This window comes from Lactobacillus sp. ESL1191, assembly GCF_058504435.1.
Window position 1 is genome coordinate 872927 of the sequence record NZ_CP196365.1, and the last position, 57671, is coordinate 930597.

A 57671-nucleotide genomic window follows, 5' to 3' on the forward strand; every position below is an offset into this window, starting at 1 on the left:
TTCACCTTGCAGAACGTGCACGTCAACGGCTGGTTGGTTGTCGGCTGCAGTTGAGAAAATTTGACTCTTAGAAGTCGGAATAGTCGTATTCTTTTCAATTAACTTGGTGAAGACGCCGCCCATTGTTTCAATTCCAAGTGACAGTGGTGTAACATCAAGCAAAACGACATCCTTAACGTCACCGGAGATAACTCCCCCTTGAATTGCAGCACCAAGGGCCACGGCTTCATCTGGGTTAATGGAGTGATCAGGCTCCTTGCCAGCCCACTTCTTAACGGCTTCTTGAACAGCTGGAATACGAGTTGAACCACCGTTTAAGATTACCTTGTCGATGTCACCGACAGTCAGCTCCGCATCCTTTAAGGCATTATCAAATGGGACCTTGGTCCGGTCAACTAAATCGGCGGTTAATTCATCAAACTTAGCCCGGGTTAAGTCGGCTTCCAGGTGGAGTGGACCCGCTTCACCAGCTGAGATGAACGGCAGTGAGACGTGGGTTGAGGAAACGCCGGACAGGTCTTTTTTAGCCTTTTCAGCCGCATCCTTGAGCCGTTGCAAGGCCATCTTGTCCTTGGACAAGTCAACGCCATTTTCGTCCTTAAAGTTCTTAATCAGCCAGTCGATAATCTTGTTATCAAAGTCATCCCCGCCGAGCTTGGTATCACCATTAGTAGAAAGGACTTGGAAGACGCCATCACCCAGCTGCAAAACGGAAACATCGAAGGTACCACCACCGAGGTCATAAACCAAGACTTTCTCATCTTCAGCATCCTTGTCAAGACCGTATGCCAAGGATGATGCAGTTGGTTCGTTGATAATCCGCTTAACCTCTAGGCCAGCAATCTTACCAGCATCTTTAGTTGCTTGACGCTGTGCGTCATTAAAGTAAGCTGGGACCGTAATAACTGCTTCTGTAACCTTTTCACCTAAGTAATCTTCAGAAAACTTCTTGATGTACTGCAAAATCATTGCCGAAATTTCTTGTGGTGTATAAGTTTTATCAGCAATCTTGACCTTGTAATCGGCCTCACCCATGTGTCGCTTGATGGATGAAATTGTGTTAGGGTTAGTGATCGCTTGCCGCTTGGCAACTTCACCAACCTGAATTTCACCATCTTTAAAAGCGACTACAGATGGAGTAGTCCGATTACCCTCTGGATTAGTAATGATTTTTGGTTCTTTACCCTCTAAAACAGCCACTGCTGAGTTGGTTGTTCCGAGGTCAATTCCGATAACTTTTGACATTGATAAACTTCCTTTCACTTATTGTGCAACAACGACCATTGCTGGTCTTAAAGTTCGATCTTTATATAAATAGCCTTTTTGTAAGACTTGGACAACGGTGTCCTTTTGATCATCATTTTCCGCTTCAACTGTTTGAACAGCCTGGTGTAATGTCGGATCAAATTTGCCGCCTGCTGCCGCGATTTCGCTGATACCATGATCCTTCATGGCTTTAACGAGTGCATCAAGGGTCATCTGTACCCCTTTCTTAAGCTGCTTAGAGGCCTCATCATCAACCTTGGTCGACAGGGCCCGCTCCAAATTATCCATTGCTGGCAAAATATCCTTAGCCAAAGATTGTGACTCATACTTAATCAGCTGGCTTCGCTCATTATTGTAGCGATTTTGCATGTTCTGCATTTCCGCCTGACTGCGCAGGAACTTGTCTTCTAAGTCCTGATTTTGCTTTTGGGCCTTAATCAATTCTGCTTTTACCTGCTCAGCAGTGGTCTTGGGTGTTTGGTCCGCTGCAGCCGCGGTTTTAGCTTTAGCCGTAGCGGTTTTTTTGACCTTAGCCTGCTCTGGCTGCCCTTGTTTCTGTTCTTTAGCACCGGTGTCTTTTTCTTTATTCACGGCTAACCTCCTTTATTTAAATCGACCATAATACTCCAGCAGCTTCTTAGCTAGCTCATTCCTAAAATATTCTAATAGTCCTATTACCTGCGAATACGGCATATTGTTAGGACCAAGCAAGGCAATTACCCCCTTGCCATGTGTTCCAACACTGTATTCTGCCGTAAGCAAACTGTAGTCCTTGAGCAAGTCATTCGAAAGCTCCGAGCCCAAACTAACCCTGATGGGATGTTGGCCAATTTGGCTACTAGTCCGCTGGTCAACTAAGCTGGAAATCAACTCATTATGATCAATCAGCTCATAGAGTGACCTCAAATTGGCCACATTACTTAACGATGAGCTGTTGAGCAAGTTAATCTGCCCGTCGACATACATCTGTTCACTGGTCGCATCATTAATAACCTCTTCAACCAGTTCCAACAAGTCACCAGCATGGTTGCTGGTCAGCTTCTTGCCTAGATTATGATTAAGCAAGGCAGGCGTTACCTCATTCAAGGTCTTTCCCACCAGCTCATCATTAATCATCCGTACAGCTTTCTCAATTTCATCGCCATGAATATTAGTTGGCAAACTATAAACTTGGTTATGGACGTTGCCGTCACTAGTCACCAAGATCGCCATAATCTGTCTACTAAACAAAGGCACAATCCGGAAACCCGTGATAGTCAGGGCACTACTCTCTGGCCCTTCCGCAAATGCCGTATAATTAGTCAAGTCCGAGAGAATCTTGGCTGCTTCCTGAACTATTTCATTAACCTGGTGAAACGGCTGATCCAGCTGATTGACAATCCGCTCATAGGCAGAAGACGGAATTTGAAGTGGTTCTACCAGGTGATCAAGATAATAGCGGTAACCCTCAGTTGATGGCACGCGGCCGCTAGACAGGTGCGTTTTTTCAATTAGGCCTTGGTCTTCTAAGACCGCCATCTCGTTGCGAATCGTCGCACTCGACACCTTAATTGGTAACTGCATCATCACCGTTTTTGAACCAACCGGATCATTAGTCTGGGTAAAATCATTAATAATTGTTTTTAAAATTAGTTCTTGACGTTCGGTCAACATAGATATCGCCCTCACTTTTAGCACTCTTATCAAACAGGTGCTAACAATTATTATGATACTAGTATTTAGCAGAAAGTCAAGTCGAGTGCTAAATTTTGCCCAATAAAATCATTAGGCTAGTGGTGATGAGCAAAATATGCCTTGATTTCCGCCTCATCTTTGGCCATCTGGGCTCGTAATTCTGCCAAATTAGCAAACTTAATTTCGCCTCTCGTGTACTTGTACCATTTAATTACCATTTCTTGGTCGTATGCTTCTTCATCAAATCCAAATAAATTAGATTCGATAAAAATTTGCCGCCCTTCCTGAATGGTCACATTGTAGCCTACACTAGTCATCGAGTCGTACCACTTGCCCTTAAGCTTGGTCTTGGTGGCATAAACCCCAACCTTCGGCACAACCTTGTGCTCAGTCCATACCAAGTTTGCCGTCGGATAGCCCAGTTTATGACCATTACGCAGACCATGGCCAACGATTCCGGTCATTACATAGGGCGTTCCCAGCAATTCGGTCGCCAGTGCCATTTCACCAGCCTTTATCGCATCCTTAATTTCGGTCGACCCAATCTTTTGACCGTCATATGACTGCTGGGGAACTTCGATAATATCAAAGCGCCCCTTAGCAAAATTGGGAAAGTTTTTCATGTTGGCGACAGCTCGGGGCCCGTAAGTATAATCAAACCCAGCCACTACGGTATCCGCCTGCAGCTTAACCACAATCTGGTCGACGAACTCTTGAGCGGTCAGCTTGCTTAAACGATCATTGAAATGCATCACCAGCAAATAGTCCACCCCAAGCTTGCGCATTTTATATGCTTTTTCATTCAAACTATCGATGTAGGTTACCTCTGCCTTTTGATATACCTCTTTGGGATGTCGGTTAAAAGTCATCACGACCAGTGGATGTCCCTTCTGCTTGGCCTGCTCTTGCGCAATCTTAATCAATTGTTGATGACCGCGGTGAACTCCGTCAAAAAAGCCCAGTACCAGCACAATTGGCCCCGGGATAAGATTTTCTTTAAGCGGATAAGTTAAATGAATAATTTGCACGATAAGACCTTCATTTCACCTAATTATTTTGTAAAAGCATTAATTCAGGACGGTAGTTATAATCATCTTTTTGATAAATTGCCTTAACCCTACCATTGTACCGTAAGGCCACCTTTTTTGCATTCGTTTTTAATGTAATGGCCGCCCCATTATTGACTTTAAGCCACTGACTGGCACTAAGTTCAACCTGCTGGTAATCCTTAAAAAAAAGGTCAAGAGGTTGCAGAAAGTCTGGGACCTGTGCTGGACTGCCAGCTATTAGGTCAAGTTTAACGGCCTGACTGAGGTCAAAGCCTGAGCTAACCGTACGGCGCAAACTTTTCATCACTGCCGGAACGCCCAGTACCGTTCCCAAATCATTGACCAGTGAGCGCACATAGGTACCCTTACTGCAGGCAATTTTAAAGTTAAAAGTAACTTGGCCGCGCTGCTCATCAAAGGTCGGCGCGCCAACTAAGTCATACGCTGAAACCGTTACTTGTCTACGGGTCCGCTCCACCTCAATGCCAGCCCGCGCATATTCATACAGGTGCTTGCCCTTAACCCGAACTGCAGAATAAATTGGCGGCACTTGTTCAATCGTACCCACAAATTTTTGCATGGCTTTTTTAAGTTCATCAGCGGACACTGCACTGGTTATCTTTTTTTCGTTTAAGACTGTTCCACTGACGTCATACGAGTCGGTCGCAAAGCCTAAGATGCCAGTTCCTTCATATTCTTTGCCTTTAGTATGCATTAACTCAATCAACTTGGTGGCCTGGCCCACTGCAATTGGCAAAACACCGGTGACATCAGGGTCTAAGGTCCCTGCATGGCCAATCTTTTTGGTATGCAATATTTTCCGTAACTGGTAGACCACATCACTGCTGGTCATGCCCTTATCTTTGTCAATTACTAAAATTCCATTCATTATTTTACCTTGCCCATTAAAAAAGCGCTCAACAGCGCTTTGCTTAATTGTTACGATCCGCATCCTGTTTCTTTAGTTCAGCAATCAGATGATCAATTTTGCTACCATACTTGACTGAGTTGTCCCGTTTAAAAATTAGTTCAGGAACCTTATAAACGGTCAAGCTTTGTCCAAGCAAGTGCCGCATCATTCCTTTTGCTTTTTCTAAACCAGCAGCAGCTTCTTCTTCTTTTTGCCTATCTTCAGACAAAATACTGTAATAGATGGTGGCATACGACAGGTCATTAGTACATTCCACCGCCGTAATGGTAACATCATTGACACGTGGATCACGGATATTTTTCCGCAAAATTTTAGTTAATTCACGGAGGATTTCTCCTTCAACACGACCAATTCTATGCTTCATGTTTTCCTCCCAGGATAATTACTTAGGCTTAACTTCCTGCTGTTCAACAGCTTCAAGTTCGTCACCGACCTTGATGTCATTGTACCCTTCAATCGTCAAGCCACAGTCGAAACCTTGCTTGACTACCTTGACGTCATCCTTAAACCGCTTAAGTGAAGCCACCTGACCAGTATAGACAACCACACCATCGCGAATGAGGTTGACTTCTGAATCACGTGAGACGTAGCCATTATCAACAAAAGCACCAGCAATTGTGCCAACTTTAGAAACTTTCCAAGTTTCACGCACCGTCAGGTTACCAACGACCTTATCTTCATAGGTTGGCTCAAGCATTCCTTGCATAGCTGCCTTCACGTCGTCAATTGCCTTATAAATGATGCTGTATAAGCGAACGTCGACCCCATCGGCTTCAGCTTGAGACCGGGCGGTGGCAGTTGGACGCACGTTAAAGCCAATGATAAAGGCATTTGAAGCAGCAGCCAGCGTAACGTCCGATTCATTAACCGCTCCGACCCCAGCGTGAATGATGTTCACCCGGACACCTTCAACTTCAATCTTTTCAAGTGATTGTTGCAAAGCCTCAGCTGATCCTTGAACATCGGCCTTTAAGACTACGCCTACTTCCTTCATGTTTTCCTTCTTCATCGTGTCAAACAGGTTGTCTAACGTCACGTGCTGCACGTTTTCACGTGCATGTTGTAAAGCTGCTTGAGCCCGTTGTTCACCGACACTGCGCGCGGTCTTTTCATCATCAAAGACTACAATCTTATCAGCAGATTCTGGAACATCATTTAGTCCGGTGATTTCAACCGGCATCGATGGGGTGGCCTTCTCAACTTGACGACCACGATCATTCGTCATCACCCGTACGCGCCCGAAGCGGTTACCAACAACGATTGGATCACCGGTATGAAGCGTACCTTGTTGCACGAGCAAGTCCGCAACGGGACCACGTCCCCGCGACAGGTGGGCCTCAATTACCGTACCAATGGCCTTTTGAGTAGGATCAGCTTTAAGTTCCATCACATCTGCCTGCAGTAAAATCATCTGCAATAATTCGTCAACATTTTCACCTGTTTTAGCAGAGATGTTAACGAAAATGGTCTCGCCACCGTAATTTTCCGGAATCAAGTTGTATTTCATTAATTGTTCTGTGACGTGGGCAGGATTGGCACCAGGCGCATCCATCTTATTAATTGCTACAATAATTGGCACCTTAGCACTTTTGGCATGGTCGATTGCCTCAATAGTTTGCGGCATGACCCCGTCGTCGGCGGCAACAACCAAGATAACAATATCAGTAACTTCAGCACCCCGTTCACGCATGTTAGAGAAGGCAGCATGACCTGGTGTATCCAGGAAGGTAATTGGCTTATCATCAATCCTTACTTGGTAGGCACCAATCTTTTGGGTAATTCCACCTGCTTCATGCGCAGAAACGTGAGTATGGCGTAAGCGGTCAAGTAAGGTTGTCTTACCATGGTCGACGTGACCCATGATGGTCACAACTGGTGGACGTTTAACCTGATGTTTGGACTGCTTTGACTCATCCATGAGCTTATCATACATGCTATCAATATCAGAAATATCTTCATGAACTTTTTCTTGTGCGTCAATTCCGTATTCAGCAGCAACGAGCTCAATCGCGTCCTTGTCAAGCGACTGGTTTTGATTGGTCATTACGCCCAACATAAACAGCTTCTTCACAATTTCGGCTGGTTCCCGGTGCAAAAGCTTACCTAAGTCCTGGGCATTCATCCCAACTTCATAAACTAATGCATCTGGCAGAGGACGTTCTTTTCTCTGAGTTGGTTGCTTTTTAGGAATCGGATCAAACTGCCGCTTCTTATTCTTATTCTTGCGCTTATCTTGATGCTTGGCATAGTTATTATTGCCACCGAAGTTCTGATTGCTTCCTTTCCGGCCTGGCTTGCCAAAATTACGCGTATTATGACCATTACCGCGGCGCTTGTCTTCCTTGACAGGCTCAGGTCCGCCATTAGTCTTAGCCATTTCAGCCTTTGAAACAGGAGCGACTTCTGGACTCGACTTCATTCTAGCTGGTGATGGCTTAATGATTTTAGGACCAGAGACGGTCGCTGGTCTTGTTTCGGTCTTAGCTACCTGCTTGACGGTATGCTGGCTTGGTTTGGTCTGTTCACTGGATTTTGGCGTTTGCTTGTCCTCATTATCTAACTTACGTGTTTCTGCGGCCGGTTGGGTCATCGTGCTTTGGTCAACACGTTGCTTTTGTTTTAACTGTTTGAGCAAGTCTTGGGCGGCCGGCTTAGGACTTTTTGGTACTTGCTTTGAAGTGGTTTCTTGACGGGCCTGGTCTTGTCTAGACCGCGACCGATTTGACCGCCTATTTCTGTTATGACCGTTGTCCCGCTCTTTTTTGCTGTCATCCTGATTTTTCTCATTTTTTCGAATTGAGGTTACAGAGATCTTGATTTTACCGCCTTTTTTTTCGGTTTTTGCCGGTTTTTTTACAGGAGTGGGGTTATTAAAAGTACCCTTCAATTGACTCACTTGCGAATCTTCTAGTGATGACATATGGTTCTTAACATCGAATCCAAGCTCTTTTGCCTTATTGACCACAACTTTATTTTCGATGCCTAGTTCTTTTGCAATTTCATAAATTCTTTTTTTAGCCATCCAATCACACTCCTTCATTAATCTTTTGTACTAATGCTTTGAAGAAACCGGTATCGGTCAGTCCTACTACCTTACGCTGCTTGCCCACGGCATGCGAGATTTCACTGCTAGTAAAGTTAGAAATGATTTCTATATCATTCTGTTTAGCGAGCCTAGTAACCTTTTCGCTGGTATCTGCATGACTGTCATTAGCCAAAATAACTACTTTTACTTTTTTTGCTTTTAAGCCTAGCAAGACTAGCTCTAGTCCTGAAACCAGCTTCCCTGCTCGTTCTGCTAGCCCTAGCAAATTTAATGCCTTTTGTCTATTTTGCAAATTTACTGATCACCAAACAATTCTTTCCTAGCCTTTTGATGGTCAACATAGGAATATAGTTCTTCATAAAATGATTCTGGCACAGTTGCACCCAGACTGCGCTCAAGTACGCCCTTCTTCTGAGCCCGCTTAATCTCTTCTGGATTAAGCGAAACATAGGCACCACGGCCCGGCTGCTTACCAGTGGGATCGACGGCGACCTTTTTTTCCTTGTCGATTACAATACGAACTAATTCCTTCTTGGGTTGCATGGTATTAGTAAGTAAATCTTTTCGCATTGGAATTTTCCTTTTTTTCAAAAAGAACTCACCCCTTGCCTATTCTTCGTCAGTATTGCTACTTTCAACCTCTGCCAGATCAGCTTCTTCGTCCTGCACATGGTCTTCAGCAGCAGTCAAATCAACTACTTCATCAGGTGTCTCTGCTACCAGCTCTGTGCCTTGAGTCTCACCAAGCGCTGCTTCGTTTTCTTCGTTGACTTCCTCAACGTCTTCATCAACAAATTCAACTTCAGATTCGGGTCTAATATCAATCTTGTAACCCGTCAGCCGAGCTGCTAAGCGCACATTTTGGCCCTTCTTGCCGATTGCTAAAGACAGCTGGTAATCCGGAACGATCACCAAGGCACTCTTCTCATCTTCTTCATCGCCAAACTGCACAGCGATAACTTCCGCTGGATTAAGAGCATTAGCGATAAAATCAGATGGATCTTCTTCATATTTAACAACGTCAATATTTTCGCCGTCAAGTTCGTTGACCACATTTTGAACCCGTGCACCCCGTTGGCCAACACAAGTGCCGACCGGATCAATACTAGGATCGTTAGACTTAACCGCAATCTTAGTTCGGTCACCAGCTTCGCGAGCAATCGAAACAATTTCCACCGTCCCATCAAAAATTTCTGGAACTTCTTGTTCAAAGAGCCGCTTGACCATATCCGGTGCAGTTCTGGAAACCGTAATTTGTGCACCCTTAGAATCAGATCCCACATGGGTTACCAACACGCGAATTTGATCTTGGGGATGATAATTTTCATTGGGCAGCTGATCATTACGAGGCATCACCGCTTCGACATCACCAATTTTAACATAAACGAAGCGATTATCGTGCCTTTCAACCGTACCAGTGATTAATTCATCCTCATATTGTGAGTATTCATCAATAATATGGTTTCTTTCCGCTTCCCGCAAGTGTTGCATAATAACCTGCTTGGCGGTTTGTGCAGCAATCCGCCCAAAATTTTTGGGAGCAACTTCAAAGCGGATTTTATCACCAAGTTCATAAGCCTTGTTGATAGTTAAGGCATCCTTCAGACTGATCTCAAGCCGGTCGTCATGAACTTCTTCAACCACAACTTTCTCGCTCATCAGCTTAAAGTCACCTTTGCGCTCGTCAAACTCGACTACCACATTGGTGGCCTGGTTATAGTTTTTCTTATAAGCTGCAATTAAAGCTGCCTTAATTGCTTCAACGATAACGTCCTGTTTAATTCCCTTAGTTTTTTCTAAAGTCGTGAACGCCTCTAGCATTTCTTTAGACATAAGTTTTAATCGGCCTTTCTAAAATTCAACTGCAAAACGAATGCTTGCAACTAACTTACGCGGAATGGATAACTTTTTCCTGCTTGTTTTGATCTTTATTTCCAACTCAATTTGATCGTCATCATATGAGTTAAGTGTCCCCTCATACTCCTTTTCACCATCAAGTTTTTGGTAAAGACCAACGTGAACGTAGTTATCCAGCGCCTTTTCCCAATCTTTAGCGGTTTTAAGCGGCCGCTCAATACCCGGTGAAGACAATTCCAAAACGTAAGGATCTGGAAAGGGATCGGGGCTGATTGCATCTAGCTTAGTCGAAATTAGTTCGCTTAAGCCTGCAATTTCATCCATGTCAATTCCATTTTCCCGATCAACATATATTCTTAAATAATTTTGACCCTTTTCTTTTACGTATTCTGCATCAACCAGATCATCATTACGCGCGGTAACAATGGAACTAATTTCAGCGAGAACAGAATCTGCAACTTTCGCCAAGTACTTTCCTCCGTAATAAAAAGAGTGAGCATAAGCTGCTCACTCCGAATTATTTATTCGAACTTCTTTAAGAAGTATATCACATTTATTCTTAATCTGCAAAATTTTAAAAGAGGGAGAGTTGATTTTGGTCAGGCATCCCTGCCAACACACCATTATCCTCTAGGTATTCCATAATTGTCTGTGAAACTTTACCCCTTTGGGCCAGATCTTCTTTAGACAAAAACTTCTGCTCAGCTCGCGCCGCTACTATTTGCTTAGCAGCATTATTACCAAGTCCTGGCACCGCGTTAAAGGGAGCTAAAATCGTGTGCTGATCAATAATCTTAAAGTTCAACGCTTCCGACTGCTCAATATCGACCATCTTAATTTTGATGCCCCGTTCCAAACACTCATTAGCAATTTCTAAGACTGTCAATAAACTCTTATCCTTGGCCGCGGCATCATTGCCCTGCTTTTGAATATCGGCCATCGCCTTTTTCACGGTATTCTTGCCGTGACTCATGGCTACCAGGTCAAAAAGACTGGCACGCACGGAAAAGTAGGCGGTGTAATAGATCTCCGGATAGTAGACCTTAAACCAGGCGATCCGTAATGCCATTAAGATATAGGCTGTGGCATGGGCTTTGGGGAACATGTACTTAATCTTAAGACAGGATTCAATATACCAGCTAGGAATTTTGTCGTTTTGCTGTAAAACTTTCATGTCCTCTTCGCTAATGCCGCGGCCATGCCTTACGGATTCCATCGTCGAGAACGCTACTTCCGGTTTCACCTCCCAGTGAATCAAGTCCATCATGATATTGTCCCGACAACCAATTACTTCTTTCAGCACACAGGTCTTATTATTGATCAATTCCTCAGCATTGCCCAACCAGACATCGGTTCCGTGCGAGAGCCCAGAAATCTGTAGCAGCTCTGAAAAGGTCGTTGGCTTGGTCTCTTCCAACATGCCCCGCACAAACCTAGTTCCAAATTCAGGAACACCCAGTGTGCCCGTTTTAGAATCGATCTGTTCTGGCGTTACCCCCAAAATTTTAGGGCTAGAAAACAGTGACATCACGCCTGGATCATCCGGTGGAATGGTCAGCGGGTCAACACCAGAAAGGTCCTGTAGCATCCTGATCATCGTCGGATCATCATGCCCCAGAATATCGAACTTAAGAATATTGTCGTGAATCGAATGAAAATCAAAGTGCGTCGTCTTCCAAGCCGCATCGACGTCATCCGCCGGATACTGCACCGGAGTGAAGTCATAGATATCCATATCATCGGGTACAACCACAATTCCGGCAGGGTGCTGGCCGGTTGTCCGTTTAACTCCAGTTACACCAGTAGCCAACCGATCAAGTTCGGCGCGCCGCAGGTTCAGTTCTTTTTCATCATCATAATGCTTAACGTAGCCATAAGCCGTCTTGTCCGCAACCGTGGCAATTGTGCCTGCCCGGTATGAATTCCCCGGACCAAACATTACTCGGATGAAGTTATGGGCAACTGGTTGATAGTCACCCGAAAAGTTCAAATCGATATCGGGCACCTTATCCCCGTGAAAGCCTAAGAAGGTCGCAAACGGAATATCCTGTCCATCTTTAACCAAATTACTACCGCATTCAGGGCATTTTTGATCAGGTAAATCATACCCGGAACCATATTCACCGTTTTCAAAAAACTGCGAATATTTACAAGTAGGACAGCGGTAGTGCGGCGCCAGCGGGTTAACTTCGGTAATGCCCGACATTGTGGCCACCAGACTTGAACCAACTGACCCCCTGGAACCAACTAGGTAGCCATCCTTGTTGGACTTGGCAACCAAACGCTGCGAAATTAGGTAAATAACGGCATACCCATTCGAAATAATCGAGTTGAGTTCCATTTCAAGCCGATCCTGAACATTTTTTGGCAACTCAGCCCCATATAGTTCATGCGCCTTGTCATAGGTCAAGCGCTTCATTTCCTCATCTGCATTTTCAATATGCGGCGGGTACAGCCCGTCTTTAATCGGAGCAATCTCTGCGGTTGAGGCCGCGAGCTGGTTAGGATTAGTAATCACAATCTCCTTTGCCGCCGCTGCTCCTAAGAAGTCAAACGCAGCTAACATCTCCTGTGTAGTGTAAAAATGCATATCAGGCTGCTTTTTGTTGCGGTTGGGGTTACTTCTTTGCGCAGAAACCAAGATTGTCCGGTAAATTGCATCGTGCTCTTCTACATAGTGCGCATCTCCGGTAGCCACAACTGGCTTACCCAATTCCTTACCTAGTTTGTAGATATTAGTCAAAATTTCTTCCAATTCCGCCTCATCCGCAATTAGGTGGTCCGCAATTAATTCAGCATAGTTAGCCGGCGGCTGAACTTCCAAGTAATCATAAAATTTCGCCTTTTTTCGAGCTTCATCATAGCCCTTTTGCATCATTGCAATAAAGACCTCACCCTCAGAACAAGCCGATCCATATAGCAGTCCCTCGTGATTCTTGACTAAGTCAGACTTAGGTGTTCGCGGAATACGGTAAAAGTACTCCGTATTAGCCAGTGATACCAGTCTGTACATATTTTTAAGACCAGCTTGTGTTTGGGCTAAGATAGTCATGTGCTGGGGGCGGGCGCGCTTAAAGACCTGCCCGCGAGTTGCATAGTCATTCATCTTGCCGAGGTCATCTTCACCGAATTTTTCTTTAAAAGCATCTAACAGCTTAAACATCAAATAACCAGTAGCCTCGGCATCCTGATTGGCCCGGTGATGGTGCTCTAAAACCACATTGTACTTCTTGGCCAATGAGTCCAAAGTATGCCGCGTCTGTTCTGGGTGCAAAAGACGTGATACTTCTAGTGTATCAACCACTGGCTGGATAACTTCTGCTAGACCAGAGCGGCGCAAGGCAGCGTTAATGAAGCCAAGATCGAATTGCACATTGTGGCCGCACAGCGGCCGCTCACCATAAAAGGCTTGAAACTGCTTGATGACAACTTCCTCGTCAGCTGCAGCACTGACCATTTCATCAGTAATTGAAGTCAAGTTAATGGTTTGTTCACTTAGCGGATGGTGTGGATTGATGAATTCATCGAAGCGTTCAATGACCTCACCATTTTTCATTTTAACCGCTCCAATTTCGATAATTGTATCGTAGACTGAGGAAAGACCGGTCGTTTCAACGTCAAAAATCACAAATTCTTGATCTTCATAGGTCAGTGGTGCCGGATTAAGGACTAACAAGGCATGATCATCAATCATATTGGCCTCAAGGCCATAAATAATCTTCACCTGGTTCTTTTTGCCTGCATTGTAAGCCTCAGGAAAGGCCTGAACGTCAGCATGATCAGTGATGGCAATTGCTTGTTGCCCAAATTTTTTGGCTGCCTGAACATAGTCAGTTGCCGTATTGGTGGCATCTAACTGGCTCATATTGGTGTGCAAGTGCAATTCGACTCGTTTGGTGGTGCCAGTATATTGTTCTTGCCGACCCAGGTGTTCAACTACTTCAAAGGCGGAAATATTGAACACAACGTCATGGTCCCACTGATCCTCAGCTGCGCTTCCCTGCATTTTAGCCCAAACGCCTGGCTTTAAGTCACTGATGCTCTTCATCTGTTCTTTGTCCGAGACAAACTTTTTAAAGCCAATTGAATCTGAGTAATCGGTAATCTCACCCGTAAAAATGATTGAACCATTTTTTAGTTCACGCGTGCTGACGTTGAAAATATTTCCCTCAATAACTACGTTACGCGAACCGTCAGTTACCTCCTTAATCTGGGTAACAGGTGACTTTTCATCCAGCTTACGGTTGCCATAGCGGATTTTTTGGGTGGGGTATGACGGCGATTTCACCTTTTCTTTGGGAGGTGCCGCATTATAGGCCTCCTGCATAATCTGCTCGTGCTCTTCTTGCAGTTGTTGCAGACTGGCTAGGTTACTTTGCGAATTAGCTTCGTCAATTTCCGTGACAAATTTCAAGTTGAAAAAGCCGTAATTACGCATTTCTTCGGCCAACTGATCAAGCATTTTTTGCTCTAGCAGCCCATCTACAACCAGGTTATCAACCGGAATGATCCAGCGTCCCTGGTCTTTTTTGGGTTGATGGTTGGAGATGAATTCGCGGGCTACCTGCTGTAAATATTGCGAATGCTGCACGGCATAGTTCCAATATTCACATAAATATTCGTCCGCACCATCTTGAGATCGAACAAACAAGCGCGTTTCTACAAAAGCCGAAAAGTTAGCACTAATCGCCTTGTTCAAAGCATCATAAGTGGCGAATTTCAACGGTGTAGTAAAAAGAACATGAATATCCCACCTATGTTCTTTAGCGTACACATCCACGTTCTCAATTTCACCTTGTTGCAGCAAGTCGTTATCCTCAAACTGATCAGGAAAGTTAATTTGTTGCAAAAGTTGTAAGAAAAGTTCGTTTTTATTAGTCACGAAAATTATCCTAACTCTTTATTAATCAAAGCAGCTAATTCACTGGTTGTTACTTCAACCGCCCGCTCATCGGTTGGGCGTTTAACTTCCACAACACCTTCAGCGACTTTTTTACCGATAGTAATCCGAATCGGCGCACCAACCAGGTCAGCGTCCGCAAACTTAACGCCAGCCCGCTCATTACGGTCATCATACAAGACGTCATAGCGGGCCCCGTATTTTTGTTCCAAAGCTTGGGCTAGTTCAGTCTGCTTATCATCCTTCATCTTCATCTGCACAATGTGAATAGCAAAGGGAGCAATTTCTTTTGGCCAAGCTATTCCAAACTTAGTGAGGTGCTGCTCCATCACCGCCGATAGTAACCGGGTAACACCAATTCCGTATGAACCCATGATCACCGGTTGGGCCTTGCCATTCCGATCGAGGAAGTCAGCCCCCATTGTTTTGGTGTAATAAGTACCCAGTTTAAAAATGTGTCCAACCTCAATTGAAGTGGTAAATTGCAGCGGCAAATGATCAACGGGATCTGGTTCACCCTCATTGGCCACCCGGATATCGCCATAGTGGTCTACCTGAAAATCACGGTTGAGGTTAGCATTCTTGTACTGGTAACCATCCTTGCCAGCCCCCACAACTACATTAGTCAGGTCCTTGACAGTGTCATCCGCAATAATTTGGTCAGCCCAATCTGCTTTAACTGGACCTACACTACCTTTATGAACTCCGGTAATTGCCTCTAGCTCAGCATCTGTTGCTGTTCGCAAAGCATCGGCGTCGAGCAAGTGAGTGAGTTTAACTTCATTAATCTGCTTGTCGCCGCGAATTAAAACTAACACGTGTTCTGCTTCATTCACAATATACAAGACACTCTTAACTATTCTAGTCTCCGGTACCTGTAAAAAGTCTGCCAATTCGGCAATCGTTTCTTGTTCCGGACTGGCTACCTCACTAAGTTCGGCTGCCGCTTCTTGGTCTGGCGTGAAGGTATCAAGGCTGACTGCCATTTCTAAGTTAGCTGAATACGTGCCGGTTTCATTAGTGGCAATGGTATCTTCACCGATTGCTGCTGGAGCTTGGAATTCGGTTGAATTCTTACCGCCCATTGTTCCCGAGTCAGCAATTACCGGCACCACTTTGACTCCGCAACGCTGAAAAATAGCCTCAAACGCCTGCTTTTCACCATCAAATTGCTGATCTAATTGTGCTGTCGTGGCGGCAAAGCTATAGGCATCAAGCATAATGAATTCACGGGTACGCAAAAGTCCAAAACGCGGTCGATTCTCATCACGAAACTTATTTTGAATTTGGTAAAGCGCAATCGGCATTTGTTTATAGCTTTTAAGACCTTTAGCCACAATTTCGGTAAAAGTCTCTTCGTGAGTTGGCCCTAGCATGCTTTGGCGGTCGTGCCGGTCTTTCAGCTTGAACATTTCGGGGCCATACTTCTGCCACCTACCTGATTCTTCCCAAAGCGTAGCGGGTAACAATTCCGGCATAATCATCTCTGGCACATTGATCTTAGCCATTTCTTCACGCATAATCTGTTGAACCTTGCCCAGTACCCGGAAGCCCAACGGTAAGTATGCGTACACACCAGCAGTCACCTGGCGGACATAGCCTCCCCGCAGCATTAACTTATGGCTTGCAGCGACTGCATCCGATGGTGCTTCCTTCAAAGTTGGCATAAATAAAAAAGATTGACGCATAATTTTCTCCTCACGAACAGTGGTTTTTAAAAATTTTATTTAATAAAGTAGCGGTAGATATCATTACCGGTTACCGCAATAATTAAGACTAGCAGTAAGCCAAAGCCAACCAGCTCTACCATTGCCTCATGGTCCTCAGAAATTGCTTTTCCGCGGACGATTTCAATTAGGTTAAGCAAGAACTTACCACCGTCAAGACCGGGAATCGGAATCAAGTTGACAATCCCCAAATTAATTGAAATCATCGCCAAAAAGGCTAGCAGATAAGAAAAACCCATCTGTGATACTTGCGAAGTTTGGGAGTAAATACCTACCGGGCCAGACAACTTATTTAGACTGAAGTGTCTGAATAAACCACCGACCGCGTTAAAAATCATTCCCGTTGTCGACACTGCCGTATCCCAGCCCCGCTTAGCCTTTGCACTAGCACGCTCATCTCCGCGTGCCTGGATACCAATTTGGTAGACCGTCTGTTTTTGCACCTTAACGGCTTGGGGACGGACATTAACCCTTTCAGTGCGACCAGCCTTGACCAGATCTATTTTTAGGGTTTTACCCTTACTTTGGTCGATTTGTTGTGAGATCTCATCAAAGTTCATGGTCTTATGCCCATTAATGGCTGCAATCCTGGTACCTGCTTCGATATGAGCAGCCGCAGCTGGCGAATCCGCCACAACCTTACCGATGGTTGTAGTGGCCGGACCCGGAACTGTAAAAGTCCACATCATGAACACGACAAAACCTAAGATGATATTCATCAATGGACCGGCCACATTAGTAGCCAGCTTCTTCCAGACATTGGCTTCCTGAAACTGGGTGTCCCGCGGCGCAATAACGAGTTCAGTCTTTGATTGATCAATCATCGTCGCATTGCGGGCTACTTGATAAGTGACTTCATTTTCTTCATTGCCATTCTCATAACCGGTGATTGTCAGATCATCAACTAAGTCAACCTGAGTAACTTGCACAGGAATACCCTCAATAGGTAAATCCGATTCTGAAGCATCAATCCTGACCACCTGCTTTTGCTCATTCAGCTGCAGGATAACCGTCGTCCCGAGATCGATTTTACTTTCATCATCCTTATTGGCAAGGCGCACATAGCCGCCCAGAGGTAACCAGCGAATCGTATAAGTGGTGGGATTGCGTCTGATTTGCAACAATTTTGGCCCCATCCCAATCGAAAATTCACGCACCAAAATACCACATTTTTTGGCAACAATAAAGTGACCAAATTCATGCACAAAAACCAACAGGCCAAAGACGACTAAAAAAATCAGTATACCCTTCAATTATCTTCTCCTAGTGCACGATTCCTAATAGTGCGGCAAAAACGGGCAAGACGAACAGCATGCTGTCAAAACGATCTAGAATACCGCCGTGACCGGGCAAAATCTTGCCAGAATCTTTTACGCCATAGAAACGCTTGTAGGCAGACTCAACCAAGTCGCCCATTTGACCAACAATTGATAAAACGACCGCAATTACCACCATTTCAACCAAGGGGTGACCAACATTAATAAAGTAAGCATAAATTGCGGCACAAATAACCGCACAAATAGTACCGCCAATTGAACCCTCCCAAGTTTTGTTAGGGCTAATTACCGGCCACAACTTATGTTTACCAATCTTGCGGCCAATCATGTAGGCCCCAGTATCAGTTAACCAAACAACCACAAAGACATAGCAGAGCAGTGCTAGACCATTGCGACTGTTTCTAATTCCGGCCATGTAGTGAAAGCCGGTTCCGATATAGAGTGAGGCAAGTGTATAGACACTGACATCATCAAAACTGGTCTTGTTTTTCGACAAGACCGTCCAACTGAGCATCAACATGACTAGCCCAAAGTATACCCCATACTTAGACCAGTTAAAGGGTGCGCCCTTAAAGAAATTATCGGGAACAGCCCAGGTAACAGTTGCTACGAGTGCTAGCAAAAAATTGACTGAAATCAAGATCTGCTTTTTCATTAAAAAGATCTCGCTGATGCCTACCGCTGCAAAAGCTACGGTTAGCCAGTCCATCCACAATCCACCCATGATAACAATGGGAATAAATAAGATTAAAGCAATAACTGCTGTAATTACACGTTGTTTCATATCATTACCTAACTATCTGATTCGTCAACTTTACCAAAGCGACGATGGCGCTGTTGAAATTCTGTAACGAATTCTTCTAAGTCTGATGCAGTAAAATCCGGCCATTTTTTCGGGCTGAAGGCTAGTTCAGAATACGCTAACTGCCACAGCATAAAGTTGGACAACCGCTGTTCACCGGATGTTCTAATTAACAAGTCCGGATCTGGATAATCACCCAGCTTAGCACTCATCAGTCGCTCAGAAATCATTTGTTCATCAACTTGCTCACTACTAATTTCACCGGTCTCAACCATTTTGGCAAGGGCTTTGACAGCCGAAGTGATTTCATCTCTTGCCCCATAATTAAAGGCAAAATTTAAAACTAAACCCTTATTTTCACCAGTTTGTGCCATGGCTCGCTCCACCACTTGATGTGTCTTGCGCGGTAAGTCGTCCAAGTATCCCATAATATTAACTTTGACCTTATTTTCCATCAAAGTCGGCATGAACTTGTCAAAAAAGCGCACGGGCAAGTTCATCAGATAGGCCACTTCTTCTTTAGGACGAGCCCAATTTTCGGTTGAAAAGGCATAGAGTGACAAAACTTTCACACCTAATCGATCTGCCGCTAAGGTGATGCGCTCTACATTGTTCATACCCTCATAATGTCCAGCAACACGGGGCTTGCCCTGTTGACGAGCCCAGCGCCCGTTACCATCCATAATAATTGCCAAGTGGTTAAGCTGATTTTTATTCTCTGCCATTTACTTAGCCTTGCGTAATTTCTTTCCGCTTTTGGTCGGCCAGTTGGTCAATTTTTTGGGTTGCAGCATCAGTGATTTTTTGAACTTGCTTTTCTAAATTGCGCTGTTCATCTTCAGTGATTTCATCATCTTTTTGTTGCTTCTTAAGACTGTTCATGGCATCTCGGCGGACATTTCTGACGGCAATCTTACCCTCTTCAGCTTCCTGGTTCACTTGCTTAGCAATTTCTTGGCGGCGCTCACCTGTCAGCTGCGGAATTACTAGCCGAATAACCTTGCCATCATTTGCAGGTGTCAAGCCCAGGTTTGATGCCATCAGCGCATGCTCAATATTATCAAGACTGCTTTCGTCGTATGGTGTAATCAAGAGTACTCGTGGTTCAGGAATGGTCACGCTAGACATTTGGGTCAGGGGCGTGGGTGCGCCATAGTAGTCAACCTGGATACCGTCTAAAATCGCTGCATTAGCCACGCCTGCCCGGATTGAGGCGAGATTTTTTTCAAAAACAGTGATCGATTTGTCCATATTTGCTTGGGCTTTGTTTATTACATCGTTATTCATTATTTTTCTCCTTCAATTACTGTACCAATCTGCTCGCCCATGACAACTTTTTTGATGTTACCATCGGTGTTCACGTTAAACACAATTAGGGGAATGTTTGTATCCATTGAAAGTGAGCTAGCAGTTCTGTCCATGACTTTTAAGTTTTTCGAAATAACGTCTAACTGGGTTAGTTCCTGATACTTGATAGCATTAGGATCAAGCTTAGGATCAGCAGAGTAAACTCCGTCAACTCCGTTCTTGGCCATCAGGATCACATCCGCATCAATTTCGGCTGCCCGCAAAGCAGCGGTTGTATCAGTTGAAAAGTAGGGATTACCAGTGCCTCCACCCATAATGACCACCCGGCCTTTTTCAAGGTGGCGGATTGCCTTTCTCCTGATATAAGGTTCAGCGATTTGCCTCATTTCGATGGAAGTCTGCAGTCTGGTGGGAACACCTACATGCTCTAAGCCATCCTGAAGGGCTAAACCGTTCATGATCGTAGCGAGCATGCCCATGTAATCAGCTTGCGAACGCTCCATGCCAAGTTTAGCACCGGTCTCGCCCCGCCACATATTACCGCCGCCGCAGACGATTCCAATGTCAACTCCTAAATCATGCACTGACTTAATTTCTTTAGCTAAGTGACCGATGACCGTGGGATTGATTCCACTCCCCTTTTCACCAGCCAGAGCTTCACCAGAAATCTTCAAAACAATCCGCTGATATTTAACTTTAGACATGACAACCTCCTCTATAACTTTAATTATTCTAACATAGAAAGCTGGCAAATGTGGGCATCCAAAACAAAAGACAATTACTTTTAATATTCGCAACTTTTTCAAGCGCACTTCTGCTTTTAAAAACAATTATTTTGCCGATATTAATTATAATCTTGAAGTTGCTTTGGTTTTGTCATACTAAAAAGGTCTGCCGATAAGCAGACCCCTTATTTTTATTTTAAATACTTCTGTGCATGTTGAGCAGCATTACGTCCAGAATAAAATGCATAACCAGCACAGGTACCCGGCATATTGGGCCCGTAGGTATCCCCTGTTAGGCCAGCTGCATCATTGCCAACAGCATAAACACCTTCTATTGGCATGCCGTTTTTGTTTTCCACTTCGTTGTCAGGAGTTACCCTCAAACCACCCATTGTACAAAACGCACCAATATTTAACTTAAAACCATAATACGGGCCTCTATTGACTTTTCTTAAATATTGTACATCTTTGCCAAACTCTTTATCTTTACCAACATTAACATTGTCATTATAATGATTAACAGTTTGAGCTAAAGTCGCTTTAGGCAGATTGATCTTTTCAGCCAATTCATCGATAGAATTTGCTTTAAAAACATATGGTTTATTTGCACTAACTGCTGCATCAATTTCTTTTTGCAGTTTGTCCATCTTCTGTCCCCGTTGTACGTAAACTCCAAGGCCCATGAAATTGCCCTTTGTAGCCATTTCTTCAATAATGCTTGTATCTAAAATACTGTAAACGCAATTTTGGCTGTAGAGTGCATTGCCAGCATATGAAAAATTATAAACTACTTCTTCATTGACAAAACGCTCCCCATTTTCGTTTACCCAAAGAAGCGGTTGTTGACCAGCTGCCACATTCATTTGGCTACCCATCATTTTAAATGAAGGTTCCGTCGGATCTTTAAGATAGCCGCCAAAAAGCATTGCCATGCCTGTTCCAGATTTTTGAGCACCAATATGCCAACCTAGGCGTAGACCGTCACCAGTACCCTTGCCAGAAGAAACTGGAATTAGTCGAGAAAGATTATAATTCGTTTCTTGAGCCATCATCTCAGGATTATTCAAGTATCCACCAGTAGCCAAAATAACAATCTTAGCAGAGATGACTTCAATTTTACCAGTCTGCTCATCTTTTATTGTGACTTTTTTATTACCATCATAATTAAGTTCTAAATTAACCGCAGAAGTAGAAATTAAAAGCTCACCACCCATTTTTTCAAATTTGGGCTGCAAAGCTTTATGCATTACTGCATCCCCAAAGCCTTCATAGATATGCCAAGTCGCCTCTCCAGCTCCCATTGCTTGAACGCCTTCATATTCAACCCCTTCATCATGAAGCCATTTAACGTTTTCAGCACTCGCTGCTAAATATTTGCGCCAAATACGTGAATCCGCTTTATACTTAGAATATTCAACTTCTTCTTTTAGTACGTCTACCGCAGAAACCTTAATTCCCTTCTCCTTTTGCAAATAAGAATCAACCGCAAATAACCCCTCGCTGTAGTTTGCTGAACCACCTGTATGACGGCCTTTTTCAAGCATTAAAACGCTGTTGCCATTTTCACATGCGGTTAGAGCTGCAGCTTGTCCTGCAGCACCCGACCCTATTACTATCACATCATATAATTTCTTTTTTGATATTATCATATTTATCAACCTCGCTATCATTAACTTACGCTTTAATATTACTTATTTTAAAAGTAAAATATAGATACTAATTATTTCATCAGCCGAAGTTGGAGGTTCGCCTAAATGAATTTTGAACAATTAAATACATTTATTAGCGTAGTTGAGACAGGAAGTTTTCAAAAAACCGCTAAAATACATTTTATTAGCCAACGTGCAGTTTCTCAATCAATGATAAAACTTGAGGATGAGCTTGGATTCAAGCTATTTAACCGTGGCAGAAATAAAATTTCAATTACTACACAGGGGCAGGACTTTTACCTCAAAACAAAAGATCTGTTACACAGCTTTATGGTTGAAATAAATTCTCTCCGTCATCAACCCCAAGACGTGCACCAAGAACTCAAGATAGGTTATTTTTCTCCGTTTGAAGGTGCACTTCTTCGTCATGTGATTTTTCTTTTTTGTCACAAATATCCCAAATTTAAATTTAAAATTACTGAAGAAAGCATTGAACACCTGATCTCTGATGTTTCTCTGGGAATCTTAGATTTAGCTTTTATTTTAGATTATGGAGCACAAGAATTTTTAGTTAATAACCTAACTAATCAAAGTGTGTTTGAAAGTAATATGGTGATTGGGGTTAGCATGCTTAACCCAATTAGTAAGTTAGATTCCTTTCCTTTAGATGCTCTAAAGAAAAAACCGATATTATACTATAGTCCAGAAAAGGCAAACTATTTGAAACATGCTTTTTTAGCGACACTTCCTCTGGCACTTCAAAATATACCAGTAGCACATATTTCAACTATTGAACAAATGCAAACATTGGTTACTGCCAACCAAGCATATGCGTATTATCCAGATGGGCTGATTCAACTTGCCGAATATCCAAACTCAGAAATCGAATATATGCATTTAGCAGATAATGACTCTACTCAAAAGTTTGAAATTCAAGCTATTTTTACGAAAAAAAATAAGAAAGAAAAACTAATCAGTGCTTTTCTAACGACTTTCAGCCAAAGCTAATACAATTATCTATGAGGTAGAACTTACTTTTCCTTACAAAAGAAGCCGCTCAGCTTGGAGATACCATGCTGAACGGCTTTTTGAATGCAAGAAAGCGGTAAACGTAAAATTGCTTTTTCAGCAGCAGCCTTCCACCAGTTAAATAATAGTGACATCGTCGCACTAACCGATAATTCTGCTTTTCAAAAAATTGCCGACCATTTATTTGAAGACGATGGCATCCGGGTTAATAAAGTTATTAAAGTAAGTGATTTTATTGGGGCTTGCAAGCTTGCAATTAATGGGCTAGGCATTACCGTTATGTTAAATGACACTCTGGACTATTTAAGCAGCGATTCTTCCGCATTCAACTTAATGGAAATTCCCCGCACCATGATCAATCTGGATGTCGGCGTAACCACCAACAGAAATACCGCACCACAAGTTAATGCAACTGCACAAGAATTATGTGAAATAATTAACGCGAGCGCAAAAAAGCAACAATAAAATAAAGGTCTAGCGAAAATTATTGCTTAGGCAAAAGTTCTTCAGTAGACCTTATTATTTAACTAATTAATTTACAGCCGCATTCTTGCCTGCTAAACGGCCAAATGTTTGGGCATGACTTGAGGCAAGGCCGGGCACGCGATCATTGTATGAACCCCAGAAGAATCCGCCAGAATCATTGCCACCTGCATACAGGTGCTTGATTGGATAGTAGTTTTTATCAAGCACCTCCATCTTGGTATTAACCCTTAAGCCATCAAACGTACACAAGATGCGCCCACCTAGAATGCAGCCATAGTATGGTGCTTTTTTGACTGGCGTTATCCTGTAGGCTTCCTTGCCGAATTCCTGGTCACTGTTAGCAATGACAGCTTGGTTATTATTAGCAATAGATTTCTTTAACATCGCAACCGGCAATTGCAGCTTTTCAGCCAATACTTCGATTGTATCCGCTTTGACTACAAGGTCCTTGTGCAGATAATTTTCAGTATCTTTCACAAATGCCTCTTTACCATCCATGTATCCTGGAAAGCCATAACGTGCACAGCCCATCATATGCATTTTTTCAAGTTGATTGGCATAGTCATCATCCCAAATCATTGCATACAGATAGCCTGGTTCCTTACTTGCAGCATTCACAATGAATTGGTAAGGAACCGATTCGTTTGCAAACCTTTCTCCCCGCATGTTAACTTTTAAGAACGGATAAGAGCCAATCCATAGCCAGTTATCATAGGTTGCCGTTTGATAATACATATCTTCAGTTTTTGTTCCAATTGGTACAAGACCACGGTCAAAGATGCTCTCAGCTGGTTCCTCATCACGCAGGGCACCAACATTGAGTGCTGCTGTGATGCCTGCACCATTTGAACGTGGAGAATCGTTATAGACATTTTTCTTTAACGATAAAGAATTCCACTTTTGTAGCAAATCCTTATTCGCAGAATAGCCTCCTGTCGCAATAATAACACCCTTTGAAGCATCTATTTCATAAAATTGACCTTGAGCAAGGTCCCTTACAATGGCACCCGTTACAGTGTCTTTTTCTTTAAGCAATTTAACTAGAGTGGTTTGGTAGCGCACGTCAACGTTGTGCTCCTCCTGATACTTAACAAACCAATCTCCGTACGAAACAAACGATTGATCATCAATAGTTGGATCATTTTCAGTCGGGAAACCCTGGTATGCTTTGCCCCTTACCATTGCATCTGGTTCTGACCTAAAGTGGGCACCGTTTGGTTTTAAAATATTGTCTTCTAACCAATTAACACTTTCAGCACTGTTATCCGCCCATGTTTTTAACAGGCGTTGATCAACATTATGCTGTGCAAACGAAGCCAGCGACTCAACCAAGTCCTGCTTGTTGATTACCGTGCCAGCACGCTTTTGCGCATTGCTATCAACACTGGCAATGCCGACCCTCATTAAGTTAATTGTCTTTTCTTTTTCAATAAGAATTACTTTAACGCCCTTTTCATTTGCAGCTGCGGCAGCCATCATGCCGGCATTACCACCGCCTATAACTAAAACTTCTGTTTTAACCACTTTAGACGGAACTATCGTGCTTACATCATAGCCGTCCACATTTTGATATTGTTCCATTTTTATCTTCTCCTTTTTCTTTTAATAGCGTTTTCAGCTATAATAATAGCATCTATAAAAAGGTATGATTATCAATTATCTTATTACTAATAAATAAACTTTATCAGGAGAACGATATGAACTTAGATCATCTAGAAATTTTTGTTGACCTAGCAGAAACATTAAACTTTAGAAAAACGGCTTACCGCAAAAACATCTCGCAACCAGCTGTTTCCCAGGCACTCAACTCCATAGAGAACGAAATCGGCGTAAAATTATTTAAACGGTCAAGAAGCGGCGTTGAGATCTTGCCCAAAGGTCAGCTACTTTATGAAAATATGAAACCCCTTTTGAATACATATTTCAAATCAATTCAGGAAGTCCAACAAACTTATAATGAAAAAACTACGCTAACGATTGGTGTGACTAACTCACCCTGTGAAAGTCAATTTATTCCCCGTATAGTGCCTATATTTCGACGTAAATATCCAAGCATAAAAATTTTCCTGCAAAACTATGACCATAACCAGCTTAAGCGTCAACTTCTTAACGGAGATTGTGACTTAATTTTAATTACTGAAGATGACATGGCAGATATCAAAGACGCAAAATATAGTATAGTTACTGCCGGGCGGTTTTGTGCGACAATCCCACGTACTAACCCCTTATCCGGCAAGAAGCTACTTAGCGGTCAGGATTTTATAAACCAAAGCCTCATCCTTTTGGACAACAACTGGTGTCCGCCAGAACAGCTTAGGCTACAAGAATTTATCCGTAAAGAAAACCTTTCTAAAGATATCGCTTACGTGAATAACGTTAATACTGCCAACATTATGAGTAAGTCTGGCCTTGGTATTACCTTCAGTCCGGATTTTATTTGTGGCAGCGAGAATGAATACGTTAAAACTTTGCCAATTAAATATGATGTTAAACTAAGCTACGGCGTTGCTTCTTTAAATATCAATAAGAAAGCTGGTATCGCACAGTTTACTGATTTTCTCAAAAAGCAATTTGTAAATTTCCGTCTTTAACTTAGCTTATTTTTCTTAGCCTAATTAATGTTTTTAACCGGAATCCAGGCCTCATCAAAACGAATTTGAACCGCAGAATTATCAAGTACTAGTAAAAGGGAATTAACAATATCTCCAGCAAGAAGAAGATTACAAGTTTAGCAGCTTTTCACTTTCTGGCCAATTACGCTTATCGGTCTTATTTACCAAGCATTTTTGGGAACATTGTATTTGGAACGTGCTTCAAATGAAAAACTTTGCTTATTTACATCCGCTCATATCTTTACTGTTAATGTGAATTTTGACTTGGATTTTGTCATTTGCTACAGCCTATTTGCTCCACACAACATGGAGCAGGACAATAAAGTTTGTCCAAAATAAAACTACATAAAAAAGCTCTTATCCGTACGGATAAGAGCTTTTAATTTAATATTATTTACTTACTTCATTTGCTCTTGAACTTCAGCAGCAAAGTCTTCTTGCTTCTTTTCGATGCCTTCGCCCACTTCGTAGCGGTTAAAAGCAACAACTTCACAGCCCTCTGACTTAGCATATTCAGCTACTGTCATGTCACCATCTTTGACGTATGGTTGATCAACTAGACAGATTTCGCTCAAGTACTTGTTAACCCGGCCTTCAACAATCTTAGGAATAATGTTGGCAGGCTTGCCCTCATTTTCAGTTTCCTTAGTGAAGACAGCTTTTTGGCGGTCAAAGTCAGCCTTTGGTACAGATGCTTTATTCAAGTATTCTGGGTTAATTGCGGCAACGTGCATCGCAATATTCTTAGCCGCTTCTTCATTGTCACCCTTCAAGGTAACAACCGCAACAATTGCACCACCGTTGTGCTTGTATGCCCCGAATACTTCATCATCGTTCTTGGTAATCAAGTCAAATCTTCTCAAAGTGATTTTTTCACCAATAACAGCCGTTAAGCCGGTAATTGAGTCACCAATTGTGGCATCACCCATTGGGGCCTTCAAGGCTTCTTCAACATTAGCCGGTTTAGCGGCCAAAATTGCCTTGGTTACCTCATCAACTAACTTAATAAACTTGTCGTTTGATGAAACAAAGTCGGTTTCTGAGTTGATCTCAACTAAGACTGCAGTGTTACCCCTAAAGGCAAACTCAGCCAGTCCTTCAGCGGCAATTCGTCCGCTCTTTTTAGCAGCTTTAGCAATGCCGCTCTCTCTTAAAATATCAATTGCCTGCTCGATGTCCCCATTAGCTTCAACCAAAGCCTTTTTGGAATCCATCATTCCGGCACCAGTACGATCACGTAACTCTTTAACTTGTTTAGCAGTAATATTTGCCATTGCTGTTTCCTTCCCAATAAAAGCTGATAATAGAACTAGTCTTCGTTTGAGCTCTCTTCAGTTGCAGCTGTTTCTGCTGCAGTGTCAGCAGTTTCGCTAGCCTTAGTCATTTCTGCTTCAGCACTTGCACTGCTGTCGTCCGCACCTTGCTTACCTTCAATAACAGCATCAGCCATTGCACCTGAAATCAGGCGAATTGCACGAATTGCATCATCATTTGAAGGGATAACTACATCAACTGGATCTGGATCAGTGTTGGTGTCAACCATGGCTACAACTGGAATACCTAAGATGTTAGCTTCATGAACGGCAATCTTTTCCTTCTTCGGATCAACTACAAACAAGACGTCTGGAATTCTTGGCATATCCTCGATACCACCTAAGAATCTCTCCAGCTTGTCCATTTCTTTTGTCAGCAGAGAGGCTTCCTTCTTTGGTAATACATCAAAGGTACCGTCTTCTGACATCTTCTTTAAGTCTTTTAATCTTTGTACCCGGCTCTGGATGGTCTTCCAGTTAGTCAAAGTACCGCCAAGCCAGCGTTGGTTAACAAAATATTGACCAGCACGGGTTGCTTCCTCAGCAATCGCGTCTTGCGCTTGTTTCTTCGTACCAACAAAGAGAATAACGCCACCATCTTGAGCAACGGCTCTAACGAAGTTGTATGCGTCATCCAGCATTTTGATGGTTTTCTGCAGGTCAATGATGTAAATACCATTTCTCTGCGTGAAAATGTAGGGAGCCATCTTGGGATCCCATCTTCTCGTTTGGTGACCAAAGTGGACACCTGCTTCAAGCAATTGTTTCATCGAAACTTCTGACATAATAATTCCTCCTATGGTTTTAATCCTCTCAAGCGGTCACTTCAACGTTCCACCATTGTGTGGCACCAAAACGCTGATCGCCCTTGATGTTTTTTACAAGTGTAGCTAATAAAGCACACCTTAAAATCATACTAGATTTGACTTTAAGATGCAAGGCTAAAAATCAATTGCATGGCTGTGTAAGAACTTTTCCTTCCACGTTCGCGGATGATGCTTGAACCAATACTCCCGCTTCATTGCCAGTTTTTTATCAGTAAATTCTTCATGATAAATCAGCCGGACTGGACGGCGTGCCTTGGTGTACTTGGCGCCCTTACCACTATTATGTGCCTTCAGCCGCTTATCTAAGTCATCGGTAAAACCACCATAAAAACTGCCGTCCTGACACAAAAGTACATAAAAATAGTAAGGCTTTTGCTCTTGTCGCTTCGTTTTTTCTTCCGGCACTTCCCGGATAATTTGCTGAATTGGTGGCAAGTAGTTGCCCTCTTGGTCATGGACCTCAATGGCGTCTTTCAAAACCAAACCGTCACTCGCAGTATGCTTAACAGCTTCAACAACAATTAGGTTACTGTCTTCGCCGCGGTGCGACACGTAAGGCTGCACTACTTTTACACTAAGATCATGCTTCAGACAAAAATAAGCTATTTCACTCAACCGTTCAGGACGGTGTACCATGAACAGTTTTCCTTTCATTTTTAACAGACTACTAGCGACCATAATTATTTCTTCTAGATTGATCAAAAGTTCATGGCGGGCGATGGCTTTTTGGGGATCAGGATTAACCTTGTGGTCTTTGGCGACTTTAAAATATGGTGGGTTAACCACCACCACGTCATAAGTGTCTTTACGCAAAAAGCTGGTACAGTCTTTGACATTATTTTGAAAAATCTGAATTCGATTCTCCATTTGGTTTAACTCCACAGACCGCCTCCCTTGAGAAACGGCCTGTGCTTGAATCTCCACTGCGTCATACTTGGCCCGGTTAAAATAGGCCATGTACATCGTAGCCGCGCAGTTGCCCGCACAAAGGTCGGCGACCTTCGACCGATCCCGGATTGACTCCTTTGCAGTTGCCGCCAGCAGCAGCGTATCAAGCGAAAAGCTGAAGGAATCTTGATCCTGGATGATTCTCATGTGGTCACTGTACATGTAGTCAATTCGTTCATTTTTTTGCAAATTGTCCATAAAAATTTCATCCTCTCCCCAAGCTCTGCTATAATATTTTACATCAATTGGAGGAATTTATGTTTTATTATTTCATTCGTCCCGTTGCCCGCTTCATTGTTTGGGTACTTAACGGACACTTACACGTCAACCATCAAGAACGGATCCCAAGTGGAAATTACATTCTCGCTGCACCCCACCGCACCTGGTGGGAACCGATTCTCTTTGCTTTGGCTGCCAGTCCCAAGGAATTCATGTTTATGGCCAAGCGAGAATTATTTAAAAATCCCTTCTTACGCTTTATTTTAACTCATGCGCATGCATTTCCGGTCGACCGTGATAATCCCGGTCCCTCAGCGCTCAAAATCCCCATTACCGGACTAAAAAAAGGCAACTATTCTTTGATTATTTTCCCCTCAGGAACGCGGCATTCAAACGAACTTAAGGGTGGTACCATTGCGATTGCCAAACTTTCGGGTAAACCGATTGTTCCCGTTGTTTACCAGGGGCCGTTAACTTTTACGGGGCTACTCAAGCGGCAACCTCTGGAAATTTGCTTTGGTGACGCCATTCAAGTTGACCGCAAAATTAAGCTAACCCGCGAAAATGAACAAAGTTTGGACGAACAAATGCAAAATGCTTGGGCCCAACTTGACTACGAGCAAGACCCCGACTTTCACTATCAGCCAAAATAAAAAGATTGAATTCTGATTGGATTCAATCTTTTTTTATAGTGTTAAAATAACCATGCAATAGTTGATATAGAGGAAAAACAAAATTGTTAGAAAAAACATTCTATAAAAAATTACTAAGTAAATCATTTCCCTTTCCAGTAAAGGTAACATACTGGGATAATAAAAGCGAAATTTATGGAAATGGCCATCCTGAGATTGAAATTACTTTTAATGAAAAGATTCCGACCACGGCTATTCTAAATAACGCATCATTAGCACTCGGTGAAGCCTATATGGACAAAAAAATCGAGATCAAAGGAAGCTTGCAAAAGTTGATTTGTGGAGCTTATGAAAGTTCAAACAGCTTTTTACGATCAAGTAAATTTCGGAAATTTATGCCACATGACAAGCACACCAAACAACAAAGCGAAAAAGACGTACAAAGTCACTACGACATTGGCAATGACTTTTATGAATTGTGGCTTGACCCTACCCTCACCTACTCTTGCGCGTATTTTGAGGAAGATAATCAAGACGATTTGGAAAGGGCACAGATTGCCAAAATCTATCACATCCTCGACAAGCTGCATCCCCAAAAGGGCAAAACTTTGCTAGATATTGGTTGCAGTTGGGGCACTTTAATGTTAACTGCGGCCCAAAAGTACGGTTTAAAGGTTACCGGGGTGACTCTCAGTGAAGAACAATATAAACTAGTTCAAAAGAAAATTTACAATCAGAATTTACAAGACGTGGCCGAAGTCAAGCTGGAAGACTACCGTGAATTGGGCAACCAAGAATGGGATTACATTACCTCGGTTGGGATGTTTGAGCACGTCGGCCAAGAAAACCTAGATCAGTATTTTGCCGATGTGGCCAAATACCTTAAAAACGACGGAGTTGCACTCATTCATGGCATTACCCGGCAGCAGGGCGGAGCAAGCAACGCTTGGCTTGACAAATATATTTTTCCAGGTGGCTATTTGCCAGGACTAAGTGAAAACATCAACCACATTGTGGCTAGCAACCTGCAAATTGATGACCTGGAAATGCTGCGGCGCCACTACCAACGAACAATTGAAATTTGGGATCGGAACTTCAACCAGCAACGCCCAGTCATCGAAAAGAAGATGGGTGAACGCTTCACCAGAATGTGGGACTTATACCTGCAGGCCTGTGCCGCCTCCTTTGAGTCAGGCAACATTGATGTTGTCCAATACCTGTTAACGAAGGGCCCTTCCGGCAAGAATTTGCCAATGACTCGGGACTATATGGTAGCCCAATAATAGCTCACTTGAAAGCAAAAGAGGATGACTTTAACGTCATCCTCTTTTTTAATTTAAACTATTATTTAAAAATCTTGCCTGGATTAAGGATAGTATTCGGATCAAACAATCCCTTAACTTGCCGTAACAATTCAGTATAATCATGACCATAAAAGTCTTCATAGTACCCAGCCCGGGCATAGCCGATTCCGTGCTCTCCGGACATGTTACCGTCAAGCGCCTTGGCAGTCTTGTACAATTCAGAAATAACCTTATCGCTAGTCTTAGCATACTCCTCATCATTCATTTCATCGGAACAAAGGTAAATATGCAAGTTGCCGTCGCCAGCGTGGCCAAAGTTTGGAATACGGATATGTAGCTCATTTTCCAACTCTTCAATCCGGTTTAAGACATCAGGAATGTGATCGATTGGAACACAGACGTCAATTTCATCCATCTTCGGCGTTGACTGCTGGATTGCCAATAACAACTGTTCCCGGCACTGCCAAATCTTTTTGGCTTCGTCCGATTCTGCATCCAAGACAATTGCGCTTTCCGCCCGGTAATCTTTTACCGCTGCAAGAGCCTGCTTCAATTCAGCTTGCCATTCCTCATCGGTGAAGGAGTCAAAGCCTAGAATGATAAAACCATTACCATTTTTAACTGGGAATTCTTGCCCAGCAAACTTCTCCCACAAGTCAATTACCGTGCGTCCCATGAATTCGACGGTTGTCGGTACTACACCTGAAGCCAAGATAGCTGGAACCGACTTAATTGCATCGTTCAAGCTTGGGTATGGAATGACCGCATTGATGGACTTATGCGGTCTTGGATAGAGCCGCAAAGTAACTTCTGTAATAACTGCCAAAGTACCTTCAGCACCAATTACTAAGTCCTTGAGTGAGTATCCGGACGAAGACTTAACCGCCTTTGAGCCAAACTTGTACAGTTTACCGTTAGTTAAAACGACCTTCAATTCACGAATATGTTCCCTCGTAACGCCGTATTTAATAGCCTTCAAGCCCCCAGCATTAGTGGAAACATTGCCGGCCACCGTGGCCCAGTGCATGGCTGGAGCTGGCATATAAGCAAAAGGCTTGTCTTCGAGGTAAGCATCGAGATCATTCAGTCTCAAGCCGGCTTGCACCGTCATGGTTAGACTATCCGGATCATAACTCAAGACCTTGTTCATCTTGATCATATCCAGTGAAATGCCACCATCAACAGACAGGTTGGCACCCATCAATCCGGTTGAATTACCTCGTGGTACTAAAGGAATGTGATTATCATTGGCATACTTAACCACGTTCATCACTTCTTCATTGTTTACCGGCTGAATGACTAGGTCAGGCTTAGCTCTAACTGTGCCAAACTGGTCATGGTCCCAGTGGTCGTCGGGCTCAGTAATAAAGCGGTCTGGGTCAGAGACGAACTTACGCAACTTGTCCAGGTCAGTTTGATTAATTTGATGATATTCCATAGAAAAATCTCCCTCTTATTGTTCAAAAATATTTTAGCTGTTTTTCTAATACAATAAATTTACTCTTTTATGTAAACGTTATCAAGACAATTTTCAATAAAAAACACGGATTTTAAAAAAATCCATGTCTTAGCTTATTTTTGACTATTCTGCAAGGTATAAAGGTTGTAATAGTAGCCCTTTTGTGTAAGTAATTGCTCATGCGTACCGCGTTCAACAATCTTACCCTCATCAAGGACAATAATTTGGTCAGCATCAACAATTGTCGACAGTCGGTGGGCAATTGCCAGCGTGGTTCGACCCTTACGCAAACTCTTTAGTCCTTGTTGAATCAGCGTTTCCGTTTCGGTATCAACATTTGCCGTTGCTTCATCCAGCACTAAAATCTTGGGGTCAGTTACCAGGGTGCGCGCAAATGAAATCAGTTGCCGCTGGCCTTGACTAAATTCACTGCCGCCTTCGCCCACTTTGGCATGATATTTACCTGGCAAGTTGGCAATGAAGCCATCAGCTTGAACGGTCTGTGCGGCTGCTTCAATCTGCTGGTCGCTAATCTGGTCATTATAAAGTCTGATATTTGAATTGATATCCCCATAAAACATGAACGGTTCCTGCAAAACCAGTCCTAATTTTGCCCGCAACTCTTCTTTAGGATACTTTTTAATGTTAACACCATCGATCAAAACCTCTCCCTGATAGAACTCATAGAAGCGCATCATTACGTTAATAATCGAGCTCTTACCCGAGCCAGTATGACCAACAATGCCCAGTGTTTCACCCGGATTAACAGTAAAGGAAATGTCGTGCAGAATTTCATGCTCGCCATCATAAGAAAAACTGACGTGTTTAAATTCGATCTTACCTTGGGTGATGGTTAGACCTTGCTGGGCCTCTTGCGCCGGCTCGTAATCGGTATTATCCAAAATCCGAAAGATTCGCTTGCCGGCAACAATCCCGTCCTGGAAGAAAGTCATCTGATCCATCATGTTAGCAATCGGATTGAAAAACTGCGAAATATACTGTGAAAAGGCGTAAACCACTCCGGCTGGTACAAAAGTTTTCTGTAAGGGGAAGCCAAAGTACATTAAAGTAAGGGCCAAGGTCAAGGAATACAGGAGGCTAGTCAAGGGTGACAATAAAAGTGAGTTCAAATTGATCATGGCAAAACGCGTTTTCATCAGCGCAGCATTTTCCTGCTCAAAGTTAGCGGTCATCCGCTCCTCTTGCTTAAATTGCTGAATTAAAGCAACCCCTTCAATTGACTCATTTAAATTCGTATTAATTCGACTAAGGCGCTCGCGATAATTGCGATAGAGCTTGGAACTGCGCTTAGAATACTGCCAAATAATTAGTAAAAGTAATGGCAGAAAAGCCAACACAATTAACCCGGCCAAAAAGTTGGTTGTAAACATGGCCACTAGAGCAGAAAAAATCGCGAAAAAGGACATCACCACACTGGACAGCACCGTTAAGAAGTTACTCAGCGTCATCGTATCATTGGTTACCCGCGATACGATTGAGCCGGCTGGCGTCTGGTCAAAGTAGCGCATTCCCAGTGTGTGCAACTTTTGATATAGTTCACCGCGCAAACCTTCCAGCGACTTCTCTGAACCCAAGGAAAAAAAGTACTCATAGGTAAACTGTAAGCCCCCCTTAAGCACAGAACCCAAGGCATAGAGCAGACCGGCAAATAAAATCACCTGGCTAGTGACATCAGTCTTAATTAAGTAATTGTCCAAAAAATACTGCAACCCATAAGGTAGCAACACATTAATGACACTAACTAGAAAGGCGCCAATACCGGCAATCAGCATTTCTCGTTTAAAGTGCATGACAAAGCGTAGCAGCCGTTTAAAGATACTGAGCTGCTCTTTAACGGGAATTTCTTGCGACCACACCGACTGCATATGTTCATTGTCCATCCTTACTCACCTACCTTTTCTTCTAGTTCCTGACGTTGCCACATGTCCGCATACCAACCTTGCTGAACCAGCAACTGCTCGTGGGTACCACGTTCGACAATTTGCCCATCTTTCAGCACCAAGATCAGATCCGCTTTCATCACTGAAGTCAACCTATGGGTAGCAATCATGGTCGTCTTGCCGGCCCGCTCTTGCCGCAAGGACTGTAAAATCGCCTGCTCTGTTCTGGCATCAACAGCTGATAAGGCATCATCCAGAATCAAAAGTTGACTCTGCTTGAGTAAGGCACGCGCAATCGACATGCGCTGCTTTTGCCCACCTGAGAGCGAAACACCGTTTTCACCAACCAAAGTGTTATAACCACCCGGCATTTGCAAGATATCATTGTGCAGATCACTCTTCTTGGCGGCGGCCACAACCGCATCCTCAGCTGAATTAACCTTAGAAAAAGCAATGTTCTTTTGAATACTGGTTGAAAACAAGTAGTTATCTTGGGGTACATAAGAAATGGCCCGCAATAAGATGTTAAGAGGAATCTCGCGAATATCGTGTCCATTTAGGGTGATTTGCCCCTCATACTGGTCAAACTCACGAAGCAAGAGCTGAATAATGGTCGTTTTGCCTGCACCTACTTTACCAACTAGGCCAAGTGTCTGGCCCGTTTTAAGTGTGAAGTCCACCCCATGCAAAATCGGTATCTGCGGTTCATCAGGATAGGCAAACGACTTAATATGAAAGCTCAAGTCCCCGTTAATGGCAGCTGCATCAAGTTGCGGATTAGCATGTTGATCCGTAATTGCCGGCTGTTCATCGAGAAGCTTTTCCACACGATCATAGCTGGCACTTCCCCGCTCCAAAATATTAAAGAGATAGCCGATGGCAAACATCGGCCAAACCATGTTGCCGATATAGGCAATAAAGGAAACTAGCTGGCCAATCGACAACACCTGGTTACTGACTAGCAGGCCACCATAAATAATCGTGATGGTATAGGTCAGACCTATCAGTAAGGTCCCCAGTGGATCAAACAGCGAATCCCACTTGAAGACCCGCTTGTTAATATTAATCGTTTCAGCCGTCATCTGTTGAAAAGCGGCGGTATCTTCCTTTCCTTGACCAAAGGTCTTCAACACTTTAATTCCTGACACAGATTCTTGGGTTTTGTTGTTTAACCGTGAGAAGGCCGCTTGCGACTGGTCAAAGGCATCATGCAACTGGTCGCCCAATTTCCAAGCACCCCAAGCTAAGAAGGGCAAAGGAATAAGCGCTACAACGGTCAATCGCCAATCGACAAAAACAATCATGGCGACCATCGTTGAAACACTCATAATCAGTGAATCGACTAGCGTTAAAACCCCTTCTCCAGCTACTTCCTGCACCGCCGAAATGTCATTGGTGGCGTGAGCCATGAGGTCACCGGTCCGGTGCCGCTGGTAAAAGGTGCGGTCCATTTCCATAAAGTGAGCAAACAGCTTTGCTCGCAGCTGCAATTCTAATTCAGCTGAACCACCCCAAATTTGGCGGCGCCAAAAATAGCGGAAACCATATAGTAGTAATGCCGCTAGGATAATGGCCAGAATTAACATCCCATACTCCTGCCAGCTAATATGTCCCAACTTTAACTGATCGGCCATCAGGCCCAAAATTCGCGGTGGCACCAAGTTAACGATTGAAGTCAGAGCCAAAAAGGTCACACCGACTAAGTACCGCTTACGTTCTTTTTTAAAGAACCAACCCAATTTAAAAAATATTTTCATTTTTCACCTATCTTACATAAACAAAAAGGCGGAGATGGCTCCGTCTTTTTTCAATCTAGCAAGATGCTTATTTTTGATGCTTCATCATGCTCATCACTTGGTTTACCTTCTTGGCTGAAGGTTTCTGTCCCATCTGTGACATCATGGCAACAATCATCTCTTCGCTGATTGGCGGATTATCCTTAAAGTACTTCTTCATATACGTTCTAGCACCAAAGAAGCCACCTACTAGGCCCAATACTAACGCCAGCACGATTAAAAAGATCGCTAATCCTAAATTCATAAATATCACCTCATATCCAATAGATATATCTTACCGAAAATCCAGGTAAAATCAAAGAGCAAAGTTAATCTTTTCTTAAACCTTTTTGACGTTGCGCCTGCTTAGCTTTTTCCGACGTGACTTCCTTACCATTTTTGTCAACAATTACCAGATTTTCAACATCTTGCTTAAAGCCGGCCCGAAAATTCTTGATAAATTCCTGATGCAGCTTAGCCCGCTCTTTTTCTTCTGCAGCGGTCAAACCCGTCGACTTCTTCTTATGATATAGCTCGTTGATCCGGTTAATCAGCTTTTTTTCATTATCTTCAGTCATTTTTTCCACCTCTTACCTAAAGCAGTCTACCTTATTTTGACCAAGAAAAAAAGTTCAAAATACTTAGAACACTTGTTTGCACTAATCAAAAAACTCTGCTAAACTTAACTTAACCAAAAAATTGTCAACTAAGGGAGCACAATCATGACTATCAGACAAACTAATAAGCAACTGGAAATTTTACGTTATATCTATGATACCGTCCAAAAACGGGGCTTTCCGCCAACCGTTCGGGAAATTTGTGAAGGGGTTAACCTCTCTTCCACTTCAACGGTTCATGGCCACCTTTCAAGGCTCGAACGTAGTGGCCTAATCGTTAAAGATGCCACCAAGCCCCGCGCTTTGGAAATTACTGAAGAGGGTAAACAAGCTCTGGGCATTAAGCCGACCGAAATCCCCATCGTCGGTGTGGTCACTGCAGGGCAACCAATCTTAGCAGTTGAAGATATCGACGACTACTTCCCTCTGCCACCTGATTTTGCCAATGAAGCGGGCGAGCTCTTTATGCTCACGGTTCAGGGCGAGAGTATGATTAATGCCGGTATTTTGAATGGCGACAATGTGATTGTGCGCAAGCAAAATTCAGCCATTAATGGCGAAATTGTCGTGGCTATGACCGACGAAAATGAGGCAACGGTCAAGCGCTTTTATAAGGAGCGCGGACATTACCGCCTGCAGCCCGAAAATGATACCATGAGTCCGATTATCTTACCCAGTGTCAAGATCCTGGGCAAGGTCATTGGCCTCTACCGCAACCGCATCATTTAACGGTTACCTTGCGGACGATTTTTAACTTTTTGGACTAATAAATAATAATAGAACTGTCCCTAGCACTTTAACCAATTAACTTAAAGGCTGGAGGGATGGTTCTTTTTTTGCAAAATAAACTTAACTTCCTGCAACTTAGCCTGTCTTTGCTTGAGTTGCTGCAGTTCTTGGGTGGTTTTTTGCAACTCAGCATTGACCAGCTGCAGATTTTCAACCAATTGGTAATCCGTCCCACACGCCTGGTCATGACGGTTTTTGATAGCTTGGATTGTCTGCAAAGAAAAGCCCAGCTCCTGCAATTCTTTGATCTCGCTGAAGTTATCCTGGTCCTTCGCCGTAAACCAATAATTTTTGCCACGCCGGCTCGGCGTCAGCAGGTTCAAGTCAACATAGTGCCTGATTGTGTCTCTAGTTGCCCCCGTTTCCCTGATGAAGTCATTTAAAAACATTTTCTCATCTCCTTGACGTCGGGTCGACCCCCGATGCTTTAATTTGGTTAGGAGGAAGTTATCATGATTTATCTAACCAAAATTTTAACCATTCTCTACGGTGCCGTGATGGCCCTAGCAGGAATTAGTTCCTACCATGAGCTACCCGCCTGGCTCACGCTGTTAAACTTGCTTAGCGGCCTATGCTTAATAGCAGCTAATCTGTTTAACCAGCAAGTTATCACGATTGCCTTTCTGGGAATCCTGCTGCTTGTGGCACTTGCCAACGGTTTTGCCCTTAATGGTCAGGTCAACTGGTTTCATTGGCTACTACGCCTTTTCTTAACTGCTATCTTAGTTTGGCTCAACTGGCCGCAGGGCTAATTCCTTGTCCCACTTGTAAAGGGTAATTTTCCACATGGATTGCAGAAATAAGCTTCACAAGCTTTTTCAAAGCATTTTGCTTTTATTGCACTGTTTTATTTGTACTTTATTGCAACTTTGTGAAATATCTGAGGGTTTCACTCGAGTTCCACAACAGTTTATTTCACAAAGTAGCGCTTAAAGTTTAGCTAGAACTTGCCCAGCTAATGTTAGTGCCCGCCCGTGGGCATCTTTACCCCAGCCCCTTGCTTCATACTCTTCCGGCTTACTTAAGGAATCCGCTGTGAACAAAAGCTGCGCAAAATCAACCTGGCGAAATTGTGCACACGCTGCCAGTGCAGCACATTCCATCTCTACACAAGCTGCCCCTAACTGCTTGAATTGCCGCACCTTGTTGGTGGTTTCCCGGAAAAAGCCGTCGGTCGTCCAGGTGGTCACTTCACGAACCTTAAAATTAATTTCACTCAGCAATTTTTTTATTTGCGCTAAAAAGGGAGACTGCAAGTCAACAAAGTTACCTGGAGCAAGGTAATGAAAAGACGTGCCCTCATCCCGAATCGCCCTGGTTGGAAGCAAAAAGTAGTTCTCCGGTAGTTCAACCAATGCACCAGCTGAGCCAACGGCCAGAACTTGCCGAACTCCATAACTAATTAACCAATCAAGCAGCATTGTAGCTGCAGGAGCGCCAAGCTTGGCCTGACAGAAAGTTATTTTTTTCTGGTTCAATTCGACCTCATAAATGGGAATCTTACCCCCAAAAGAGTCGAAATAGCCCCGCAAGCAATGAGCGTGTGTTTTTAAAAAAGTGGCAATCGACTCGCTTGAGGTAAAGGCAAACAACAACTTCGGCTGAAACTGATAACCTAATTCAGCTTGTTCGTGGTTGGGCTCTAACACTGCACGTGGATTCTGATCAAAGTCCGTCAAAAATAACTCAGCCATAACTTAGCTCCTCCCAAATATATTGTTAACGATTTTACCATAGAGCAAAAAAGAGAACCATCCTTTTTCAAGGATGATTCTCTTTTAAGTGAATTAACGACGCTTTTCGGCAATACGTGCAGCCTTACCATGACGGTCACGCAAGTAGTAAAGCTTAGCGCGACGTACACGACCATGCCGCAAGACTTCTAGCTTAGCGACACGTGGGTCGTTAACCGGAAAAGTACGCTCAACCCCAACACCAGAAGCAAGCTTACGAACAGTGTAAGTTGCAGCAATGCCAGCACCTTTGCGCTTAATTACGACACCTTCAAACATCTGAATACGCTCGTGCGTTCCTTCAACCACCCGAACGTGAACACGGACAGTGTCACCGGCCCGGAAAGCGGGAATATCATCACGTAATTGTTCTTTGGTCAATTCTTGAATTAATGGATCCATTGTGTTTCTCCTTCTGCGGCCTTCATTAACGCTCCTTGGCGCCAGCGGAACACCCATAACTATTAGTGCAGTTAAATTCGCACCTCAATTATCTTAGCAAATAACTGCTGGCAAATCAAGCTTGCTCTTCTTCTTTGATTTCAGCCAGCATTAGTTTCTCTTCTTTAGTCAGCTCATAACTTGCAAGTAAGTCGGGCCGCTGCAAGTAAGTTACCCGCAAGGCTTCCTTGTGCCGCCACTGGGCGATTTTTTGGTGATTACCAGAAAGTAAGACTTGCGGCACTTTCATGCCAGCAAAATCTTCTGGTCTGGTGTACTGGGGGTATTCCAATAAGCCGCGAGCAAAGCTCTCATCGACCGGAGAAGCCGCATTACCCAAAATCCCGGGTACAAGGCGGACCGTGGCATCAACCATACTCATGGTTGGCAACTCACCACCAGTTAACACATAGTCACCAATTGATACGACTTCATCAGCCAAATCGTAAATACGCTGGTCAAAGCCTTCATAGTGACCACAAATAAAAGTTAGATTTTCTTCCAGAGACCAGCTTTGGGCGCGCTCTTGGTTAAAGGTCTTACCCTGCGGTGCCGTGATGATTACCTTACCCTGATCTTCTAGTGAATCAAGTGCTTTTTTAATTGGCATTATCTGCAAGACCATTCCGGCTCCACCACCATACGGTGTATCATCCACATGGTGATGAAAATCGGTAGTAAAGTCGCGAAAGTTGACTAGATTAAGTTCCCACTTTCCATCTTCAAGCCCTCGGCCCAGCATTGAGGTAGTCAGGGGCGTAAACATATCAGGAAAAAGCGTTAGTACATTAATCTTCATCGAGCAAGCCCTCCAGTAATTCGACGTAGATCTTTTGCCCAGGAACATCAACTTGCTTAACGACCTCATCAATATAAGGAATTAGGTAAGTATGGCCATTTTTCTCGGTAACTTCCCAGACATCATTGGCTCCTGGCGACTCTATTCCGGTAATCTTACCAAGCGGAGCACCACTTTGCTGGTCTACAACCGTACAGCCCAAAATATCATGGTAGTAGTACGCATCTTCCGGCAGTTCGTGCTGGTCTGCTTCGCTGACCACTAGCATCTTTCCCTTCAGCTCCGCTGCCGCAGCAAGTTCAGCAACCTCGGCAAAACTAACGAGCCAAAATTGTTGGAACGGTCGGCTGCTTGCAACCGTCAAAATCCTTTCCGGGTCATCTTTTAAGGCCAGCTGCTGACCGGGGGTGAAACGTTCCGCCGGAAAATCAGTTACTAATTTAACCTTTAATTCACCCTTTAAACCATGTGTTGTCAATATTTGTGCAACATCATAAAATAGCATCTTATCTCCTAATCCAAAGAAAAAAGTTTGAAGCATGCAGCTTCAAACTTTTAACTAACCTGTTCACTACTTGGTGAATTTTGATTCATGCAGCTTCTTCATTAAGCCGGCACCCGAAAGAAGTGACCGCACAGTATCCGAAGGTTGTGCACCCTTCTTCAACCATTCCAAAATCTTGTCTTCTTCAAGCTTCAATTCTTTTGGCTCTGAAATTGGGTTGTAGTAACCAACTTCTTCAACAAAACGACCATCACGAGGCATTCTTGAGTCCGCAACAACGATTCTGTAGAATGGTTTTCTCTTAGCACCCATCCGGCGCATCCGAATTTTTACTGACATATTTAGTTTCCTCCTCAAAGTTACGAATATTAATATAGCATCTTTTATTTTAGGTGTAAAGTGTTTTTACTTAACAGCTGAAATTAGCTCTACTTTAAGAACGAAAACGCTTGACTTTCATCCGTTTCTTTTTATTTTTCTTAAACTTCTTACCCATATGGCGCATTGCCATCTTGGCCATCGGCGAATCCATGCCTGGCAACTGGTCCATCCCCTTAAGGTTGCCCTTAGTGATCTTGCTCATCATGTCCCGGGCCTGCTTAAACTGCTTGATCATCCGGTTAACTTCCACGATGGGCCGGCCTGAACCGGCTGCAATTCTACGTCGCCGGCTCGGATTTAGTAATTCTGGATCCTCACGTTCCTGCTCGGTCATCGAGGAAACAATGGCCTTAACGTAGGTGATTTGCTTTTTATCAAAATTGGCGTTTTTGAGCTGCGGGTTGTCAGCCATGCCAGGAATCATCTTCATAATCTGATCGAGTGGTCCCATCTTCTCAACCTGTTCCAGCTGGTCGATGAAGTCATTAAAATCGAAGGTATTTTCCTTCATTTTCGTTGCAACCGCTTCAGCCTTCTTGGCATCGTAGTCCTGCTGAGCCTTCTCAATTAGCGTCAGCATGTCACCCATACCCAAAATTCGCGATGCCATCCGGTCTGGATAGAATTGTTCCAAGTCGCTGAGTTTTTCGCCCTGACCAGTATAGATGATTGGCTTCCCTGTGACAGCTCTAATTGACAGCGCAGCCCCGCCCCGAGTATCACCATCGAGTTTGGTTAAAATAATCCCGGTAATATCCAACCGACTATCAAAGCCTTGGGCTACATCAGTAGCTGCTTGACCAGTCATTGCGTCGACAACCAACAAAATGTTGTCAGGTTTAGCTACAGCCTTGACTTGTTCCAGCTCTGCCATTAACGGTTCATCAATTTCAAGCCGACCAGCAGTATCGATAATTACATAGTCATTCTTGTTTTGGTCAGCTTGCTTAAGTCCGTTTTCAACAATTTGGGCAACGTTCTTTTGGTCTTGTTCACTATAAACGGGTACCTGCAGCTCCGTCCCTATCTGCTGAAGTTGTTCAATGGCAGCCGGCCGGTAAATATCCCCAGCAATGAGCAACGGACGAGCCTTTTCCTGTTTAATCAACTGGTTGGCTAGCTTACCAACCGTCGTCGTCTTACCGGTACCTTGTAAACCAACCATCATAATAATCGTTGGAATATGTTTAGACTTGGTCAAGGTGGTGCTGCTAGTTCCCATCATCTTAGTTAATTCATCATTAACTATCTTGATGACCTGTTGACCTGGATTCAGACTTTCCTGTACTTCCTTGCCCAGCGCCTCTTCTTTGATCTTCTTAATAAAATCCTTGACCACTTTAAAGTTAACGTCAGCTTCAAGCAATGCCAACCTAATTTCTCGGCTAGCCGTGTTGATATCTTCTGCCGAGATCTTACCCTTACCGGTTAAATTCTTCAGTGCCTTTTGAATTCTTTCACTTAAATTCTCAAAAGCCATGGCTTATTCTCCCCTCATTCTACTTAATAATTCATCAATTTGGTGCATTGCCTGGTCTGGCTCGTCCTGCCTTAGCTCATTGGCAATATCGGTTAGTTCTGCTTCAACCACACCGAATTCCCTTTTTAGATGCAGCTTTGCTTCATAATTGGCCAATAACTTCCGACAACGGCGCAGGTTGTCATAGATTGCTTGGCGAGAAACACCATGGTTGTCCGCTATTTCACCTAAGGAAAGATCATTATAGTAGTAATCTTCAAAATAATCCTGCTGGCTCTGCGTTAAGAGCTTGCTATAGTATGCGTAGAGGTCACCCAAGGCCTCATTTTTTTCGAGTTCGTTCATAACTTTCACCTTGAACCAGTATAGCAAAAATGCAGTCAGTTGACGATTGGGAAAGCACTTATTGACAAATTTAACATTAAGATACTTGTATATGATATTTGTTTTTATCAAGAAATTGATTATAATAACCATAGAAATAAGTTATTCAATTCGTCTAATTGATTTTAGGGTACCTAAGAATTTTGACCTAAGTACCCTTTTTTAAGTTGGACAAGTGCTAGCAGGCTGTGCTGTGAAGAGATCTTATCTCTAGATAAATTAGCCAATTTAAGGAGAAACATCGTGAGTTTATGGAAAACAATGAATCGGAAAGAGGATCCCGGCAGATACCAAAAAAAGGACGGACACCTCGTTCGGACACTAAAAGTACGGGACTTTCTAGCGCTTGGAGTTGGAACTATTGTATCAACTTCAATCTTTACTCTGCCCGGTGAAGTGGCCGCTCTACACACGGGACCAGCCGTAGCAATTTCCTGTGTGGTCGCCTCCTTGGTTGCTGGTCTAGTTGCCTTTGCATATGCCGAGATGGCCGCAGCAATGCCTTTTGCCGGCTCCGTTTACTCCTGGATCAACGTCATTTTCGGCGAATTTTGGGGCTGGATATCTGGTTGGGCACTGTTGGCCGAATATCTAATTGGAATGGCCTTTATTAGTTCCGGCCTTTCCGCAAATTTGCGGGCCCTAATTGCTCCTTTTGGATTAAGATTACCAGCTTGGCTGTCCAACCCATTAGGAGTCAACGGTGGTCTCCTGGATCTCGTTGCCTTAATTGCAATTGTAATTGCTGCAGTACTAGTGAGCTTTGGCGTGTCTAAAGCTTCCCGGGTCGAAAATATTTTGGTGGTGGTCAAGGTATTGGCCATCCTGCTTTTTGTCGTGGTTGGTCTAACTGCGGTTAAACGGGCCAATTTCACCCCCTTCATCCCTTCATACCGCATCACCAGTCATGGTCCCTTTGGTGGTTGGCAAGGCATCTATGCCGGTGTTTCCATGATCTATATTTCTTTTTTAGGTTTTGATACTATTGCCTCTAACTCGGCTGAGGCAGTCAATCCCCAAAAGACCATGCCTCGGGGTATTATTGGCTCACTACTCATTGCTGTTGTCCTCTTTGTTGCTGTCAGTCTAGTACTCGTTGGTATGGTACCATACCAACAATATCTCAACTCGGCCGAGCCAGTAGGCTACGCATTAAGACAGACCGGGCACGGAACTATCGCGTTAGTCGTACAAGCTGTCGCCATTTTAGGGATGTTTACTGCACTCATTGGCCTCTGCTTGGCCAGTTCACGGCTAGTCTACTCCTTTGGCCGCGATGGCATGGTACCTCGCACATTAGGCAAGTTAAACCAAGACCACCGACCTGCAAATTCCTTGTGGACGGTAGCAATCATCGCCATCGTTATTTCGGCCTTTATCCCCTTTTCATTTTTAACCCAGTTGGTTTCCGCTGGTACCCTGATTGCCTTCATGTTTGTATCAATGGGCATTTACCGGTTAAGACCACGGGAGGGGCGCGACATCGCTGATCCAGCTTTCAAGATGCCATTCTACCCCCTTCTGCCAGCCCTAGCCTTCTTAGGTTCATTTGCCGTCTTTTGGGGTCTAGACAGTCAAGCTAAAAAATACATGGGAATCTGGACGATTATCGGATTGCTGATTTATTACTTGTATGGCATTCGGCACTCTGCACTTAATGACCAATAGTTAAAGCTCTAACTTCTATACTTAAAGTAAGAAGCTAGAGCTTTTCTTTTACTTATTTATCTTAGACACAAATTGAGTATTTAACCAGCTGCCTTAGTCCAATTCCAGTGGTTAGCGAGGTTAATTTGCTCGCTCAAGACTTGCAGCGTCCAAAAGGCGATTGTAAAACCAACAACAATTAGCATGGACTGACCAAATGCTTGGTAAAACTTGGCATTGAAATTTACGGTGTTACCAATTAAATTGTTGTTTTTCGTAAACCAATAAACTGGCGTGAAGCAAGCAATTTTATTAACGAAACTGGGCAGCAAACTGCTAGAAACAAAGACTCCGCCTAAAAAACAACTGCCTAAACCGTAAATGTTTTCAAATCCATTTAAAGCTTGTACGTTTTTAAATAAACTAGTAATTAAGCTCGAAAGAGTGACAATTGAAAGGATAAAGAGCAAAGAATTAAGCATAAATAGCAAGGTCACTTTATTCGGATTTAGCCCCGCAGAAATGAAAATCAGAAACAAGAAAAGCGTACTCGTCGCCATCAGATAGGTCGACAAGCCTCGATTAATCTGCGTCGATAATGCGCGCGGCTTAAGCGGTGAACACTGGTTGCGTACTTTAATTTCCTGGCGATTAAAGACTAAATTCACCGTACTAAAGGCCCCAAAGATAATAATGAAAATTCCATAAGCAACTAGATTGTAAATAGTTGCTGCACCGCTTTGTTTTTCTCGCCTTTCATAAGATTCATCAAATTTAACCTTTCCTTGCTTGCTTAGAGTGTGGCTCGTCTTAGTTAAAAGTTGATCCCATTTTAAATTGGGCAATTTTGTTTGGTACAGCCGCAAAGTATTTAAATATTGATCAACGTTACTGTCGACCAACTCCTTGCTATAAGTACCAGGGCGAACTTGCGTTTTGAGTGCAGGCTTGCGACCTGACTTTATTTGCGCTTCAAAATCTGCCGGCAAGTACAAAATGTAATCCGCAGTTTGAAAAAATAGCGCATCATCAATTCCTTTTTGACTCTGGTCTTTAATATTAACAACTTTTTGCTGGTGGCCTAAATATTCGGTTAACGACTTAGTGAGCTTACTTGATTTAGTTGTAATTACCGCAACTTTGGCCGCTTGACTGGCAGAACTCTTTTGTTGAAAGGTAAAAATCAACAGCATCACCATCGTAACTCCCAAAGCCAAGATAAGTTCGGCGATATTTTTGAGTAATATTTTTAAAATCGTCTTATAAACTGTCATATTGCACCCGCCTTTCAAATCGGTAATCTAGTAAAATAAACAGGACTGTCAGTCCTAAAAGCCAAGCTAAATTCTGATAAAAAGTCGATAGTGACTGGTAAAAGAACAATTGATAGATACTATCGCTGATTAGATTAATCACATTTAGCTTGCCTAAAAGGGGCAAATTAAGGTCGATCCAGTATTTGATTTCTTGGGTCCCCATCATCCCGGCAAGTAAAGACAACAATGAAATGATTAGAGTAGAAAATCCGATTTTTTGTGAATAGCTGCGCTTACTCATTAAATTACCGGTTAGCTTACCTAAACAAATTTGCAAAATGCTCCCCATTAAGCAAACCAAGAGAATCAGCCCCCACCGGTTGCCAAAGTCAATTTGATATCCCCAATGGAAAACCGCTAGCACAATCAAGACGATCGCATAAAAGACAATTAACGCTGCAATTAAGTTGCTGATGACCACCATCATTTTAGGAACCGGCGTTAAAGCAAGGCGAATACCATTTTCTGATTGATCGGCCTGTTCGTCCTCGGCATTACGCAGGCCAAATTGTAGGCCATAACCGATTGTCATTGCAATTAAAGTAAAGAAATAAAAACTCATGATGCTAAAATTACGACCTTGGGCCTGATTAACGGTGTAGTGTTTATCGGTCACTTTTAAACTAGCTAAATTCACCTTGCCCGATTTTGCCAATTCCGTAAACAAGGCGCCATTTTGCTCATAGCGGCTTAAAATTTCTTTTAAAATGCTTTGATCGGCACCGTTCTCGGCAATCACTAATTTAATTGGCTGAGTATTTGTATCATAATAGCCGGCCAATTCTCCTGCTGCTAACTTCTTTTGCGCAGCTGCCAGGCTCAAGTGACTCACCTTAAAAACTGGCTTGTTTTTATTTTTCACTTCAGTTAAGCCGCGCCGCAATTCTCGGTCATTTCCCACCACGGCAACTGGCGTGCTCTTGTCTAACAACTGCATTTGGTCTAAATTACTAAAGACCAGTTTAAAGAAAAAACCCATAATTAAAGGAAAAATTAGGGTCCAAAAAAGCAAGTTTCGGTTACCCAGCAGAACTTTAACCCGGTAATAAATTAAGTGTCTCATCATGCTTCATCCCTCAGTTCACGACCGGTGATTGTTAAGAAGACATCGTTTAGCGTCACTTCTTTAGTATGAAGATCAGCATAGACAATTTTATTTTGTTGCAAATATTCAAGGACCGGCAACATCGTTTGTTGCAAGTCGGTACTAGTAATTGCTAAAGTTAGATCAACGTAATTAAGTTCTTGAACCGCTGGCATGCTTAACAAAGTAGCTTCTTCTGCTTTAGTAAGCAAAGGAACCGTTATGACAATCTGTTCGTTAGCTTTGACCATCGCCTTAAGTTCAGCAGCAGAACCCTTAGCAATGACTGAACCATGGTCCAAAATCACAATTTGGTTACACAAAAACTCAACTTCTTCCATGTAGTGAGTTGTGTAAACGACGGTCGCCCCATTTCGGTTCAATTCTTTAATGCTCTCCAAAATTCGATTGCGACTTTGCGGATCTACGGCAACTGTCGGTTCATCTAGAAAAATCAATTCAGGCTGATGAGCAATTCCGCAAGCAATATTAAGGCGCCGGGCTAAGCCCCCACTAAGCTGCTTGGGATAAAATTTAGTAAAGTCCTGCAAGCCAACTAATTCAATCGTCTGATCCACATTCTTTGCTACCTGCGCCCGATCTTTAAGATATAAACCGCAATAGTAACTAATGTTTTCCTGTACCGTGAGCTCTTTAAAAAACGCCAGGTCCTGGGGAACAATCCCAATGCGCTCTTTAATTGCGTAGCTATCTGCCTTCATCGCTTGATCAAAAACTTTAATTTCGCCCCGATCATAACTAAGTAGTGCTAAAATACAGTTAATCATCGTTGATTTGCCACTACCATTTGGTCCTAACAAGCCAAGAATGTCACCTTTTTGAACTTGCAAATCGACGTGATTAAGTGCCGTCAACTCGCGATAGCGTTTGACTAAATTCTGAACATCAATAATCATTTTGAACTCCTCACCTTAATCTGATATCTTCTACTATATAAACTTGTTCCTAAGTTGCCCAGTGACTTTGGGCTAAAAATAGGTGACAAATGTCATGAAACGGATTCAATTATGAAATTAACAAACCATTTTTATTTAGAAATCAGCTTTTTAACTGCTGGCGGAATCGTCTTAATGTGCAGTCAGAGATTTGACCCGCTAATGATTCGTGTCGTGTTAATTAGCATTATTAGCCTTAATCTCAGTTTCTGGATACCGGCCGGAGACCTCCTCATGACCCTTTTACTGGCAGGTCTAGCTCTTTTTGATCCCAGCTTTATCTATTTTTTCCCAGTCATTGTCCGCGTAACGCTTTTACAGACAAAGCCGCACAAGTTGCTTTTGCTAGTTATTCCGCTGCTGATTCAGCTTAACTGGTTAAAACTATTAGTTCTCTTGGCTTGCCTGCTCGCCTGTTATTTTGCTTACGAAGACCGTGAACTTGACCGGGCCCAACAAGAAAAGCGCCAGCTCCAAGACGATAGTTTTGAACAGCTCCTTACACTCCAACAACAAAAACTTGACCTTGAGACTAACGAACAAACAAAATTAAGGCTCCAACTAGCTAATGAGCGCAACCGAATTGCTCGTGATATCCACGACAATGTTGGTCATCTCTTGTCTAGTAGCATTATCCAACTCGGAGCGGTGACACTACTGAACCAGGATGCAAAACTTACCAAGCCGTTAACTGAGCTTAACACCACCGTTAATCGCGCCATGGATAGTATCAGAAATAGTGTACACGGCATTCAAGCACAAGCCTTAACTTTGAGCCAGGCTCTCAAACCAATTATCGCTGACTTTACTTTTTGCACGCTTCAAATCGCAGGCAACCCATTTGATGAAACCTCTTTTAAGCAAAACCAAATTATCGTGATGACTGTCAAAGAAGCCTTTACCAATGTGCTTAAACATTCTAACGCCAGTCTGGTCACGCTTAAATTTCAAACCCTACCAGCTTTTTACCAAGTGCAAATTGCTGACAATGGAACAAGCAAAGGCTCGTTTTCACGGGGGATGGGGTTAGCAAGTATGCAGCAAAGAGCCGAGGAAGTTGGAGGCCAACTTCATTTGTATCAGGGTAACAAGGGTTTTAGCATCACTTTAATTCTACCCAGAAAGGAAGAAAATGTTAAAAATAGTCTTAGTTGATGACGATCATCTGGTTACTCAAGCACTAACCACGATCATTGCTGCTGAAGCTGATTTGGAAGTGGTGGCCTGCGCCCACCAAGCAAGTGCTGCCGTGGACTACTATCAGCAATATCACCCCGACGTCATTCTCCTTGATATTCGCCTGGGTAAATCGTCGGGCCTAGCCGCGGCCCAACAAATTCTGCTGGCCGATCCCGCCGCCAAAATACTATTGTTGACAACTTTTAGCGATGACGAATACCTCGCAAAATCGATGCAGCTCGGGGTCAAAGGTTACTTAATTAAGCAAAATCTAGCTGCGATTGTTCCCGCAATTCGAACAGCAGCTGCTGATCAAACCGTTTTTAGCCCCGAAATTATGGAGAAATTGCAAAGTAGCTACACCCAACTTGAAGCTGAAGTAGACCTAACGCAACGTGAAAAAGATATTTTGACCTTAATCGCCCAGGGACTTAATAATAAAGAAATTGCTCAACAATTATTGTTAAGTGAAGGCACCATCCGTAACTACATTAGCCAATTGTTAGACAAGTTAGCCCTCCGCGACCGCACGCAACTTGCGATATTTTACTACCGCCATTTTAAGCATTAAAAAAACTCAATCAATGATTGAGTTTTTCAATGTTTTTCTATCTGCTATTGAGTGTTGCCGGATAATTATTCCAGAGATTGTTTTCAAATATACTTTCATAATCAGCCCTGTGCCAATGACAATTAATGCTAGTAGTAGCGCTCCACAAGGACAAGGGTTGAAACTTTGAAGTATCTTTATTACCATGTTTTTAACGTCAGCAAAGGCTAAATAATGGCGTGCGTCCCACAAGTTAAACATCTTTCGAGCCTCGTTTTAGAATTGATTCAGGCTTTTTTTAGTTCATGGATCATTATAAATTCTTCTTCGTTTTCGTCGATGATAGTAAAACCGACTTTCTGATACATTCTAAGAGCATAATTATCTTTTTGCACCGCTAGACTCGCTTTTTGGTAAATATTTTGAGCTTGCAAATATTTTAACATCGCCCGCATCCAAAAGAGTTCCAATTCCTTTATTTCTATTTTCTGGTCGGACGGAGATGGCAAATTCAGGGGTATCGCCATCGACACTGCCAAATCCGTTGATGATTCTAACCCAACAAGCTCCTAGGATGTATCCACCTTCTTCATCGACCAAGCAATAATCATCTTTGTAATTACCAAAGTCTTTGATATAAACCGCGAGATCTGGTTCTTCAATGATGCTTTTGGGAAGAAGTTCAGTTCCTTCACGCTGAAATATTGCATAGTATAGGAAATCTTTTAGTATTGAGATTTCTTCTGTTTTAAGAGGTCTTATTGTCATTTTATTTCGTCTCCTGTTATCAATCCTTTGATGAATGTTTCAAAATCTTTGGCTAGAAAAGTGATTTTTTAATCAAATTTTTAATTACCATAGTTGCAAAATTAAATATTTTTATTAGGTTACGAAAATTGCCAAAAACCAGCTATAATATTTTGCGTTGATTCATTCTTATACAGATATAAAGCACCATAGCCAAAGATATATTCCCCAACCACACCATTTGGGTAATAATCTTCATCTATTTCTATGAAGAAATCATAATTATCTTTCTGTAAATATTCGTAATAAGACGTTTCATCTTGAATTAGCTCTGGAGAATCAGCTTTAGTTATAAAATCAAATTCGTTATCCGACGCCTTATCATATCCAACAATGTTTGTCTTGTTGATCGATTTTGCAATGTATAGATCATTTGCACTTTCCACAGAAAACGGATGTGTAAAAACTTTCACTGAGCAATTCGGATAAATATTGTCATCAATCATATTTTTATAATCAATTGGCGAAAGCACGGTAATATATTCTTTAGAATTATCTGGATTTTGAACGGTCAAGTAAAAGTTATAACCTTTAATATCGTCTAATTTATCCGTGAAAAATTCGGGGATATTTCCTCCGATTCGTCCGATAACATTACTACTTTCAGAACTGCTTATTCTAGCGATCAAATTTGTTTGTGACATTTTTCATCCTCAAATTTTTTAATTATTGGGCATCATTCTAAAAAGTGATCCCCTTCCATTTCTGGCTTACGCTGGAATACATTTTTTTGAGTCAATCAACCATTTATTGTTGGAATTAATCATTATGTATCGATATTTAATCTTGCTATCTTCAACTACTGGGTGAGTCCAGATCGTCTCAACCTCGACTTTTTTGGAGAGCGGATGGTCACGTTTATAATTTTGTTCAGTTTCCACTTCCCAGATATTCATTTCTTTCATAAACGAATACAGCTGATTTTCCAATTCTCTTTTGTCTATTTGTTCCATTCCTCGTACTCATATGTTATTTCGTCAAAATCATAATCTATTTGAATGTGAAATGTTAAATCATCGGGAATAATTCTAATTTCGTCAGAAACCAATTCATCAAAATTGTATTTATCTGAAAGATCATTTAGTACCCGATAAGCGCCAAAAAACTTCCATTATTCATCGATTAACAAATAATAAGGCTGATTATTTACCTTTGTTCTGATAAAATTCGCAACTTCTTTGTAATCAGAAGTGCTTTCTTGTACCCTCGCCAAAATTGGCTTCCGATTAATTGTTTCGATGATCAAGTCGGTATCTTCTAAACTAAGAAATCTATCAGTCTTGACAGCTTCATTTGTAAAGGTCTGAATTTTATTGAAATAGCGATCCCGATGAATCTTGACTTGCCCTCTTCGATAAAACAATTCACGTTTATATTCTTTTTTCATATGATCCATTTATTTTCATAATCGCAGAAATGAATTTTTCAAATGAATAAATTCGGTCATATATTTTTTACTAACCTTGCAAAGCCAAGTTCCTCTCAATAGAACTAATAACATTGCTACCTAGTAGAGTTTGAGCGTCCTCAATAAGCTTAACTTCTATTTGTCTATCACAACTGCAAATTAATTTAGATAAAACTATTGCAAATTCTGATTTTTAGTATAAAGTAAAAACCTTGATCTATCTAACATTCTTAGATTTGATTCAGCAAGAGTAGTTTTAATTATATAAAAACACACTTTACCAACTAAGCAAAGTGTTATTTTTACAGTTTATTTTAAAGCGTGTTTTACTACAAATTAGCATCCATGTTAAAAGTCAACTTGGACATGTTGATGGAGTCAATCATCATTTGTGCCCAGAGTTTTTCGGACCGCTTGCGCGTGTATGCGACAGTCTCTTGGTTGGCCTTAGTCAAGTAGGACGTGAGCGCAGCCCCAGCCTTGCCCTGTGCACCAGCAATCACATCCTCAACGCGGCGGCGGTAGTACTGGTTGAGCTCATTCAAATAAACAGTATCTAGTTGAACGAACTGCGGATAGTGACTTTCAACCAGTGCCGCAAGTGATTTATAGTACCACCACGCATCATTCATATTATAGTCCATTGAAGTGTTGTTATAGGATGGATCCGTGTCGCTCATATTACTTAAGAACGGCACGAAGGGCGTAAAGGTCGGCCCACCAATACAGAGCCACATAACTCCGGCCCGGTCATTTGGTACATCACTTCTGATCTGCAAAATATGAGCATTCTGAGTCCGGTTCAAGCTGATTGGACGGAAACGGTGCTTCTCCTCTTCCGTGCCCTTACCAAAAGGATCGTAAGGCGTATTTTGGTAATGACTACCCAGAACGAATTCAATATCTTCCCGAGTAATCTTCTTAGCAGCCCGGCGGATAAAGGGCAGGTCACCATCAGTTGGATCTTGCTCTACTTCAGGATTAAAGTACTTTTGGCCGTACCAAACCCGGTTAGTATTATAGTAGCGGTCCTGCTGACTGTAAGTACCAAAAATATGACGAAAGTTCCAGCCTTCATGGTCAACGTTTAAGTGGTACTCCGTCACGAAATTCTGAATTCCCTCACTCCACATAAAGTTAGCGGGATCGTCAAAGTCCACCTGCTCAATTGAAACGCGATTGGCAGCAACGACATAGGCATCATCGGGAATGCGTTGGGCTACCCAGTGGTGACCGGTAACAATTTCCATGTACCAAATCTCATCTTTATCTCCAAAAAGAACCGAGTTACCCGCAGGCGAGCCGTATTTTTTAATCAACTGGCCGAGATATTCTACGCCGCCCCGCGCCGAATGGATATATGGTAGAACCACTGTCTGCATGCAATCCTCGTCCAAACCGTCCTTAACCAAGGGATCAAAGGCCAGAGCACGTTCATTGCCGTAGGTTGATTCGGTACAGGACATGGCCACATTCTCCTGGTTAATCCCACTCTCATCATAGTAGCCCCGATGCTTGTAGTCAACATTAGGAACAGCCGGAACCGCTTGAGCGTCCTCTGGTAGGTCCATCCTAAACTCGTTGAGCCATGACTTAATCTGCCGGCCCTGCTTGCCCTTGACTGCAGGTTGAATCACGAACTTCTGCGGGGTAATCGGACGGAAAGTATCATCGTTGCGGGCAATCATTGTTGAGCCGTCAACGGAAGCTTTTTTACCAACTAAAATGGTTGTACATGCACTATATTCTTTCATTAATGTAAACTCCTTTTTATCTGTTTAAACTAGATCATGGAAAAGACCCACAGCATAACTAGCGGCGTCAAAGTCGGCTAGATCGCTGGACTTTTCTCCTAGTCCAACTAACTTTACGGGCAACTTCATTTCGTTCCTGATTGCTAGGACCACCCCGCCTTTAGACGAGCCATCGAGTTTAGTTAGAACTAACCCGGTCAACTTAGTCGTCTTATCAAAATCCTTGGCTTGAAGCAGTGCGTTCTGACCAGTTGAACCATCTAAGACCAACAGGGTTTCTGTCGGTTCAGCTGGTGCTTGCTTTTTGATGGTACGTTCAATCTTTTCTAGTTCACCCATCAAGTTCTTCTTATTCTGCAAGCGACCGGCTGTATCGATTAGCAGGTAATCGACTTGATCGTGCAAAGCCTTAGTAGTCGCATCAAAGACCACCGAGGCGGGATCAGCCTGATCCTTACCGGTCACCACCGGGACATCTACGCGCTTGCCCCATTCAACCAACTGCTCCACCGCACCTGCTCTGAAGGTATCAGCAGCAGCTAGCAGGACTGATTTGCCTTCATCCCTAAAGCGTTTGGCCAACTTACCAACCGTGGTAGTCTTACCGGCTCCATTGACGCCAACAAAGAGATAAATGTTAGTCTTACCGTCCTGATGGACTCGCAAGTGTTCATTGTCTGCATCGCCATTTTTATCATATAGTTCAACCAGTTTTTCAACAATCACTTTTTTCAAGTCATCACGCGACTTAGCGTTTTGCAACTTCGCTTCGTTCCGTAACTCCGTGGTCAAGTCTGTGGCAGTTTCATAACCCACGTCAGATTCGATTAGGAGCTCTTCCAGATTATCGAAGAAGTCCTCATCGACCGCGCGAAACTGGGCAAAGAATTGGTTGAGTCGAGCCCCAAAGCCCTTATTAGTCTTTTCCAGTCCTTTCTCATACAACTCTTCCTGGCTAAGTGACTCTGCTGGGACGGGTTCATTAATCTCCTCTGCTTGCTCTTCATCTGCTGCCTGCCCAGCAACTGGTTCAGCGGCGGCAGACGGTTCTTCTTTAGTCAGTTCTTGATCGGGCTGTTCTGCCCGGATTGTTTCAGGCGATGCCTCAGCTTTTTCTACTGAGCCAGCTTCGAGCTCCTTGGCCTCTTTTGCTTGTTTTTCTTCGTCGGGTTTAGCCTCTTCTTCGCCAAACAGCGACTTTTTAATTTTATCAAATAAGCCCACTTTCAACTCACCTCATCTTTTAATTCCTTTAGTGAAACCGACAGCACCTGCGAGACGCCTGACTCTTGCATCACCACGCCGTATAGTTGGTCGGCACGTTCCATTGTACCTCGCCTATGCGTAATGACAATGAACTGGGTATGCATGTCGTATTTTTCCAAAAACTCGGCAAACCGGGTCACGTTCGCATCATCTAATGCAGCTTCAACTTCATCCAATACACAAAACGGAACAGGCTTAACCTTGAGCATCGCAAAGAGCAAGGTGATCGCCGTCAGGGCACGCTCGCCGCCAGACAGCAAACTTAAGCGCTGCAACTTTTTGCCCGGTGGCTGAGCAACAATTTCCACCCCTGTGGTTAAGAGATTCTCAGGATCAGTTAGTACTAACCGGGCACTGCCACCGCCAAAGACCACGGGATAGAGCTCAGCAAAACTCTTAGCAACCGCATTGAAAGTCCTGTTGAAGCGGCTACATACTTCAGAATCAAGCTCGGCCATCGATTCGCGCAGGTTGTCGCGACCCTTAAGGAGGTCTTCCTGCTGACCAATCAAGAAGTCATACCGTTTTTTAACATCTTCATATTCGTCAATTGCCTGCAAGTTAACCGGTCCAATATCGGCTAGAGATAACTGATGCAGTCTAACGCTCTTTTGCAAACGGGCTCGCGTTTCATCATTGTTCTCATCCTCAGCTTGCTTAAGAGCCGCCTCAAAAGTCAAAGCATATTCCTTACGCAATTTTTCCAAACGCTGGTCAATTTTGCCAGCAAGCTGGGCGATTTTAACCGAAAGGTTCTCCTGCTCACTAGCAGCAGCCTTGCGCAAATCATAATTCCGGCTGGCCACCTGGTCAAGTTGCGTGATTTTAGCATCGTACTGGCCCAGTTTAGCACTCAGATTACCAAGCTCCCTTTCTAAGTCTTCCTTGCGGGCCGACTCCTGCTTGATTTCGGCATTCAGCTCCTGCTTCTTCTCCTGGTCCATAGTGCCCGTTTGTTCAAGGGCGGTTAGCTTCTCCGTAATACCCTCTATCTGTCTTTGACACTGGATTAAGCTATGCTCTTTTTCCGTTTTTTGCTTGGCCAAATTTTCAAGCTTGTTGGACAAGACGGCCAATTGTGGATCTAGTTCAGCCAGTTTGTCTTGAACCTGCTGGTTGAGGGACGTATAGTTCTTAATCCGGTCCTGGATATCACTGATAGCTGCCTTCTGCTTATTAATCTTCTGCACGAAGCCTTCCTTCTGGTCTTCGGCTTTCTTAATTTTAGTTTGTAATTCGGCTACTTGCTTGGCTCGTTCAGCTTGACGTGATTCTAGGAGTTCACTTGCAGCTTTTAAGCGCTTGACTTCCTTTTCCTGGTTTTGGTAAGACAAGACCGCTTCACCTAGTTCGCGGTTATATTCTTGTTCCTTGAGCCGTACCTGATCGATTCCTTGATCAAGACTTGCACTTGCTGCAGTTAGTTGGCTGAACTTGGCTTGGTCCGTAGCTAATTTTTGCTTTAAGATCTTAATACTCTGTTTAAGTTCGTTCAGCTCTGCTACTGTCTGCAGCGGTGAGTTATTCTTCTGGTTACGCGCACCACCAGTCATCGACCCGCCCGGAGCAATCACGTCGCCATCAAGGGTAACAATGCGGTAGCGAGCAATCCGCTGGCGCATATTCAGAGCATGGTCAATTGTATCAACGATGACTGTACTACCTAGCAAGTAGTTGATCGCCGGACTGATATCTTCAGTTGTATTACTGGCAACGAGCTCACTGGCGATACCCTGAAAACCATCATACGATTCCATAATCTTAACGGTAGAAGACGGAATTGAATATTCACGTAGTCCATCAAGGGGCAAAAAAGTCGCCCGTCCGGCACGACTAGACTTGAGTTGATTAATTGCATC

The 57671-nt window shown here is 43.2% G+C and carries 56 protein-coding genes (2 of these 56 running past the window's edge); 10 read left to right on the plus strand and 46 right to left on the minus strand.

Annotated elements, in window-relative coordinates:
• From dnaK to vprA, 19 genes are all read right to left on the minus strand, one after another.
• Positions 1–1245, minus strand: the 5' portion of a protein-coding gene (gene dnaK, locus ACSYSN_RS04610) for a molecular chaperone DnaK (RefSeq protein ID WP_317636874.1). The gene continues 612 nt to the left of window position 1, outside the view; only the first 1245 of its 1857 coding nucleotides appear in the window; it begins with the start codon at positions 1243–1245; its stop codon lies off the left edge, out of view.
• 18 nt (positions 1246–1263) lie between these two features.
• Positions 1264–1857 (minus strand): nucleotide exchange factor GrpE, encoded by a 594-nt coding sequence (gene grpE / locus ACSYSN_RS04615; RefSeq protein ID WP_491711765.1) that lies wholly within the window; start codon positions 1855–1857, stop codon positions 1264–1266.
• A gap of 12 nt (positions 1858–1869) precedes the next feature.
• Positions 1870–2919, minus strand: a complete 1050-nt coding sequence (gene hrcA / locus ACSYSN_RS04620; RefSeq protein WP_491711766.1) for a heat-inducible transcriptional repressor HrcA — start codon at positions 2917–2919, stop codon at positions 1870–1872.
• 116 nt (positions 2920–3035) lie between these two features.
• Positions 3036–3968: a riboflavin biosynthesis protein RibF gene (ribF, locus tag ACSYSN_RS04625; protein ID WP_491711767.1), complete on the minus strand. Its 933-nt coding sequence runs from the start codon at positions 3966–3968 to the stop codon at positions 3036–3038.
• Between the two features lie 19 nt (positions 3969–3987).
• A complete protein-coding gene (truB, locus tag ACSYSN_RS04630) occupies positions 3988–4881 on the minus strand; it encodes a tRNA pseudouridine(55) synthase TruB (RefSeq protein ID WP_491712904.1) in 894 nt (297 codons plus the stop codon).
• 40 nt (positions 4882–4921) lie between these two features.
• Positions 4922–5284 carry a ribosome-binding factor A gene (locus tag ACSYSN_RS04635; protein WP_317636878.1) on the minus strand — a complete coding sequence of 121 codons (363 nt, stop codon included), beginning with the start codon at positions 5282–5284 and terminating at the stop codon, positions 4922–4924.
• 18 nt (positions 5285–5302) lie between these two features.
• Positions 5303–7942 carry a translation initiation factor IF-2 gene (infB, locus tag ACSYSN_RS04640; RefSeq protein WP_491711768.1) on the minus strand — a complete coding sequence of 880 codons (2640 nt, stop codon included), beginning with the start codon at positions 7940–7942 and terminating at the stop codon, positions 5303–5305.
• Between the two features lie 4 nt (positions 7943–7946).
• Positions 7947–8258: a L7Ae/L30e/S12e/Gadd45 family ribosomal protein gene (locus ACSYSN_RS04645; RefSeq protein WP_317636880.1), complete on the minus strand. Its 312-nt coding sequence runs from the start codon at positions 8256–8258 to the stop codon at positions 7947–7949.
• A 2-nt stretch (positions 8259–8260) separates the two neighbouring features.
• Positions 8261–8557 carry an RNase P modulator RnpM gene (rnpM, locus tag ACSYSN_RS04650; RefSeq protein ID WP_491711769.1) on the minus strand — a complete coding sequence of 99 codons (297 nt, stop codon included), beginning with the start codon at positions 8555–8557 and terminating at the stop codon, positions 8261–8263.
• 18 nt (positions 8558–8575) lie between these two features.
• Positions 8576–9799 (minus strand): transcription termination factor NusA, encoded by a 1224-nt coding sequence (nusA, locus tag ACSYSN_RS04655; protein ID WP_491711770.1) that lies wholly within the window; start codon positions 9797–9799, stop codon positions 8576–8578.
• Between the two features lie 18 nt (positions 9800–9817).
• Entirely contained in the window at positions 9818–10291 is a 474-nt protein-coding gene (gene rimP, locus ACSYSN_RS04660; protein WP_491711771.1) for a ribosome maturation factor RimP, read from the minus strand.
• 106 nt (positions 10292–10397) lie between these two features.
• On the minus strand, positions 10398–14705 hold the full coding sequence (locus ACSYSN_RS04665; protein WP_491711772.1) for a PolC-type DNA polymerase III: 4308 nt from the start codon (positions 14703–14705) through the stop codon (positions 10398–10400).
• 5 nt (positions 14706–14710) lie between these two features.
• Complete coding sequence (locus ACSYSN_RS04670; protein ID WP_491711773.1) at positions 14711–16411, minus strand: proline--tRNA ligase; 1701 nt, start codon at positions 16409–16411, stop codon at positions 14711–14713.
• 35 nt (positions 16412–16446) lie between these two features.
• On the minus strand, positions 16447–17703 hold the full coding sequence (gene rseP / locus ACSYSN_RS04675) for an RIP metalloprotease RseP (protein ID WP_491711774.1): 1257 nt from the start codon (positions 17701–17703) through the stop codon (positions 16447–16449).
• Between the two features lie 10 nt (positions 17704–17713).
• Positions 17714–18511, minus strand: a complete 798-nt coding sequence (locus ACSYSN_RS04680) for a phosphatidate cytidylyltransferase (RefSeq protein ID WP_491711775.1) — start codon at positions 18509–18511, stop codon at positions 17714–17716.
• A gap of 8 nt (positions 18512–18519) precedes the next feature.
• Positions 18520–19254 (minus strand): undecaprenyl pyrophosphate synthase, encoded by a 735-nt coding sequence (gene uppS, locus ACSYSN_RS04685; protein WP_491711776.1) that lies wholly within the window; start codon positions 19252–19254, stop codon positions 18520–18522.
• A gap of 4 nt (positions 19255–19258) precedes the next feature.
• Complete coding sequence (gene frr, locus ACSYSN_RS04690) at positions 19259–19816, minus strand: ribosome recycling factor (protein WP_317636889.1); 558 nt, start codon at positions 19814–19816, stop codon at positions 19259–19261.
• Positions 19816–20541, minus strand: a complete 726-nt coding sequence (gene pyrH, locus ACSYSN_RS04695) for a UMP kinase (RefSeq protein ID WP_317636890.1) — start codon at positions 20539–20541, stop codon at positions 19816–19818. The genes frr and pyrH overlap by 1 nt, the downstream gene beginning before the upstream one ends.
• A gap of 212 nt (positions 20542–20753) precedes the next feature.
• A complete protein-coding gene (vprA, locus tag ACSYSN_RS04700) occupies positions 20754–22211 on the minus strand; it encodes a vinyl phenol reductase (protein WP_491711777.1) in 1458 nt (485 codons plus the stop codon).
• A gap of 105 nt (positions 22212–22316) precedes the next feature.
• Here vprA and ACSYSN_RS04705 point away from each other — a divergent pair, with 105 nt between their 5' ends.
• A complete protein-coding gene (locus tag ACSYSN_RS04705) occupies positions 22317–23219 on the plus strand; it encodes a LysR family transcriptional regulator (RefSeq protein WP_491711778.1) in 903 nt (300 codons plus the stop codon).
• Between the two features lie 84 nt (positions 23220–23303).
• A complete protein-coding gene (locus ACSYSN_RS04710) occupies positions 23304–23705 on the plus strand; it encodes a hypothetical protein (RefSeq protein WP_491711779.1) in 402 nt (133 codons plus the stop codon).
• A 66-nt stretch (positions 23706–23771) separates the two neighbouring features.
• On the opposite strand, the gene ACSYSN_RS04715 is transcribed toward ACSYSN_RS04710, so the two are convergent.
• Positions 23772–25307, minus strand: coding sequence for an FAD-dependent oxidoreductase (locus ACSYSN_RS04715; RefSeq protein ID WP_491711780.1), 1536 nt, complete (start codon positions 25305–25307; stop codon positions 23772–23774).
• A 116-nt stretch (positions 25308–25423) separates the two neighbouring features.
• Here ACSYSN_RS04715 and ACSYSN_RS04720 point away from each other — a divergent pair, with 116 nt between their 5' ends.
• Positions 25424–26317, plus strand: coding sequence for a LysR family transcriptional regulator (locus ACSYSN_RS04720; protein ID WP_491711781.1), 894 nt, complete (start codon positions 25424–25426; stop codon positions 26315–26317).
• A 419-nt stretch (positions 26318–26736) separates the two neighbouring features.
• On the opposite strand, the gene tsf is transcribed toward ACSYSN_RS04720, so the two are convergent.
• The 3 genes from tsf to ACSYSN_RS04735 all read right to left on the minus strand — a co-directional run bounded on the left by tsf (position 26737) and on the right by ACSYSN_RS04735 (position 29624).
• Positions 26737–27612: a translation elongation factor Ts gene (gene tsf, locus ACSYSN_RS04725; protein ID WP_491711782.1), complete on the minus strand. Its 876-nt coding sequence runs from the start codon at positions 27610–27612 to the stop codon at positions 26737–26739.
• 35 nt (positions 27613–27647) lie between these two features.
• Entirely contained in the window at positions 27648–28436 is a 789-nt protein-coding gene (gene rpsB / locus ACSYSN_RS04730; protein WP_491711783.1) for a 30S ribosomal protein S2, read from the minus strand.
• A gap of 156 nt (positions 28437–28592) precedes the next feature.
• Complete coding sequence (locus tag ACSYSN_RS04735; RefSeq protein WP_491711784.1) at positions 28593–29624, minus strand: GIY-YIG nuclease family protein; 1032 nt, start codon at positions 29622–29624, stop codon at positions 28593–28595.
• Between the two features lie 59 nt (positions 29625–29683).
• On the opposite strand from ACSYSN_RS04735, the gene ACSYSN_RS04740 reads away from it, so the two are divergent.
• Together ACSYSN_RS04740 and ACSYSN_RS04745 are read left to right on the plus strand one after the other, a co-directional pair.
• A complete protein-coding gene (locus ACSYSN_RS04740) occupies positions 29684–30298 on the plus strand; it encodes a lysophospholipid acyltransferase family protein (RefSeq protein WP_491711785.1) in 615 nt (204 codons plus the stop codon).
• A gap of 83 nt (positions 30299–30381) precedes the next feature.
• Positions 30382–31560, plus strand: coding sequence for a class I SAM-dependent methyltransferase (locus ACSYSN_RS04745; protein ID WP_491711786.1), 1179 nt, complete (start codon positions 30382–30384; stop codon positions 31558–31560).
• A gap of 61 nt (positions 31561–31621) precedes the next feature.
• Here ACSYSN_RS04745 and ACSYSN_RS04750 read toward each other — a convergent pair whose 3' ends face one another.
• The 5 genes from ACSYSN_RS04750 to ACSYSN_RS04770 all read right to left on the minus strand — a co-directional run bounded on the left by ACSYSN_RS04750 (position 31622) and on the right by ACSYSN_RS04770 (position 37294).
• Positions 31622–33019, minus strand: coding sequence for an FAD-binding oxidoreductase (locus ACSYSN_RS04750; RefSeq protein ID WP_491711787.1), 1398 nt, complete (start codon positions 33017–33019; stop codon positions 31622–31624).
• Positions 33020–33153: 134 nt separating this feature from the next.
• Complete coding sequence (locus ACSYSN_RS04755; protein ID WP_491711788.1) at positions 33154–34941, minus strand: ABC transporter ATP-binding protein; 1788 nt, start codon at positions 34939–34941, stop codon at positions 33154–33156.
• A 2-nt stretch (positions 34942–34943) separates the two neighbouring features.
• On the minus strand, positions 34944–36698 hold the full coding sequence (locus ACSYSN_RS04760) for an ABC transporter ATP-binding protein (protein ID WP_491711789.1): 1755 nt from the start codon (positions 36696–36698) through the stop codon (positions 34944–34946).
• 67 nt (positions 36699–36765) lie between these two features.
• The gene (locus ACSYSN_RS04765) at positions 36766–36981 is read right to left on the minus strand and encodes a YneF family protein (protein WP_317636901.1); all 216 of its coding nucleotides are present in this window, start codon (positions 36979–36981) and stop codon (positions 36766–36768) included.
• 64 nt (positions 36982–37045) lie between these two features.
• On the minus strand, positions 37046–37294 hold the full coding sequence (locus ACSYSN_RS04770) for a DUF896 domain-containing protein (RefSeq protein WP_491711790.1): 249 nt from the start codon (positions 37292–37294) through the stop codon (positions 37046–37048).
• A gap of 144 nt (positions 37295–37438) precedes the next feature.
• Here ACSYSN_RS04770 and lexA point away from each other — a divergent pair, with 144 nt between their 5' ends.
• Entirely contained in the window at positions 37439–38062 is a 624-nt protein-coding gene (gene lexA, locus ACSYSN_RS04775; protein WP_491711791.1) for a transcriptional repressor LexA, read from the plus strand.
• Between the two features lie 80 nt (positions 38063–38142).
• Here lexA and ACSYSN_RS04780 read toward each other — a convergent pair whose 3' ends face one another.
• Positions 38143–38511: a MerR family transcriptional regulator gene (locus ACSYSN_RS04780; protein WP_491711792.1), complete on the minus strand. Its 369-nt coding sequence runs from the start codon at positions 38509–38511 to the stop codon at positions 38143–38145.
• A 63-nt stretch (positions 38512–38574) separates the two neighbouring features.
• On the opposite strand from ACSYSN_RS04780, the gene ACSYSN_RS04785 reads away from it, so the two are divergent.
• Complete coding sequence (locus ACSYSN_RS04785) at positions 38575–38874, plus strand: hypothetical protein (protein WP_491711793.1); 300 nt, start codon at positions 38575–38577, stop codon at positions 38872–38874.
• A gap of 177 nt (positions 38875–39051) precedes the next feature.
• On the opposite strand, the gene ACSYSN_RS04790 is transcribed toward ACSYSN_RS04785, so the two are convergent.
• The 7 genes from ACSYSN_RS04790 to ylxM all read right to left on the minus strand — a co-directional run bounded on the left by ACSYSN_RS04790 (position 39052) and on the right by ylxM (position 43806).
• Positions 39052–39816 carry a nucleoside phosphorylase gene (locus ACSYSN_RS04790; protein WP_491711794.1) on the minus strand — a complete coding sequence of 255 codons (765 nt, stop codon included), beginning with the start codon at positions 39814–39816 and terminating at the stop codon, positions 39052–39054.
• A gap of 93 nt (positions 39817–39909) precedes the next feature.
• Positions 39910–40257: a 50S ribosomal protein L19 gene (rplS, locus tag ACSYSN_RS04795; protein WP_317636906.1), complete on the minus strand. Its 348-nt coding sequence runs from the start codon at positions 40255–40257 to the stop codon at positions 39910–39912.
• A 115-nt stretch (positions 40258–40372) separates the two neighbouring features.
• The gene (trmD, locus tag ACSYSN_RS04800) at positions 40373–41095 is read right to left on the minus strand and encodes a tRNA (guanosine(37)-N1)-methyltransferase TrmD (protein ID WP_491711795.1); all 723 of its coding nucleotides are present in this window, start codon (positions 41093–41095) and stop codon (positions 40373–40375) included.
• A complete protein-coding gene (gene rimM, locus ACSYSN_RS04805; protein ID WP_491711796.1) occupies positions 41085–41600 on the minus strand; it encodes a ribosome maturation factor RimM in 516 nt (171 codons plus the stop codon). The genes trmD and rimM overlap by 11 nt, the downstream gene beginning before the upstream one ends.
• Positions 41601–41666: 66 nt before the next feature.
• Positions 41667–41939, minus strand: coding sequence for a 30S ribosomal protein S16 (rpsP, locus tag ACSYSN_RS04810; protein WP_317636909.1), 273 nt, complete (start codon positions 41937–41939; stop codon positions 41667–41669).
• 94 nt (positions 41940–42033) lie between these two features.
• Entirely contained in the window at positions 42034–43461 is a 1428-nt protein-coding gene (ffh, locus tag ACSYSN_RS04815) for a signal recognition particle protein (protein ID WP_317636910.1), read from the minus strand.
• Positions 43462–43464: 3 nt separating this feature from the next.
• On the minus strand, positions 43465–43806 hold the full coding sequence (gene ylxM / locus ACSYSN_RS04820) for a YlxM family DNA-binding protein (protein ID WP_491711797.1): 342 nt from the start codon (positions 43804–43806) through the stop codon (positions 43465–43467).
• A 282-nt stretch (positions 43807–44088) separates the two neighbouring features.
• Here ylxM and ACSYSN_RS04825 point away from each other — a divergent pair, with 282 nt between their 5' ends.
• Positions 44089–45513, plus strand: coding sequence for an APC family permease (locus ACSYSN_RS04825; RefSeq protein ID WP_491711798.1), 1425 nt, complete (start codon positions 44089–44091; stop codon positions 45511–45513).
• 80 nt (positions 45514–45593) lie between these two features.
• Here ACSYSN_RS04825 and ACSYSN_RS04830 read toward each other — a convergent pair whose 3' ends face one another.
• Genes ACSYSN_RS04830 through ACSYSN_RS04840 form a run of 3 tightly spaced genes read right to left on the minus strand, consistent with a single transcriptional unit; the run spans position 45594 to position 48809 of the window.
• On the minus strand, positions 45594–46766 hold the full coding sequence (locus ACSYSN_RS04830) for an ABC transporter permease (RefSeq protein ID WP_491711799.1): 1173 nt from the start codon (positions 46764–46766) through the stop codon (positions 45594–45596).
• Positions 46753–47874, minus strand: a complete 1122-nt coding sequence (locus tag ACSYSN_RS04835; protein WP_491711800.1) for an ABC transporter permease — start codon at positions 47872–47874, stop codon at positions 46753–46755. Before ACSYSN_RS04835 ends, ACSYSN_RS04830 begins: the two co-directional genes overlap by 14 nt.
• Positions 47871–48809 carry an ABC transporter ATP-binding protein gene (locus tag ACSYSN_RS04840; RefSeq protein ID WP_491711801.1) on the minus strand — a complete coding sequence of 313 codons (939 nt, stop codon included), beginning with the start codon at positions 48807–48809 and terminating at the stop codon, positions 47871–47873. Before ACSYSN_RS04840 ends, ACSYSN_RS04835 begins: the two co-directional genes overlap by 4 nt.
• 111 nt (positions 48810–48920) lie before the next feature.
• Here ACSYSN_RS04840 and ACSYSN_RS04845 point away from each other — a divergent pair, with 111 nt between their 5' ends.
• Positions 48921–50003 carry a sensor histidine kinase gene (locus ACSYSN_RS04845; RefSeq protein WP_491711802.1) on the plus strand — a complete coding sequence of 361 codons (1083 nt, stop codon included), beginning with the start codon at positions 48921–48923 and terminating at the stop codon, positions 50001–50003.
• Complete coding sequence (locus ACSYSN_RS04850) at positions 49981–50598, plus strand: response regulator (protein ID WP_491711803.1); 618 nt, start codon at positions 49981–49983, stop codon at positions 50596–50598. Before ACSYSN_RS04845 ends, ACSYSN_RS04850 begins: the two co-directional genes overlap by 23 nt.
• Before the next feature lie 360 nt (positions 50599–50958).
• On the opposite strand, the gene ACSYSN_RS04855 is transcribed toward ACSYSN_RS04850, so the two are convergent.
• The 7 genes from ACSYSN_RS04855 to smc all read right to left on the minus strand — a co-directional run.
• Positions 50959–51345, minus strand: coding sequence for a GNAT family N-acetyltransferase (locus ACSYSN_RS04855; protein WP_491711804.1), 387 nt, complete (start codon positions 51343–51345; stop codon positions 50959–50961).
• Positions 51346–51464: 119 nt separating this feature from the next.
• Entirely contained in the window at positions 51465–52028 is a 564-nt protein-coding gene (locus ACSYSN_RS04860) for a hypothetical protein (RefSeq protein ID WP_491711805.1), read from the minus strand.
• Positions 52029–52094: 66 nt separating this feature from the next.
• Complete coding sequence (locus ACSYSN_RS04865) at positions 52095–52337, minus strand: hypothetical protein (RefSeq protein WP_491711806.1); 243 nt, start codon at positions 52335–52337, stop codon at positions 52095–52097.
• 158 nt (positions 52338–52495) lie between these two features.
• A complete protein-coding gene (locus tag ACSYSN_RS04870; RefSeq protein ID WP_491711807.1) occupies positions 52496–52771 on the minus strand; it encodes a hypothetical protein in 276 nt (91 codons plus the stop codon).
• Between the two features lie 350 nt (positions 52772–53121).
• Complete coding sequence (locus tag ACSYSN_RS04875; RefSeq protein ID WP_491711808.1) at positions 53122–54546, minus strand: C69 family dipeptidase; 1425 nt, start codon at positions 54544–54546, stop codon at positions 53122–53124.
• A 24-nt stretch (positions 54547–54570) separates the two neighbouring features.
• Positions 54571–55770, minus strand: a complete 1200-nt coding sequence (gene ftsY / locus ACSYSN_RS04880; RefSeq protein ID WP_491711809.1) for a signal recognition particle-docking protein FtsY — start codon at positions 55768–55770, stop codon at positions 54571–54573.
• A 2-nt stretch (positions 55771–55772) separates the two neighbouring features.
• Positions 55773–57671: the 3' portion of a chromosome segregation protein SMC gene (gene smc / locus ACSYSN_RS04885; protein ID WP_491711810.1), read on the minus strand. It continues 1665 nt past the right edge of the window; 1899 of the gene's 3564 nt are visible here — the last part of the coding sequence; its start codon lies off the right edge, out of view; it ends in the stop codon at positions 55773–55775.

What these genes read in the sequence shown, in the direction of transcription:
- infB (WP_491711768.1), bottom strand. Translation starts at nt 7,942, where the DNA reads ATGGCTAAAAAAAGAATTTATGAAATTGCAAAAGAACTAGGCATCGAA.
- tsf (WP_491711782.1), bottom strand. Translation starts at nt 27,612, where the DNA reads ATGGCAAATATTACTGCTAAACAAGTTAAAGAGTTACGTGATCGTACT.
- vprA (WP_491711777.1), bottom strand. Translation starts at nt 22,211, where the DNA reads ATGATAATATCAAAAAAGAAATTATATGATGTGATAGTAATAGGGTCG.
- rpsB (WP_491711783.1), bottom strand. Translation starts at nt 28,436, where the DNA reads ATGTCAGAAGTTTCGATGAAACAATTGCTTGAAGCAGGTGTCCACTTT.
- ACSYSN_RS04735 (WP_491711784.1), bottom strand. Translation starts at nt 29,624, where the DNA reads ATGGACAATTTGCAAAAAAATGAACGAATTGACTACATGTACAGTGAC.
- ACSYSN_RS04785 (WP_491711793.1), top strand. Translation starts at nt 38,575, where the DNA reads ATGATTTATCTAACCAAAATTTTAACCATTCTCTACGGTGCCGTGATG.
- lexA (WP_491711791.1), top strand. Translation starts at nt 37,439, where the DNA reads ATGACTATCAGACAAACTAATAAGCAACTGGAAATTTTACGTTATATC.
- ACSYSN_RS04705 (WP_491711778.1), top strand. Translation starts at nt 22,317, where the DNA reads ATGAATTTTGAACAATTAAATACATTTATTAGCGTAGTTGAGACAGGA.
- ACSYSN_RS04860 (WP_491711805.1), bottom strand. Translation starts at nt 52,028, where the DNA reads ATGTCACAAACAAATTTGATCGCTAGAATAAGCAGTTCTGAAAGTAGT.
- ylxM (WP_491711797.1), bottom strand. Translation starts at nt 43,806, where the DNA reads ATGAACGAACTCGAAAAAAATGAGGCCTTGGGTGACCTCTACGCATAC.
- ACSYSN_RS04835 (WP_491711800.1), bottom strand. Translation starts at nt 47,874, where the DNA reads ATGATGAGACACTTAATTTATTACCGGGTTAAAGTTCTGCTGGGTAAC.
- ACSYSN_RS04850 (WP_491711803.1), top strand. Translation starts at nt 49,981, where the DNA reads ATGTTAAAAATAGTCTTAGTTGATGACGATCATCTGGTTACTCAAGCA.
- ACSYSN_RS04845 (WP_491711802.1), top strand. Translation starts at nt 48,921, where the DNA reads ATGAAATTAACAAACCATTTTTATTTAGAAATCAGCTTTTTAACTGCT.
- rplS (WP_317636906.1), bottom strand. Translation starts at nt 40,257, where the DNA reads ATGGATCCATTAATTCAAGAATTGACCAAAGAACAATTACGTGATGAT.
- ACSYSN_RS04720 (WP_491711781.1), top strand. Translation starts at nt 25,424, where the DNA reads ATGAACTTAGATCATCTAGAAATTTTTGTTGACCTAGCAGAAACATTA.
- ACSYSN_RS04865 (WP_491711806.1), bottom strand. Translation starts at nt 52,337, where the DNA reads ATGGAACAAATAGACAAAAGAGAATTGGAAAATCAGCTGTATTCGTTT.
- nusA (WP_491711770.1), bottom strand. Translation starts at nt 9,799, where the DNA reads ATGTCTAAAGAAATGCTAGAGGCGTTCACGACTTTAGAAAAAACTAAG.
- pyrH (WP_317636890.1), bottom strand. Translation starts at nt 20,541, where the DNA reads ATGTCTAAAGTTAAATATCAGCGGATTGTTTTGAAGATTTCTGGTGAA.
- frr (WP_317636889.1), bottom strand. Translation starts at nt 19,816, where the DNA reads ATGAATAACGATGTAATAAACAAAGCCCAAGCAAATATGGACAAATCG.
- ACSYSN_RS04715 (WP_491711780.1), bottom strand. Translation starts at nt 25,307, where the DNA reads ATGGAACAATATCAAAATGTGGACGGCTATGATGTAAGCACGATAGTT.
- ACSYSN_RS04830 (WP_491711799.1), bottom strand. Translation starts at nt 46,766, where the DNA reads ATGACAGTTTATAAGACGATTTTAAAAATATTACTCAAAAATATCGCC.
- rimM (WP_491711796.1), bottom strand. Translation starts at nt 41,600, where the DNA reads ATGCTATTTTATGATGTTGCACAAATATTGACAACACATGGTTTAAAG.
- ACSYSN_RS04790 (WP_491711794.1), bottom strand. Translation starts at nt 39,816, where the DNA reads ATGGCTGAGTTATTTTTGACGGACTTTGATCAGAATCCACGTGCAGTG.
- ACSYSN_RS04870 (WP_491711807.1), bottom strand. Translation starts at nt 52,771, where the DNA reads ATGAAAAAAGAATATAAACGTGAATTGTTTTATCGAAGAGGGCAAGTC.
- ffh (WP_317636910.1), bottom strand. Translation starts at nt 43,461, where the DNA reads ATGGCTTTTGAGAATTTAAGTGAAAGAATTCAAAAGGCACTGAAGAAT.
- ACSYSN_RS04755 (WP_491711788.1), bottom strand. Translation starts at nt 34,941, where the DNA reads ATGGACAATGAACATATGCAGTCGGTGTGGTCGCAAGAAATTCCCGTT.
- ACSYSN_RS04840 (WP_491711801.1), bottom strand. Translation starts at nt 48,809, where the DNA reads ATGATTATTGATGTTCAGAATTTAGTCAAACGCTATCGCGAGTTGACG.
- trmD (WP_491711795.1), bottom strand. Translation starts at nt 41,095, where the DNA reads ATGAAGATTAATGTACTAACGCTTTTTCCTGATATGTTTACGCCCCTG.
- hrcA (WP_491711766.1), bottom strand. Translation starts at nt 2,919, where the DNA reads ATGTTGACCGAACGTCAAGAACTAATTTTAAAAACAATTATTAATGAT.
- ACSYSN_RS04765 (WP_317636901.1), bottom strand. Translation starts at nt 36,981, where the DNA reads ATGAATTTAGGATTAGCGATCTTTTTAATCGTGCTGGCGTTAGTATTG.
- ACSYSN_RS04635 (WP_317636878.1), bottom strand. Translation starts at nt 5,284, where the DNA reads ATGAAGCATAGAATTGGTCGTGTTGAAGGAGAAATCCTCCGTGAATTA.
- ACSYSN_RS04750 (WP_491711787.1), bottom strand. Translation starts at nt 33,019, where the DNA reads ATGGAATATCATCAAATTAATCAAACTGACCTGGACAAGTTGCGTAAG.
- ACSYSN_RS04770 (WP_491711790.1), bottom strand. Translation starts at nt 37,294, where the DNA reads ATGACTGAAGATAATGAAAAAAAGCTGATTAACCGGATCAACGAGCTA.
- uppS (WP_491711776.1), bottom strand. Translation starts at nt 19,254, where the DNA reads ATGGCAGAGAATAAAAATCAGCTTAACCACTTGGCAATTATTATGGAT.
- rpsP (WP_317636909.1), bottom strand. Translation starts at nt 41,939, where the DNA reads ATGTCAGTAAAAATTCGGATGCGCCGGATGGGTGCTAAGAGAAAACCA.
- ACSYSN_RS04780 (WP_491711792.1), bottom strand. Translation starts at nt 38,511, where the DNA reads ATGTTTTTAAATGACTTCATCAGGGAAACGGGGGCAACTAGAGACACA.
- ACSYSN_RS04875 (WP_491711808.1), bottom strand. Translation starts at nt 54,546, where the DNA reads ATGAAAGAATATAGTGCATGTACAACCATTTTAGTTGGTAAAAAAGCT.
- ACSYSN_RS04760 (WP_491711789.1), bottom strand. Translation starts at nt 36,698, where the DNA reads ATGAAAATATTTTTTAAATTGGGTTGGTTCTTTAAAAAAGAACGTAAG.
- ACSYSN_RS04710 (WP_491711779.1), top strand. Translation starts at nt 23,304, where the DNA reads ATGCAAGAAAGCGGTAAACGTAAAATTGCTTTTTCAGCAGCAGCCTTC.
- ACSYSN_RS04740 (WP_491711785.1), top strand. Translation starts at nt 29,684, where the DNA reads ATGTTTTATTATTTCATTCGTCCCGTTGCCCGCTTCATTGTTTGGGTA.
- ACSYSN_RS04670 (WP_491711773.1), bottom strand. Translation starts at nt 16,411, where the DNA reads ATGCGTCAATCTTTTTTATTTATGCCAACTTTGAAGGAAGCACCATCG.
- ACSYSN_RS04680 (WP_491711775.1), bottom strand. Translation starts at nt 18,511, where the DNA reads ATGAAACAACGTGTAATTACAGCAGTTATTGCTTTAATCTTATTTATT.
- ACSYSN_RS04855 (WP_491711804.1), bottom strand. Translation starts at nt 51,345, where the DNA reads ATGACAATAAGACCTCTTAAAACAGAAGAAATCTCAATACTAAAAGAT.